Below are 57671 nucleotides of genomic sequence, written 5' to 3'. Positions count from 1 at the left end.
GTCATAACTTGCACAAGCAGGTGACAAAAGAACCGTCACCTCTTTTGCCTTACAACCTATTGCGTCAACAGCTGCTTCACACACCGCATTTTTCAAAGTTAAGCTCATAGAAAAGGGAAAAGCAGATCCAATAGTGCGAGCAAATTCTTCCGCCGCGCTCCCAATCAAATAGGCTTTACGAATTTTAGGAAAAAATTCTCTAAGAGACTCAATTCCTCCCTTTTTTGCCTGTCCCCCAACAATCCAAAAAATATCATTAAAGGTGGAAAGCGCAGGAGCTGTTGCATCTGCATTAGTCGCCTTGCTGTCATTGATAAACAAAACTGCCCCCATTTTACGCACTTGCTGCATACGATGATCCAACCCTTTATAACTTGCTAAATGCTTGTTCATAAAGGGATCGGTTATTTTTAAAGCCTGCAACGTTGCCAGTGCCATAAGAGCGTTTTGCGCATTATGACTTCCGCGCAAAGCATCCATAGACGCGAGATCTGCAAGCATATGGCGCTGTCCTTGACGAACAGAAAAGAGTTTCGTTTCCTCTGCATAAAAACCATTTTCAACAGAATGATCTTTGGAAATTGCCTCAATTTGCTTCCCCTCATCAAGTAACTGTTGATATAAAATCCGACAAGCTGCATCATCAACTGAAATAAAAGCCTGAGAAGCCTGAGCAACCAGCTGCCTTTTGGTTTGCACATAACAAGCAAAACTTCCATGTCGATCAATATGATCAGGTGTGAGATTTAATAAAAGTCCAATGGTCGGCTGAAGAGAGGGAGTAAGATCAATTTGAAACGATGAACATTCAATCACATAAATACGTTTTTTAACAAAGGGCTTAAGGGTTAATATTGCCTTTCCGATATTTCCCCCCATCTGCACATCATAGCCCATTTTTTCCAACAAATGCGCAAGTAAAGATGTTGTGGTTGACTTCCCATTCGTCCCCGTAATTGCAATGAAAGGAACATCTTGGTCACACAAACCATAATGCTGTAAAAAATGATGGCGCGCACGAACAAACAACTCAATATCACCGATAATTTCTATATTTTTTTTTCGTGCTTTTTCAACAACCCAATGGGGTTGAGGATAATTTAAAGAAACTCCAGGAGCTACAATCAATGCAACAAATTCTGACCAGTCCTCATCGTGAAGGTCTCTTGTTGGAATATTTTGCCGAAAAGCTGCTTGCACACTCATAGGATTATCATCCCACGCCACCACTTCCGCACCGCCACTGATCAATGCTTGTGCCGCCGCCAATCCCGACGTCCCTAATCCAAACAGAGCAACTTTTTGACCTTTATAACACGCAACAGAAATCAAAATCTCACCGTAATTTAAGTGTTGAAAGACCAATAAGAGCAAGAACAATTGAAATAATCCAAAAGCGTATCACCACTTGGCTTTCAGTCCAGCCTTTTTTCTCAAAATGATGATGTATCGGTGCCATAAGAAACACGCGTTTTCTTGTTAATTTGAAATAACCAACCTGAATAACGACCGAAAAAGCTTCCACAACAAAAAGCCCACCAATAAGAGCCAAAACAATTTCGTGCTTCGTAGCGACCGCAACAGTCCCCAAGAGTCCTCCAAGAGCCAACGAACCAGTATCTCCCATAAAAATAGCAGCTGGTGGTGCATTAAACCACAAAAAGCCAAGCCCAGCCCCAACAACAGCTCCCAATAAAACAGCCAGTTCACCTGTTCCCGATACATAATGGATTTGGAGATAATCAGCAAAATTCATATTACCAGAAAGATAAGCGATCAGAGCAAAAGATAAGGCTGCAACCATCACAGGAACGATAGCAAGCCCATCAAGTCCATCCGTCAAATTAACCGCATTACCCGTCGCAACAATGACAAAAGCAGAAAAAGGAATAAAAAACCAGCCCAAATTGATCAAGTAATCTTTTAAAAAAGGCAAAGCTAATCCAGATGAGCCAATTTGCAGAATGGCAAAAGCCGCAATGGACGCAACACAAAACTCCAAGCTTAACCGTGCTTTCCCAGAAAATCCTTTGTCTGTTTGTTTTGTGACCTTAAGATAATCGTCATAAAATCCAATTCCCCCAAAAGAAAGCATAACCAATAGCGATACCCAAAAGTAAATATTCGATAAATTACCCCATAAAAATGCCGATACCACAATGCCGGTTAAAATCATCAATCCACCCATTGTAGGTGTTCCAGCCTTTTTAAAATGTGTTTGAGGACCATCAGCACGAATCGGTTGCCCCTTACCCTGCCGCAATTTAAGAGAAGCAATGATGCTAGGTCCAAACAAAAAGACGATAAGCCCCGAAGTAAGCATAGCCGCTATCGTGCGAAAAGTAATATAACGAAATACATTCACACCTGGAAGCCAATCACTAAACGAAGAAAAAAATAGCATCATGGAATAAAAAAACCTCTTAAAACTATGAAGAAACCGCTTTATAGCGATCAAGCAATGCAGTCACAATATTTGATGAACAAAGGCTATTGGATGATTTAACCATAAGCAGATCCCCAGAAGAAATTTCTGCTAAAAGAAGCGATAAAATTTTCTCAATATTTTCAGCATAATGAACCTTAACACCAGCAGACAAATCACTGACTAAAGATTTCATCGCCTCACCAAATAGAAAAACCGGATTAGCACCAGAAAGACGTATTGGTTTTATTAAATCACGATGAAGCTTTTCACTATACTCCCCTAACTCTAGCATATCCCCTAAAATAGCAATTCGCCGCCCCCCTTTCCCTACAGGTCCTGTAGCAAGAAGCTCAAGTGCAGCACGCATAGAAGCAGGATTTGCATTATAGCTTTCATCAATGAGATAAAATTCACCCCCATTTGATAAAGACAGTCGATAACGAACACCTCGCCCCTTTTGAGAAGAAAAATGGCGAAAAGAAAGAAAAACAGGCTCTAACTCAACCCCCATAGCATCACAAGTAGCAATAATCCCTAAACTATTTTGCACAATATGGCGCCCAGGAGCACCAATTTGGACCTCCCTATCCTGCCCCCCCATACGCACAATCATAGAAGAACTATCGGTTAGAAGACGTATATCATGCGCTTGATAATCAGCATCTTTAGTCTCACCAAAGCTTAAGATCTTTTTTACACCGCATTTCTTTGCTTTTTGAACGAGATAAGAAAAAAAATCACTATCCGCATTTAAAATGGCAATGCCTTCCTCATCCAATCCTTCAAAAATTTCAGCTTTTGCCTCTGCTATTTCTTCAAGATCTTTGAAAAAACCCATATGTCCTGCACAAATATGTGTAATGAGAGCAATATGCGGACAAACCAGTTTGACCAGAGGGCGAATTTCATCTTTATGATTCATGCCAATTTCAAAAATACCATAATCACTCTCCATAGGCATCCGCGCTAAAGTGAGTGGAACCCCCCAACAATTGTTTAAAGAAGCGAGATTCGCATGAACATTCCCAGCCGTTGCAAGTGCTTGTTTCAAAGCTTCTTTTGTCGTTGTTTTTCCCACTGATCCTGTTACCGCGATAATCTTAGCTCTTGAACGTTTGCGTGCTGCTTGTGCAAGTTTTTCTAAAGCTTGCAAAACATCAGGAACAACGATGAGTGGAGCAGCTATCTTTTCCATATCTCTCAAACGGTGTTCCGCAACGATAAGAACGCCTGCACCTCGTGCATAAGCTTGCGCAGCAAAATCATGACCATCAAGATGATTCCCCTTAATGCAGAAAAAAACATCACCTTCCGCAAGAGTACGACTATCAATGGAAACCCCAGAAAAAGTTTCTGGCAGACTTCCCATTACAACACCCTTAACAGCAGCAACAAGTTCTTGCTTATCCCATAAAGCTGTCATCTCTTTCGGTCCTCTAGAGCTTCTATCGCTTTCAGACGATCTGAAAAAGGATAAGTTGTCTGCCCTATAATTTGGCCATCCTCATGACCTTTCCCAGCAATGATGAGTGTATCACCAGCTTTCAAAAGTTCCACCGCATAAGAAATAGCCTCACCGCGATCTGCTATCTCTATTGCTGTTGGCACAGCCTGTAAAATATCCTTGCGTATTTTTTCTGGCATTTCTGTGCGAGGATTATCATCCGTTACAATAACAATATCCGCTTTATCCGCTGCAATTTTGCCCATCAAAGGTCTTTTTCCTTGATCACGATCTCCTCCACAACCAAAAACAACAACCAAACGCCCTTGCGTAAAAGGACGAACAGAAAGCAAAACCTGCTCCAAAGCTTCTGGTTTATGGGCATAATCAATATAAACAGGCGCATTATTTTCTGTCTTTCCCACAAACTCTAACCGCCCAGGTGCCCCCTGCAAAGTTTCAAGCGCAGAAAAAACCTTACGAGGTGAAGCACCCGTTGCAATTGCTAACCCCGCTGCCATCAGCGCATTGGCTACCTGAAAATCTCCAGCTAAAGGCAAATCAAATGTATAGATATTGTTTTCCACACGACACTCAATACACTGTTTTAAGCGTTGATGTTCAACACGATTAATCGTGATAAATTGCCCCTTACGACCAATTGTCAAGACACGGCGGCGCGCTTGTGTAACAACATCAATAACCCTTTGTGAATAGACATCATCAGCAAAAATCAAAGCAGGAGCAGATTCAGGCAAAAGTGTATCAAACAACCTCATTTTAGCCCGCAAATAATCCTCCACACACCGGTGATAGTCCATGTGATCTCGCCCTAAATTGGTAAAGGCACCAGCCGTTAAACGGACTCCATCAAGACGTCTTTGATCAAGCCCATGCGAAGAAGCTTCAAGAGCTGCATGAGTCACACCTTCATGAGAAATTTCAGAAAGTAACCGTTGCAAAACGACCGGATCAGGTGTTGTGAGAGAACCATAAACATTCCGTTTAGGAGAAACAACACCAACTGTTCCTATACTCGCAGCACAAAATCCAACATGAGTCCAAATTTGCCGAAGAAAAGAGACAACAGATGTTTTACCACTTGTACCAGTTACAGCAACGACCGTTTCAGGCTGAGAACCGTAAAAACGTGCAGCTGCCAACGCTAAACTATGACGAACATTAGAAACACGTAAAATGGGAACAGATAAATCCTCAAGAACAGCATGACAATCTGTAACGATTGCTCGTGCGCCACGCTTTATCGCATCATTTATATAGTGTCTTCCATCACTTTTTTTTCCTTGAACAGCGACAAAAACATAGCCTGGCAAAACTTGTCGAGAATCGGCACTAATTCCTGTTATTTTCATTGCGGAAAGATTCTGATCTTCAAGACATTCTGTAAAAACTGTTCCAAACAACATAACGATGCACCTTTATATTCATTTTACCGTTGTTTAACGAAACTTGAATGGCTCTTTTTACTTAAAAGAGGCTCATATTCTTTTTTAAAATCTGGTTTTACACCAAGAAGACTAGCCGTGCGACGAACAATATTAGCAAGCATTGGTCCAGCATTCATTGCCGCTGTTGCTGAACGTGTTCCCTCCTCTGGCTTTGGTTCATCGATAATTGTTAAAATAACATAGGCAGGATCATCAATAGGAAAAGCAGCTAGAAAACTATTGAAATTTTTTGTTTTAGAATATTTTCCATTTTCAACTTTCTCAGCAGTTCCTGTTTTACCACCTACACGATAACCTTCTACTTTTGCATTACGTCCAGAACCAATATCACTATTTAATTGATAAAGGTAACGCATATTTTGGCTTGTTTTAGCTTGCAAAACCCGTTTTGCATGGTGCAAAGTTTGTTCTTTTGGTCGTTTTAAAAATGTCGGTGGAATTAACCAACCACCATTCATTAAAGCCGCCGCCGCAACGGCTGTTTGCAAAGGTGTTGTTGCCATACCATGCCCAAAAGAAATTGTCATAGAATGGATCTCCTTCCAATGATGTGGCACAATAGGATGAGCAACTTCAGGCAACTCTGTTACGAGTCGATCCAGTAACCCAAGTTTTTGCAAAAAATCACGATGTTTATCAATCCCTATCGCCAATGCCTCTTTAGCAGAACCAATATTGGAAGAATAAACAAAAACCTCCCATAACGTTAAGGGACGATTTTTTCCGTGAAAATCATGAATCATATATCCACTACTTGCCTTTATTGGCTTTGAAGCATCAATAATACTGTTTAAATGAAAAATATTGGAATCAAGTGCCATGGCGGTCGTAAAACTTTTAATAATCGATCCCATTTCAAATGTTCCGGCCGTCATCCGATTGAGACGATCACTTTTTAAAGCTTCAATAGGGTTTCCAGGATCAAAATCTGGTAGTGATGCCAAAGCCAAAACTTCTCCCGTATGTATATTTAAAATAACCGCTCCTGCAGCAATTGCCTTATAACGCTTCATAGCCTCAATAAGTTCATCATGGACAATTGCCTGAAGTCGTACATCAATCGAAAGCTGAACTTGTTTTAATGATTCTTCCATGGCAAGACCAGCAGCACGCAGAGCACTCAAACCCGCATCATCAATATATTTTTCCATACCTGCAATGCCTTGATTATCAACATTCACCATGCCGAGAATATGGGAAGTTACAGGTCCATCGGGATAAAAACGACGAATTTCAGTCCGAAAACCAATTCCTGGAATACCAAGTGCCATAATTTGTGTCTTCTGCATTGGTGTTAACCCACGCTGTATCCAAGAAAAACCAGATTTTCTTTTTAAGCGCTTATAGGTTTCCTGCCAATTAAGATCAGGCAAAACTGTTGAGAGCAATTCAATTGTTTCATCCACATCAATAATACGTCGTGGCTCAGCAAAAAGTGAATAAGTTTTAATATCTGTTGCCAATAAACGACCATTACGATCAACAATATCAGGCCGTGCCATCAATTGAAGAACTCCTGGCCCCTTTGCTTCTTCAATCTGTCCACCTTCCAACCCATAAGAAATAAGGCAAGCCACCATGATGCCATATAAAATTAAAAAGCAGAACAACGAAAAAAGCAAACGTGGACGACTGGAATAGGAACGACGAACAGAAACATTATGATTATTCAACGAATTCTTAAAGTGCTTTTTCTTCTGTAAGAATAAAAAAGTCGACTTCATCACTGCACGCCTTTTTGGACAACACCATTCATCTGAAAATCTCGCCGATTTGCCAAAATATCTTGATTATCTTCCAAAATATTTTGTTTAATCAATTCTTCAATTGGATCATGTACCCGTACCGGAATGTCCTTCAATTCTACGATTTGACGCGGCTGTATAACTTCTAATCCAAGTTCTTTTTGATAACGTTTCGCAAGTTTTTGCATGCGCGAAGGCTTGATCATCACAGCCCACTCAGCATGAAGCAAACTCACCGTATTTTTTGCTGCAGCAATTTCATGCTCAAGATGACGAATTTCGTTCATTCGTTTTTGAACATCATATTTTACCTTATAAGTAAGACCTGCCATACAAATCATAATCATCACTAAAATCATATCAAATGTACGAAAAACTGTCATTTCTTGCTGCCTTCAAAACTGACAATCTCTGCTAAACCAAATAATTTCATATCTTCTGCAAGAGCCTCTGCCTCAGTCCGTACACCAATACGCAACCGCGCAGAACGTGAACGAGGGTTTTTTTGTAACTCCTCTTTGGTTGCCGTTATCCCACCTTTAAACAACGGAAAAAATGTTGCTGGAGCAGCCTTTATTTCAGGCAAATAGCGTGATCTCCCACATTCTCCAGAACGAGCCGAAAAAAATCTTTTGACCATACGATCTTCAAGAGAATGAAAACTGACAACCCCCAAACGGCCTCCAGCTTTTAAAACGCGTTCAGCAGCAAATAAACCACGCGCCAATTCACCAATTTCATCATTAACATAGATACGAAGAGCCTGAAATACACGTGTTGCAGGATGAATACGCTCTCCCGGCTTACGCCCTACCAACGCTTCGATAGCATACGCCAAATCACCCGTACGTAAAAAAGGCTGAACAACACGACGCTTTTCAATCATCCGTGCAATTCGTCCCGCATAACGCTCTTCTCCTAATATCTTAAAAATACGCGCTAAATCCCTTGCCTTTAAATGATTGACAACATCACTGGCTGTAAAACCAATCTGAGCCATTCGCATATCTAAGGGACCATCTTTTTGAAAAGAAAAGCCTCTTTCTGCTTCATCAAGCTGCATTGAAGAGACACCAATATCCAAAATAACCGCATCCACCTTCTCTTCAACGACACGATCGAGCTGTGAAAATGTCATGTGTACCAAACGAAGGCGTGGAAAAAATTCATCAACAAGCGATTGTCCCGCACTAATAGCATAAGGATCACGATCAAGAGCAATCACCTGTGCCCCTTCCTTTAATAAAGCGCGCGTATAACCACCAGCACCAAAGGTGCCATCAATCACTTTTGCTCCAACCAATGGCATAAGCCCAGCCAAAACTGGCTGCAACAACACTGGAATATGGCGTTCAGCTCTTTGATCCTGCTTTATCAAAATAATCCGTCTTGAAGTTATGCTGTTTCAAATCAACAGCTCTCTCATGGTAATTGATATCAGAATAACTCAACCTTCAACTTTCACATCAATCACAATGAACAAAAAGCTAAAGTTATCCCGATACGCATCCTAACGCATTATGCTTAAAGAAATGTTATAATTTTTTTTAATATTCTTTGTTCAAAGATACATTTCAAACACACCGACTCCATGAAAGCACATATGGAATCGATCTTATAAAATACCGCGTATAATCATGAAATATCAGTCGGCCTATAAGCCGGGTTCTGTATAGTAAAGCTTACACTTTACATGGCAACCATTCATCTGGGACGGATGTTACCATCCGCCTCGTGCAACCTACCCGAATGACTCGCCCGGAAATCGGCTGCAAATTAATTGCACGTCATTTCTATTTGGTCTTGCTCCCGGTGGGGTTTACCTTGCCACATTCATTACTGAATGCGCGGTGGGCTCTTACTCCACCCTTTCACCCTTACCTATAAAAATAGGCGGTTTACTTTCTGTGGCACTTTCCCTAGGGTCACCCCTGCCGGGTGTTACCCGGCACCGTTTTTCCATGGAGCCCGGACTTTCCTCACCTGCCGCATTTCAGCATTGGACAAGCGCGGCTGCCCAGCCGACTGACATCCTAGGTTTATAAAACATTTTTTGCTCAGTGGAAATAGCATCTTAAAATATTTTATGACAAACCTCTCTCAACAGATGTTTTTATTTTAATGAAGCCAGATAAGTTTTTACTTTTGTGCAATATTTCGCTGAAATGGAATTCATTTTTTTTGCCGCATGGCCTGCGTTATATTTCAGGATTGTACCACACGTACTTCCACCACTGAGTTTATATGCCCGTGCCAAATAACGCATACCATATTCAAGATTGGTCGCAGGATCGTACAAATCTTGTACAGAACCACTAAAGCCCAACCCTCGTGCAGTAGAGGGTTTAATTTGCATCAAACCTATTTCGCCAGCAGCCCCCTTTATACGTGCCTTATAATTACTTTCAACTTTTACAACAGCATGTGCTAAATTAACGGGAACATTATATTTATTTGCAAGTTTCTGAATAAGAAACTCATAAGGACGAGCAGAAATCTGAGAAGCAACACTCCCTAAGCCTTCTCTTGTTTCTGCAACATTTAAAACACTATGAGCCAAACTTATATCAAACACAAAAAATACAGCATACGCTGTATTTAACAAGATTTTCAAAAATTGCATTTTCTTTCTCTCACTCAAAAATTCTCAAATTCTAACCGCAAATAATTTCCAAATGTATTGTACAAAAAAAGAAAGCAAGAAAACGGCTTGAAAAGGGAAATATTAAGACAATTTCAAGATAAAATTCTTTATAAAAAGAAAAACTCTTTATACATAAATTATAGATTTCTCTATATCATCAAATAAAAAAACTAAAAGACTATAACTCAACTTATATCATATTAACTAAAATGATATATTTTATCAAGTTCTGCTATATCTATTGTATCAATCGATTTTTATATTATAAAATAGCACTTTAAAGAGATATGATATTTTTTACATACGATGATTAAATTTTTTATTGAGATCAATTCCACAAAGCAATAGAGACGAAACCATCTTTATCGAAGATCCTCGATATCAAAAAAATTTCACAAAAAATATAAACCGTTATCAACACTTCTTTCTGGTTAATAAACACCCACTACACTCTTTATGTCCGATAAAACCTCAACAAATCCCCCCATCATTACGCATAAAAAATTCATAAATATACTAAAACCATTATACTCTTTACCAATTCAAAATATTGCAATAGACTTTTAGCTCTCAAGATGTCTCAAAGAAGCTTTTTAATTCCTTTTTTAAAGAGCTTTTATCCACACAAGCCTCCTACTTGTGGTGTACAAGAAACTGATTTTAATTTTTTCACCATGGATAAATTTAAAATGAGGGAATTTTACAATTCTTAAGATTCTTACTCAAGATGAAAATGATAAATTATCATTATAGAACAATATACTAAAAAATATATCTGTCTTTTTCCCTACAACAAAGCTTAACAATGACTTTTGTCTGTTTTTTGAAAAATGTTAGAAAGCTCAATACCCCCAAAGCCTTTTAAAATAAAAATAGACCTCTCATCTTCATTCAAATATTTTTTATTTGTTACAGACTATCATCTTATTAGCCTTGCACCTCATTTTTAGAAATAATACAAGTGGATAAATATCCTAAAATCCGTAGAACAAAGGAAGCTTAAATCCTTTAAAAATTTTTTATTTTCTCATATCAAATAAAAAATAACTGACATATAAAATGCAGTTAATGTGTTTTATTATAGTCAATACCGCTTTTGCTTTTGTCATTGTAGCGCTTGATAATGCAATTAACTTGACCAATACCCTTAATAGACTTTCTATCTCTCCTGTAATAATTGCAACATTACCATTATACTCCGATTGCTTACCTTTTGAGTAAGATAAATTTGTTAATTATCTTAAAAATTGATTATCTCCTCGCACTTTTCAAGATTTAATGAAAAGCTCTTGCTCCTTAAAATAAAACCCAAAAGCGCGATTAAAAAATAGCTAAAAATAAGTATTAGCAATGGAAGGACGAGAAATCGCTTTCGAGAGAGCCATAGCAACAGTTTCACCAGATTTTTGAGCCTGTTCACGACTCTGACCACTTTTAACAGCAAGCGCAGTTACATCACGACGCAGCTGCGCAATAAACAACTCTTGCTGTTGAGGGGTCATCTTAGAAAGATGCTTGATAATATCTGGAAAAGATACGGATAATCTCTCTAATAACTCCTCCTCTGTTACATCAAGCTGCTGAGAAGAAAAAGAAGAGCGACTGGAAAAAAACTGATAAACAACACTACTTCGAGAAGCAAAAAAGACAGCGCCAAAAATAAAAAATACAAATAAAACAAAAATAATACGATGCGAAAAAGATTCCATTATCTCTTACCTAAAGATCACAGAATACAAACATAGATTCCTTTTATGATTTCCCTTATAGCATTCAACAATGCCTCAATAAAGAAAAATCAAATTATTCAAAATGAATACGCTAACACTATCCGCCTAACAAAACTTTAGGTACTATAGGCGAAACAATAACAGATCTTACACTTCCCCCCTATAAAACCTTACACATCCCCTAAAATAATTATAAAAAGCCTGACTGAGGAAATCCTCAGTCAGGCCAGACAATCTAGGGGATCCACGCGGGGGGGGGGGGGAGGAGGTTCCCCGATCGTCCTCTCACATCAACCACTAAGATAGCCGATGCAATATTCTTGCTATGGAATAAAATTCTTTAAACAACAAGAAATTCTTATCATCTTCTACGCAAAAAAACATAAAAGAATTATAAATTATTTAAAAATGTTTAAATTTAGGCAAAAAAAGTTCAAAATGACCCAATTTGAAGCAATTTTATTTCTAGAAGCACCAATTAGAATCTACGATCATTATAACTTTTAAATAGTTTCTTTCATAACTCTGATGATCATAATTAAAAAAAACAGTAATTTCTACGTATCCACCCTATAAAAATCAAACTACGTAAAAGTAGAATCATTTTTCCAACAACAATCACCACAAAAAGAAAAACGTAGATTTTTAAAATCTTACACAAATAACCGTAAAAAATGAAAAACTTTTTCTTGCAAGAAATCTATGAATTATTCATATAAAACAATAAATTATAGAAATAAAATCTTATCTATTTTTATAAAAAATTTCTGTAAATGATCATTAAAATATTGTTACATCCCTCATGTAACAATCAATGAAAAATTTAAACAGCTTAATCGTATGAAAAAATGAGAGCTCTAACGGTATTTGCTTCGAATCACGCCCTACAGTCATTGCAAATCACGATAAATCATTTTACAATAACCAACAGTCTCTAACGCATCTTAACATAACAAACCGAGATCAATGCAGACATTTTTGCTTAATCTCTATCATTTAAATGATCCCGTAAAATAATACACATAGTAATTTCTATGCTCAAAAATTGTTATAGTCTGTTCTTCTAACGTAAACAATTCATTGATTTACAATCATAACTCATCATTTTACAATTTACATGAGAGATCTCAAGAACGTAAGGTTCCCTTATTTTCAATCTTCGTCTATTGAATCAATGAATAGCCATACTATCGCACATCACAAACAAGAAGAAGCATATGGATAAAAAACATAAAACGATAATGCCGGCTTACAACTTTCATTTAAACTAAAGACGATGGTGCCCTATCAATTTTACGCTATACCCACGGACTGCGTCATAAGATGAGCGGCAAACATAAAAAGAAAGAAAATACGTTTGGCAAGAACAATGGACTTATTTAATAACCTTCATAACTTCTCATGATAAAGAGATACGAAACTTTAGTGTAATATCACGCTTTTCTTTCCTACTTTCAGCCACGAACTATCCATAGATCATCGCCAATCTTATTTTTATGAATATAATGCAAAACACATAGATGAACACCATATATGAATGCTTATAGAAAGAAATAAACGTAAAGCCAGATGCGTTATTATAACCGTTGTTGTACAAAATGTTTTTAAAATTCAGAATATCACTCCAATCATTACCAATTTATGAGTAATTTTATGGCGTCATCTACCAAGCTTTTACTTTTTCTATTACTTGTAAATCAACACCTGCTCTAAACATAGCAATATGTTTGAAATAAAGATTAGAGCAAATGAGAGCCATGTGAAAAGTTCTAGCTTTTATATGCCCAATTAGAGTAAAAATATTTACATCTGTTTGAGAGATCTTAAAAAGCCATCATTCATTTTGGAAGAAACATAAAAGCCCAAAGATAAAAAACTATTGCTATCTTTACCATCCCTTTCATTTGCCTTTACGACTTTCAAACACGCTCATAACGCTGTATTTTAAATAATGAAAATCATGCATTGTCTCACCTTTTTACTTTTTCGTCTTTTTAGAGCATCTTTTTGCACTCCTCACTAAAAATTCTAAGGTACTTCTTATCTAAAAATCTGTTTTAAAGAGACATTTTAAAATCTATTGGGCACCACCATCTTTGACATTTATGAAGGTATGAGCCATCACTATATTATATTGTGCGGCATTATATCATATTGCAGCCGCTCTCACATTTAGAAAATGTATGAAAGATGTATTTTCTTTTACAAACGGTATCATTAAGATAAATACCTTCTTTTGTAGCAGACAAACAGACTCTTTCGGATTCTGAAACAGGAAATTGAAATGAAACAACATTCCTGTATTTAAACCTCTTATTGAGTCTAAAAAAATCAATGATCTTTTAAAATCAATATATTGGCTAATAAAATATAATATCAAGACACCTTAAATAATGATCCTCATAGGCTTAACTCTATAGAAGGTGCTTCATTATACAGCCTACACGCCGCTATAAAACACCAATACTCCCATATAAAAACATAATACAAATGTAAAAAACAATAGCTTATCAATGATTGAAGAAAGTTTTATCTTTACGCTATTCCTTGAGAAAAATCAGAGAATAAAGCACATTAACAAACGCGATTTATGCAAAATCTACTTGTTTATCTTTGATATCGTCAACCAATAAACGCGGATCACGAGCAAGCCAAAGCGTAACCATACCCTCCTCATTGTTTTCATTTTGTATAGGAGTAAGACAAACCGTTTGTTCTAGAACAAGTCCCGAATTTTTAAGCCATTGTTCTATTTGTAAAGCCGAAAATCCAAGACGCATATGCACTTGATCAGAATATGAAGGCTCAATTTCATGATAACCAAAATCCACAATCAATAAACGGCCATGAGGACGCAAAACGCTTGATATCTCATGAAGAAATATTTCAGGATTTTCAAGAAAATGTAAAACCCAATGAAGAATAACTAAATCAAAAGTTGTATCTCCAACAGACAAGTGAAAAACATTGCTATCAAGCACGACTTGAACCGCATGCGTATAAAGATTAGAAAACAATTTTAAGATAGAGTCTCCACCTCTTCCAATATTCAGCATCGTCTGAAATGGTTTATCGCCAATGGTTTCAAGTAAAGCGTTTTCTACACCATGATCTGCCATATAGGATGACCGTAATACATCCCATTGCAATGCATTTTGTAAGAAATGCTTCTTCCTCGTTTTTTGACGCTGCTTTTTAACATCCTTCAAACGTTCTAAATCATGCGCTAACAACACATCATTCTTTGGCAAAGCCGAAAGAACACCCATCACAATGTCTTTACCCCAAAAATCATGACAAAGCTTAAAATAAAGGCTATCCCCCTTCTGATAACGCTCAATCAATCGTGCTTCGTACAATAAACGTAAATATCGTGATATACACGCTTGCGACTGATCAAGAATAAAAATAAAATCAGGAATTGTTAAATCTTCATGATGTAAGAGCCTAAGAACACGTAAATGGCTTACTTCTGCGACCGCTTTCAACAGCACAATCATTGCATCTAAACTTGCACTTTTTTTCATAAACATCCCCTAAACATTCCTATAAACATTTGTTTATAGGAAAAAAAGTCAAGCATAAGGCGCATATTCTCATCTATTTTGTTCTTGTCATTTTATCATACTATGAAAAAAATAAGCTAATGTAAAAAAACCAACAGATCTTATCTCCCTGCTTCTCGTTATAATGAGAATACATTGATTTATAATAATAATTCATTCATTTTTAACTTGAATAAAAAACCGGAATACCGTAAATTTTTCTCATTTCAAATCTATTCATGATAAATCAATCCAAATCATTCTCTTACAGCTCATAAACGGAGGGGACAGATGGATAAAAATACCTTTTATGCCCACCTCAAAACAAGAACTGCATACTATTGAGAAAAAATAACATAATAATGCCAGCTTGCATTTTTATTAAGTAAAGATGATAATGCTCAATGACCAGAGCATTCGTAGAAATAGTACTATACTCTTCATCCCCTCTTTTTCATTGCAGTTTTACAAAAAATAACCGGTTATATATCATGAGTAGAATAACCCTATTTAGGTCATAATTTCATAAAGTGTCTCTTACTCTTTTCAATGAATAAAAACTCCCACAGAGTACACACACTTTATTTATGAAATAACAAACGCAATAAAATACACTATTATTCCAACAAAGTTGAGATAAAAAAATTCTAGCGTGTAAGAGGTTTATAATTTGCATGCTTAGGATTAAGAGATTCCGCCCCAAGACGACGAACTTTATCAGCCTCATATTCAGCAAAATTACCTTCAAACCATTCTACATGACCATCACCTTCAAAGGCTAAAATATGTGTTGCCAATCGATCAAGAAACATACGATCATGCGATATGATAACTGCACAACCAGCGAAATTTTCCAATGCATCTTCCAATGCACCCAATGTTTCAGTGTCAAGATCATTTGTCGGTTCATCAAGAAGAAGCACATTCCCCCCCTCTTTTAGAAGTTTCGCCAAATGTACGCGATTGCGCTGCCCTCCTGATAAATTTGCCACCTTCTGCTGCTGATCTGCCCCCTTGAAATTAAAAGCCCCGCAATAAGCGCGGCTATTCATCTCATATTTGCCTAATTTAATAATGTCATTTCCACCAGAAATTTCCTCCCAAACAGTTTTATCCCCCACCAAGGAATCGCGACTCTGATCTACATAACTCATGTGAACTGTTTCACCGATACGTATTTGACCTGAATCAGGCTGTTCCTGTCCCGTCAACATTTTAAACAAGGTCGACTTTCCCATACCATTGGCTCCAATAACGCCAACAATACCCCCAGCAGGAAGTTTAAAAGAAAGAGAATCAATCAACACACGTTCGCCATAAGCTTTAGAGAGATTATCAACTTCAATAACAACTTGTCCTAATCTTTCTCCAATAGGAATAATGATTTGCGCCTCTCCAGGACGGCGCTCACGTGCGGCTTGAACCAACTCATCATAAGCCTTAATCCGAGCTTTTGACTTTGCTTGTCGCCCCTTTGGACTAGAAGCGATCCATTCTTGCTCACGGGATAACGCACGTTGACGCGCCGCCTCTTCACGACCTTCTTGAGCCAAACGCTTGGCTTTAGCCCCCAAATAAGCAGAATAGTTCCCTTCATAAGGGATACCTCTACCGCGATCTAACTCTAAAATCCAACCCGTGACATTGTCGAGAAAATAACGATCATGGGTTATCAAAAGCACGGCCCCTGGATATTCACGTAGATGCCTCTCAAGCCAAGCCGTCGTTTCAGCATCTAAATGGTTTGTCGGTTCATCCAAAAGTAATAAATCAGGTTTTGACAAAAGCAATTTACAAAGTGCAACACGCCGCTTCTCACCACCCGAAAGTTTTGTTACATCCCCATCGGCTGGCGGACAACCAAGAGCAGCCATAGCCATTTCCACTTGACTTTCTAAATCCCAAAGATTCTGACTGTCAATAATGTCCTGAAGCTGTGCACTTTCATCAGCCGTTTCCTCGCTATAATTCATCATCAATTCGTTATAACGCTCAAGAATTTCCTGTTTATCTGCAACACCTTCCATCACATTACCACGTACATCTTTGCTCGCATCAAGCAAAGGTTCTTGTGGTAGATAACCACAGCGTGCTCCTTCAGAAATCCATGCTTCTCCCGTATATTCTTTATCTAGCCCAGCCATAATACGTAAAATAGTTGACTTCCCTGCACCATTCGGCCCTAAAATACCGATCTTCGCATCTGGATAAAAAGACAAATGAATATTTTCTAGAACTTTTTTATTGCCGTAAGACTTGTTAAGCCCAGCCATATGATAGATAAATTGACGTGCCATAAATTTCTCTTTATATTATGCGATATTAAAGATTAGGATTTTGAAAAAAACTGCTTTTGCTTTTTGAAACAGTACAGTAAATAGCACTTACATCGTATCAAAAGCTTTTCGCTTTATATTGGTACATTTTTTCTAATCTCACAAGCCCCAGTATGGTCCTGAATGCAAAAAAACATCCCCCTAAAGAGCAAAAAGCAAATCTTTTTAGCTGTCCCTGAAACCTGTTATCAAACCTTGCCTCTCTTTTCCATACCAGATATAACATTGTATTTTTATCGTATTAAACCGACTTATCAATGTAATATGGTACCACAAAGAAAAGCAATTCTCTATGCGCCTTCTTTTCTCGCTTTATGGGCTTTATATTACGCAGTAAAAAATCCTTCTCTTTTTTCATCGATTTTTTGCTACGGAAAGCAATGGACCTCACCCCTTGCCTTGATATGGCTTAAATTACGTTTACAAAACGACCGCCGCCTTATGGGATCTGACGTCCCAAGCCCAATGATCATGAAAGCTCTGCATCAACACATAGCAACAAATGAATACAGTGCACTTCCCATTGGTACGTGGTTACAATTCGTAAAAAACTATAAAACCAATTGTAAAAACTTATCCATCCCCCTCTTTTGGCTTGATAATTATAAAAATAATATCAATATCCAGCAACTCATTTCAAAACTTCAAGACGACATATAGCTTTTTAAAAATACGATAAAAGCTCATCTCGTATAGGAATATATTTATGGAAAAAAAAGCCTTAATCGTCATTGATGTTCAAAATGACTTCTTATTAGGTGGAGCACTTGCCGTACCACAAGGTGATGCTATTTTACCCGCCGTCAATAATCTCATAAATCATTTTGACCACGTTATCTTAACCCAAGACTGGCATCCCAAAAACCATTGCAGCTTTGCTTCCTGCTATCCTGAAAAAAAGCCCTATGATACAGTCATTCTTGACTATGGTCCTCAAATACTTTGGCCTGATCATTGCATACGAGGAACACAAGGAGCAGAATTTCATCCATCTCTTAGAGTAGAAAAGGCACAGCTTATCCTTAGAAAAGGCTATAACCAAAAAATGGATAGCTATTCTGCTTTTCTTGAAAATGATCAAAAAACACCAACAGGTTTACAAGTTTATCTCAAAGAACATGGCTTTACTAAGCTCATTATGTGTGGCTTAGCAACTGATTTTTGTGTCGGATTTTCTGCTCTTCACGCTATGCAATACGGTTTTAAAGTCAGTGTTTCATTAAATGCCTGTGCTGGTATTGATGTAAACGGATCACTAAACACTATGCTTAAAACAATGAACGAAGCTGGTATAGAACTTTTAATGGTTTCTTAAAATATCCTTCTCTAATCTACCATTATAATACACTGATTTATAAAGGATAAATTATTTTGCACATATTTAAGTAAGAGTCCAGAGTATCGTAAATTCTCTCATTTCAAACCTGTTTCAAAATCATTCTCTTACACGTTACAAATAGAATCAATGTATGAATAGAAATCATTCAAAAAAATAGTAAGGCCTCTTATGAACCATTAATGCAAGAACTTGTCATAATATTGAAAGCGGGTAAAAGTATAGCATCATCTTTCTGCCTTATATTTAGGTCAAAAAGTATCCTAGGGATTATACATTATTGGCTTCATGAATATATCATGCAATGAATTCAACTTTTTAAAAACGCAAATAAGCAATAAAATAGTATTTTATTTTGCATGAAAGACCTCTTTTTATTCAAAGATATGCGATAAACAAAAGCGTGAAAAAGGAAGAAATCTCCATTACTTAGATACAACATGTTTATCCAATTGATGATGCTTATAACGAATCGAAGAATATAATGCCATTCCAATAATACAGATTCCCACAAGTCCTGTTAAAACTTCAGGAACCGATATAATCGTTTGCAAATACATAATCACTGCAAGAACTAGAATTGCATAAAAAGCACCATGCTCTAAATAACGATAATGCAATAATGTTCCTGATTCAACCAACATAATTGTCATAGAACGAACGTAAAATGCACCGATACCAAGACCTATCGCAATAATAAAAAGGTTGTGTGAAAAGGCAAAAGCACCAACCACGCCATCGAAAGAAAAACTAGCATCAAGAACTTCTAAATAAAGAAACGCCCCTACCCCCCCGTGAGCTACTGTTGTTAAAGTCTTTTGAGGAGTATCCAAGAGATGACCAACAACTTCAACACCGATAAAGGTCAAAAGTCCATAAAGAGCTGCCAATAAAAAAGTTATTTTATTTTCTGCGTCAATCTGACCTGAAACAAATAAGATCAAAATCAAAACAATGGCAATATCAATTCCAACAAGCGCCCCAAACTTTTGAGCAGGTCTCTCTATAACATTAAGCCAATGCACCTCTTTTTCAGAATCAAAAAAATATTTTAAGCCAACCATCATAAGGAAAGTTCCTCCAAAAGCAGCAATCCCCATATGCGCATCGGTTAAAACTTCAGCATATCGATGTGGTTCCCATATCGCTAATTTGACTGCGGCAATTGGATTAATCCCAACAGCAACGACAACCACCAATAATGGAAAAACAATTCGCATCCCAAATACAGCTATCAAAATGCCCCATATAAGAAAACGACGACGCCACAATGGACTCATTCTACTAAGAACACGGGCATTGATAATAGAATTATCAAAAGATAAAGAAATTTCCAAAATTCCTAAAACAACGCAAATAAAAAAATATTTAAGAAAACCAGTAATACTTTCCGTTTCAAACCAACCAATAACCCCTCCTAAAAAGACACCAATAATCGTGAAAAAAAAAGCAAACCCAAAATAGCGTAATAGGGCCATGATCATTCCTCAAAGTTTATTTTCTACTTCATCTAAAGCACACCCAGTACAAATCCAAAGTTTGCATCTCTTTAAAGTTGCATCTATTAATGCAGAGGTGTATAGAATATATATGGTAAAGTTACATGAAAATTCTCTCAAAAAAAGCAAGAGACAAATGTAGCAAACAAGGAATTTTGTTTTGAAGTGAATATCAATTGTCAATACAATAAGTGAAAGATTGCTTTCTATCCACGAAAATAAAAAAATAAAAAGAAATTAAAGCTATAATATTGACATTATATCATAGATTATTAATACATAGTGTGCTTTTATTATTTGATGATTTATACCATGATGATTTACCGAGGGAGATAATTCGTGGCACGTCCTGAAACTGAATCAAAAACTATATTTGGAAAACGTTTACGTTATGTACGTCTTGCTTTAGGCGATCCATCACGTGAAACCTTAGCTAAAAGTTTTAGCATGACAAAAAATTCCATTGCTTTTTATGAGCGTGGAGAGAGAGAACCTAATCTTAGTGTCTTACAAACATACCGCACGTTATATGGTGTCAATATTAATTGGCTTTTAACTGGACAAGGGAAAATGTTTGACACCGAATATACTAAAGGTGATTTTGACTGGAATTATTTTATTAAAAAAATTGAAGGTCTTGAAGAAACACTTGCCAACAGTGATCGTAATGAAAAACTAAATCAAGAAAAAATCGATAGCTCTTATGAAAAATTGCAGCAATATTTATCAAGGCAAGGTTCATCAAACGGTCTTAGCCCTAAAACTGCAACCTCTTTGATCGATATGAAAGCTAAAATGGCCAATTCTTATACCCTTAGCTTATTCATTGATTTACTCATTCGAAGCGTATCCCAAAAAGAGGTTATAGCTAATCAATAAACGTCTATTTCAAAAGAAAAAACAAGAAGTGATTAAACTCTGCCAGTATGGAGAAAAGTATTTTTTACTCTATCCGTGCTGGTGGGGTTTTGTATAATTTATAAAATTTGTTTCTATAATGACAATAAAAATATTTGCGTTATAAATGAAAGTATAGTGTCTTTAAATTAAAAAAATAATTTTATAGTATAAAATTCTCATTCATATCTTATTGACAAGAAATTTTTTCTTGTTAAAAGAATAATAGCTCTCATAGAAATTATTTTTTAAGGTCAGAAAATTTAAGGGGAATATATTGACGGCTTCCTATAGAGACATACATTAATGTTCACAAACGGATTAGTTAAATATTTATCCTAAAAATTATCAGCTATTTTATGAGGTGGGAAACATGTATTTTGAGGTGTTTCAAGGAGTTCACAATCAATGGTACTGGCGTTTAATCTCAGGAGATGCACAAAAAGTTGCTTTTTCTAGTAAAGGTTATCCAACAAAACAAGATATCCTAATCAATATTGAACAAATTAAAGAAATTACACATAAGGCTCTTGTTAGAGAACTACAATCCTAACATTCTTTACCATTAAAATAAGCGTTCATTTTGTATAATGGTATGTTGAGTTACTTTTGTGACAAATGAAAGATGGCTGTTTTTCCCTCAATGAGAGGAAGTTTTTGTGTTATTTCTAACACTCACAAATAACATCCATATTCTTGTAGATTATATGTTTATTTTCAATCATACTCAAATCTCTATAGCATTTATCAAAAAGAAAATCTCTTAAGTCTTGTATTTTTCATAAAAATAAACGCACATGAAGAGAAGATAAATCATCAATGATGAAATATAATTACTCTACAAGATATTAATATCTTTTAATATTTCTTTTCTGTATCTAATAATCATAACTGATTTATCCATTTCATCTTCATAAAAAACAAATATCTCGTTCTTTCTATTATCATGCAATTTTTTATACCTATTAGCTGAAACTATCGTAGCATTTACACCTTACATCTAAAAGGAACATGCAAAATTGTTCCAGCAATAATATAAAATTTCTGGATTATATAGACGCGCTTTTTAATAACTAGCATACCTATAAATTGGTTTATCATCATAAACTCTTATTTTATGACCAACGACGCTCTGTCATATAAACTTAAATGTTTTCATAAAATCAGAGTAAACTTGAATATTCTCTTTCAATACAATCTCTCCATCAGTATCATAATTGGCTTCATTAAAGTTTATCTCTCTCTTCATTCCAATCTTCCTAACACATTTCCATGCCCTTTAATGCAAAATATGAATACAATCACTCTTTATCATCTTCAAATTTAAGCATTTTTTTATATTTCTTTTCATTCTTTTCATATTGCTTAATTTGTTTTTTCAGTTTTTCAATTGCTTGGTCACGTCTTTTAATCACCATACTTTGCTCTCTAATAGCTCTATCTCGTTCTTCAGTCATCTTCATAGAATCTCTTAAAAACTCATGCTTTATTCTTCTAGATTCCTCTTTTAAAATTTTCACTTGACTGCGATAATATAAAGAAAATCGAAATATAGCCCCGCTGCACAACAAAACAACAACCATTGCTCCCAATAAAATTTCGTTTACACTCATTTGGATCTCCCTTAATTGTCGCTCAAGTGATCATCTTGACCAATTTGTTTCATCCTCAATTAAAAAAAAGAATGCAATAAATTGCATGTTCCAAGTGTGAACAATCACTCTCGGCATTCTTATCTTCTCCATTAAAGCATTGATAAATGACGCAAATAAATCTCTGAAAGCGGCTAAATCTACACTCACACCAATTATTTGCGACACATTTATTGACACAAAATACAAAAAATAAGGAACGTCAAAAAAAACTAACGACGCAATGCAATCATACAAGCCTTGCCCAAATCGTTCCTATCTTCTTTTTTTACACCATGTGGAATGCAGCTATATATGAAAGTTTTTTATCATTACAAAAATCTTCAGTGTCACAAAGCACAGCATTTCTGTAAAATTTTGCCTTCCCACAAATCTTTACATCATCACAAACTAAAGCATCATTATAAACTCGAGCCTTTCTACAATCACGAGTATCACCATAAAATTCAATACATTGAGCTTTTAAAACTTGATCAAAAAAGACCGCATTAGCGTAAACATATGCATCTCCACTCATATTCAAATAACGATAAAGTTCTTATTTTTCATAAACATGCGAACTCTTACGAATGACTACACAACCATATGTTAATGCATTGTTATAAATAACAATATCATTATAAACACAGACTTCATTATAAACCGCAGCATCATCAAAACATATTCATCCCCATAAGGGCATTGATCGAATGTACAATTCTACCAAACAAGCACCTTTGTAGCTCAGATTACCTTCCCGTTTAATAAAATATCCAAGATCACTTTTTTGATATTTCCCAATTTTTTAATACATATATACGATATACCATCTGATAGTGATCTAATTTATTACAATAAAGGAGAAATCAGTATTCTTTGCCTATGAATTTACATTTTTTCTACAGTCACTATCCTATCTCTTAAAGCTCTAAAGCCTCGTTATATTCACACACTACCTCAACGCAGAATTTTTTTTACAAATTCTGATGTTGGGGTATATCTTGATTTATAATGCTGCTACGTATACTATCATAGTGAAATCTCATAAACATACGAGTGTGTATCGCCCTTTCTGGTATACACATTTACTTTTTCACAACCGTGGAACTAAGCAACCATTTTTATTGATTCGAATCTGAAAGTGTATGGGGACATTTTGTTATTAGTTAAAAACAACTCTATATGCTTCCTTAGCGAAGAGCTACACATGGATATTTTCACGCTCCTTGTATCATATATTCTGGATTCGCAACGCAATATTAACGCTATAGCGTAAATATGTAAAGGTCTAAAAATGACAAAGACTGAAAAAGATTGGTTCCAACGCTTAGTTGAATTAATAAAAAGTGACGGACGAACAATGATTGAAATAAGCAGAGCTGCAGGCTGTGGACAAAATTACGTCCAACAAATGATAAATGGGGGAAAGAGGCCTTCTGTAGATAAACTCATGGCTATTTTGAACACACTGGGAAATGCTAGTGCCATATATGTAATAACTGGTTTCAACATCTCCGATGAAGATTTAAAACTCATAACTTTGATTTCGTCTGGAGATAAAAAGAAGATTGAAGCCTTAAATGTTCTGTTGAATGAGCAGAATCTTTAGAATTTTCTACTTTATCTAATATCGCTTGCTTTTGAGACGTTGATAAAGACTCCCATTTCACAATAATATCAGATAAAGTTGTTTCAAATTTTTTATCATTCTTCATAGTCATACTCCGTGTAGTCAAACTATATAACGCTAAAGCGTTTAAATATATCTCATACCTTAGAAAAAAATATTTGCAATAGGCAGTATGGAAGCAATTGTGTACAAACTTATTTTACAAAATCAGATGAAGTTCTATTAGTCATGTACCATGGTGAAACAGAAAACATCACACGATCCAGACCTTCTTATGAAAATTGGTATAATCTATCAAAAACGCGAATAATGTTACGCAAATCTTGCGATTCGGACCAATAAAAACTAATGTGAAAATATCCCTGAATACACTCCTGAACTCTATATAAGAGAACACGAAAAAGCTTTTTTGAAAAAAATACATCACAATTTTATTCTACATAGCACCATCTATGTTTTTTTAACAATATTGCAAAGCAAGAATATAACAATGTTATAGGAATAAATTCTTATAAACAGAGCCACACTACCTAAAACTCTGTAACACGTTTACAGGTAACCTCCCCTCTAAACGCACCTCGTAAATACTAATATAAGTCTCTATCATAAGCAAAAATGATACTATTAAAAAATAAAACGAATCACCACGCACAATTTTTGTAGGTAAATTGTATACAGATTTACAACAAGAGAGAAATTTCCTTATGCAAATGAAGAATTATCTTTTCAAAGTATGACTTTGAAGAAGAAGTATACTTCTTCCAAAAAAACACTCTCCCTGCCAATAATTTTTCATAAGAGCAAAAAACTCATAACAAAGATAAAACTCTCTACATGATCAATACGAAAAAATGTTAACAATACAAAAAAGTGCTAGGTTTACCGCAATATTGCCAATTCCTTATCAGAGTAAAATCAAAAAAAGACGTCTGCTCTTCAATAATAATGCGAATCACATGAAAACTCTATAATTTAAACATCAAGCAAAAAATACACAAAGACAGAAAACGGCATTTTAACGAATTTTCCAATATCATAGAAAACATTTCTTACAGAATAATAAAATGCTTATTACAATAGAATCTGGATGATGCAAAGCGATAGAAACAATCACTCAATTAACTGTTCAAAGAACAATTAATGAAATTCTTTTCAGAGAACACGCCACCGTCACTATGAACAATATTTCTCAAAAATAAAATATCAACAAATGTTATCATCGTTGTCCCCATGATACATATAAATGTCTATAAATCAGATTCTCTTATATACTAACCTTTCATCACGATGATGCTATTCAAGCATCTAAAAGACATTAACATCACTTAGAAAAAAGCAAATTTACACTAAATGTTTTTTGAGCCATTTGTTCTGAACAGGTACAATCTTTAAAATTGGTTTTATTGAGATCTGTTTATTTGCAGAACAAGTATAAATAAACTTATCCAATAAAGCTTTTAGCCTTCTATTTTATGAAGAACACCATACAGAAAAAGTACAAAACAGTAGTATGAATTAAGAAAGTAAATAGCGACACATATCAGTTAATCCAAATGCTACAATGTTGCAAATGAGAGAATTTTTTTGATGAGAATAAGAAACCATACCATCATATTAAAGCGACTGAGAGAAAAAACTGCAACAAACAACGACTAAAGGCTTCTAGAACAAACAGTAAAATAAATAAAAAACGAAAAAGGTAGAATCTCAAAACTTTTATATAAGCTATCCATTTTTCTATTGGACATTTCCCTATTGGTGGGCCCGGAGGGACTCGAACCCCCAACCAAGCGGTTATGAGCCGCTGGCTCTAACCAATTGAGCTACAGGCCCCAAATAGGTTGTTTCTCTCTAAACTAAAATGCCTTATGATACAAGAGCTGACCCAGATTATAACCCATCTTTTTCTCTTTTTTTCTCTTTTCTATTGGTTTTTTTTCTAGTGCTCTAATTTCTTTACAAAAACTCTCAAAAATGAGAAAGTAATAAACTGATAAATATTAAAGGAATAGATATGATAAAAAAGAAAGTTCAACCACTGAAGGGGTCTCTGGTTAAAACAGCTATATTAGCATTCACACTCTTAACCACTTCATTGACTGTACATGCTGAAGCAAACAAAATAAAAAATGCAACAATCACAGTGACTGCAACCGGAGAAAGTCAAGCAGCACCGGATATGGCCATTATTAATCTAGCCGTTGTTACCTATGACAAAACTGCCCAAAAGGCATTAGCTTCCAATAATCAATCCATCAATGATATTATAAAAGCTTTTAAAAACAATGGCATCCAAGCAAATGATTTGCAAACATCAGGCTTATCCATTTATCAGTCAACTCCTGATAAACACCACGAAAAAAAGAATAATGAAAAACTCTATCATGTTTCAAATTCTTTAACCGTGCGCATTCGTGATCTTACCAATGCTGGTAAAATCTTTGATCAAGCGATGACACTAGGTGTTAATTCAGTTAACGGCATTACTTTTACCAACGCAGATACAAAGCCATTTTATCAAGAAGCACGTAAAAAAGCCATTACTGAAGCCATTGAAAAAGCGCAAACAATAGCACAAGCTGCCGATTTAAAATTAGGAAAAATTATTGAAATCAATGAAAAGGATGATTACTACCATCCAGCACCACGTCTCATGAGTAGAGCAGCAGATGCAAGCTACGCAAATACAAATTTTGCAGGTGGTGAATTAAATTATAATGTGAGCGTCACTGTAGTCTTTGCAATCGACTAAGTCACCAACTGTTGTATAAAAAATCACATTACTGGCCTTCACGTAGAAGAGCAGTAATGTGATAAAGATAATCTTCCTCAGATAATAATTCGTCTTCGTAAACCTCTATCTGTTCGCGTGCAGAAATACGCGCGGTATGTACCGTCTGACAATCTCCTGATACCAATGGATGCCACCAATGAAGATCTTTTCCCTCATAAATTAATCTATAAGCACAACTTTCTGGAAGCCAACGGGCTGTTTTAACTGTCGGAATGTCTAGCGATATACAATCTGGTACAATTGATTTACGATGAGCATAATCTCGACACCTGCAGGTTTCCCCATCTAAAAGACGACAAGCAATACTGGTTGCATAAAGGTCACCCGTATCGTCGTCCTCAACTTTATGGAGACAACAACGGCCACAGCCATCACAAAGGCTCTCCCACTCAGAAATGGAAATCTCTTCTAATTTTTTTACTTTCCAAAAGGGGAGTTCTCCACTCATAAACTCAGACACACCTTTTTTAATTAAGACGATCTATAAAAAATGAAACATTTAATTTCTATAATTTCATCTATTTTTGTCTCTTAAAAAGATTTAACTCAATGTATACTTTACACCATGTTCTTAAAATCTATCTGAATAAAAGAGAATATTCAAAAAATAGCGTATATAAATGAACGTAACCTATTGAAACATCTCTTTATAAACTGACAAAGAGTAAAATGCGTCACCTAAAATGATAGAAAAATTCCGCAAAGAATACCCATTTTTCATCAAAAATTCCGTATGTTGCAATATAAGTTTATTCCTAATAGATTCTATTTCTTAAAAAACGAACCGCGCTACACACAAGAGAATGTTTTTATCATTCATTTCTTGAAAGCCTCTCTCTACTTCATAACCACCCTTTGCCCTATATCTATTCTTTTGAGACAGAGAAGTACAAAGCCCCAAAGCTAAGAGAACCATTAAACATCGCAAACTTTCTAGATTGTTCAAATTCTTCCTATGTTTTTCTCAAGAAAGCATCCAAGTACAACGTGACGTACCTCCCCCTTCATTAAGAAGAAGGAGGAAGTTATTAAAATGCACACGAATTCCTTTATTTAAGAATCGAGAAAACTGCGCAATTTTCGTGAACGGCTAGGATGTTTCAATTTACGAAGTGCCTTTGCTTCAATCTGACGAATACGCTCTCTTGTAACTGAGAACTGCTGTCCCACTTCTTCCAATGTGTGATCGGTATTCATCCCTATTCCAAAACGCATCCGCAAAACACGTTCTTCTCGTGGTGTTAATGAAGCAAGAACGCGTGTTGTCGTATCTCGCAGATTAGCTTGGATAGCAGCATCAATTGGTAATAACGCATTCCTATCCTCAATAAAATCACCCAAATGGGAATCATCTTCATCACCAACAGGCGTTTCGAGAGAAATAGGTTCTTTTGCAATTTTAAGAACTTTTCGTACTTTTTCTAACGGCATAGAAAGCTTGCTAGATAATTCTTCTGGTGTTGGTTCTCGTCCAATTTCATGGAGAATCTGACGCGAGGTACGAACAATTTTGTTAATTGTTTCAATCATATGAACAGGGATACGAATAGTGCGTGCCTGATCAGCAATTGAACGCGTAATGGCCTGACGAATCCACCATGTGGCATAAGTTGAAAACTTGTAGCCGCGCCGATATTCAAACTTATCCACAGCCTTCATCAAACCGATATTGCCTTCTTGAATAAGATCAAGAAACTGCAAACCACGATTAGTGTATTTTTTCGCAATTGAAATGACAAGACGCAAATTAGATTCTACCATTTCTTTTTTCGCAATAGTTGATTCGCGTTCACCTTTCTGCACCTGCATAACAATCCGACGAAATTCACCAATCGAAATAGCCGTTTCTTGCGCAAGATTTTGTATCTCACTCCGCAATTTTTGGATTTCTTTTGCTTCACGCACCGAAAACTCTTTCCAACCAGGTGTAGGCAAAGCAGCAATATAATTCATCCAATCTGCGTCCAATTCACGTCCTTGGTATTCTTTTAAAAAATCCTCATGGCCAATGCCATAGCTATTGGCAATCCGTTTCAGCTTACCTTCATTATGAATCAATCTCTTATTGATGTCATAAAGCTGTTCAACCAAAGCTTCGATACGATTTTGGTTTAAAGAAAGAGATTTTACTGCTTGAATCAACTCACCCTTTAATTGCATATATTTCTTCTTCTGAGAAGAAGTAAGAGCCCCTTCTTTACGCTCTGCCAAACTGCTTTCAACATGCTGATCTTGTAATTTTCGTAATTTTACATAGGTTTGAGCAATGAAATCCAATGTTTCCATAACTTGAGGACAAAGTTCATTTTCCATTGCAGCAAGCGATAAATTAACATCGTCATCATCTTCTTCATCATCATCTTCAATGTTTCTCTCTCCTGCGCTCTCCCCCATATTACGTATACCAGAAGACATTTTTTCTTCTTCTGTCTTACCAACTTTACTTCGCTCAATAACAGGAGCCTGCTTTGCTTCTGGACCAGCATAAGTCGTTTCAAGGTCAATAATTTCACGAAGAAGAATACGCTGCTCTTTTAACTCGTCACGCCAGATAATAAGAGCCTGAAAAGTCAAAGGACTCTCACAAAGTCCTGCAATCATTGTCTCACGCCCTGCTTCAATACGCTTAGCAATGGCAATTTCGCCCTCCCGCGAAAGAAGCTCAACAGCTCCCATCTCACGCAAATACATACGCACCGGATCATCCGTACGATCTGTTACTTCGCGTTTATTCGTTGTCGTTGCAATTGCGTGGCTAGAGGCTTCTACTAAATCCCCCCCCTCTACCGTAACTTCTTCTTCATAATTTTCAGACTCAACTTCATCCTCATCATCCACAACATTAACCCCCATCTCAGAGAACATCGCCAAGATATCTTCAATTTGTTCGGATGTAACCTCGTCAGAAGGAAGAACTGCGTTGAGTTCATCCATTGTTACGTAACCATTTTTTTTGGCAAGTTTAATCATTTTCTTGATGGCATCATCAGAAAAATCAAGAAGAGGACTATCCAAACTCGCTAGGCTTGTTACTTCTGCATTATCTTTCTGTTTAACCTTTGTTGCCATACCATAACTCCACTCGATCACCTCACAGTTTCCATGTAACCATAGTTTCCATGTGACCAGTTTGTTTGTTCTCACTAAAATACCAATAGTTACTCATATATACTTCCTTTTAAGAGATTACCATTGGAAAGAATACATTTTGTATACGCCCTGACATCTAGACAAACTTGACATCCAGACAAAAACGCGGGAAAACTCCAGAAGTTTCCCCGACACCTCTCAGCCCTTCTGAGATAATCTCTGTACCCTATCGTAAGAACCAATTTCCCGCTTTTCCTAAAATTTACCCGCTTTTCCTAAAATTGAATTGTCATCTTTATAAAATGTCACTCCACATAAACTTCCTCATCTAAAATTTAAGTGACTGATTCGCATTAAAAAAGCGAATCATTTTATCGTATCTTGTGTATTCCCGTCTATTTTTTCATCCAACCAACTTCCAAACCCTTCAATTAACGCTTCTGTTGCCTGCATCTGCTCCAACTCATTTTTTACCTCACGAAGCAGATCAAAAACCTCACTCTTAGGATTTTCTACAAGTTGCTCTTCAATATCCTGTAACCTCTTATGTAGGTGGTGTTCTTGAAGATGCAAGTAGACAGCTTGTTTTAATATAGCACGCGCATCTTCTAAAGGGGCTCCACCAAGGATAATACGCATACCAATATTTTGTACAAGATGTTTCATACGCTCTAACAGAGCCTTTTGTTCTCTTTTCTCTAAGAATGCAACCATCGTCTCTTTATCATGAAGCTGTTGATTCCCAAGAATTTCCAACATAGCTTGATGAAAAATGATCAATTGCGTATTTTTTAATTCTAACTCAGAAAGAATTTCAAAATTTTCATACCACAACTCAGGATAGTAAGCTAAAGTGAGTAAAATCACTGCTTCACGCAAAGGAATAGATTGCGAAGAATTTCGTACTATTTCAGAATTTGCTAACAGAGAAAAGGTTTGATCTTTAAAGGTCCTATTTGGTGAAGATTGACCATATCGCCCTTCCCCCCTTTTTTTCGAAAAAGAGTGACGAAAAAAATCAAAAAGGCGTTTTTTTACATCTTGCAAATAATAACGACGGACATCTTCATCCTTAATCGTAAAAATTTGTTGTTTTAGTTGTTTTTCTAGCGCTGCTCGTGTCTCTGGAATTTCAAAATGCTTTCCATAGGTAGCACGCCACCATAAAAGCTCACTCAAAGGAATAGCTTTTTGCAAAAAAGAAGAAAAAAGCTGTGCTCCACCAGCACAAACAATTTCATCAGGATCTTTCCCTTGTGGCAACAAAACAAAGCGTACACAAACCCCAGCCTTTAAAAGAGGCAACACACGATCAGCAACACGAAAAGCAGCTTTTAAACCAGCATCATCACCATCAAAACACAAAATAGGCTCCTTCCCCATCTGCCATAAAAGCTCAATTTGCGCTTCCGTTAATGCTGTCCCTAAGGGCGCTACAACTCCTTCAAAACCAGCTTTAGTCAATGCAATGACATCCATATACCCCTCAACAACAAGGAGTGAATGAATTTTTTCATCGCCAACAAAGCGACTGTTTTTGCGAGCTGCTGCCGCGTTATAAAGTATATTTCCTTTATGAAACAGCACTGTTTCAGGGCTATTGAGATATTTTGCTCGTGTCTCTTTCTCTAATGCACGCCCTCCGAAAGCCACCACACGTCCACGCAAATCTTCGATAGGAAACATAATGCGATTTCTAAATCGGTCATAAGAATCCGCGCTCTCCTCATGCACTGAGAGAAGCCCACATTCTTCCATTTGCTTTATTGAAATGCCCCGTGCACCCAAAGCTTCTTTCAAAGCTGTACGCCTTACCGGTGCAAAACCAATGCGGAAACGCTCTACAAGCTCTGGTGTAACACCACGTGCATCCAGATAACGACGTGCTTGCATACCTCCTTTATCGCGTAAATTATATTGAAAAAAATCTGTAGCAATTTTCATCACATCATAAAGGTCAGCTTTTTCCAGTTGACGTTTATGACTTTGTGAATCCAAAATAGGGAGTTTCATTCCCGCAAAATCAGCTAAACGCTCTACACTTTCTGAAAAGTGCAGTCCATCAAGCTCACACAAAAAGGTAAAAATATCTCCACTTACACCACAACCAAAACAATAATAGCGCCCTTTATGATCATCACAATGAAAACTTGGCGTTTTTTCACCATGAAATGGACAACAACACCAAAAGTCTCCCCGTGAAGGCTTACTTTTTCGAGGATCAAAATCCACCCGTTGCCCAATCACTGTTGAAATTGGGAGTCTCGTACGCAGTTCATTAAGGAAATCGGGCGGAAAACGCATTATCTCTCACAGAGTTTGAAAATTCTTTTTTGCATATTTAACGACTTTAGAGCATAATTCCAATACTTCCTCTTAAGCAGTTGTAAAATTTTAAACCCTCAACTGCATATATTTTTAGAAATGGAGAATAAAAAGTGATCGAATTTATTGCTCAATATCCGTGGTTAGAGGCTATTTCTTGGCTTGTTATTCTTACTATAGCTGCCCTTTTAGTGAACTTTCTAGGACGAAAATTACTTATTCACGGAGCAAAAAAACTCTCTTCTTTTCTCCCCAAAAATACAACGATCGATATTAATAATGCTATTCAATACATGGCAAATATCACTTCAGCTTTTATTCTTTCAGTTGGTGTTAATTTTATCCCAACATTACCCGATGCCTTTAGCACTGTCATCGGTAATGTTGCCAACGCCTTCATTATCTTCTTTGTTGTCCTGACAATTTCTTCCTGTCTCAATGTCATTAACATCCTTTACGAACAACGACCAACAGCACGACTAAAACCAATAAAAGGTTATATTCAAATTGCTAAAATTGCACTTTTTGCTGTTGCAACAATTTTAATGGTCGCTACATTGATTGACCGCTCCCCTCTTATTCTCTTCTCCGGTCTTGGTGCAATGGCCGCAGTTCTCATGTTAATTTTTCAAGATACGCTTCTTTCTCTCGTTGCCGGTATTCAAATTTCATCCACTGATATGGTTCGTGTTGGGGATTGGATTGAAATCCCCAATCTCGGTGCCGATGGTGATGTTATTGAAATTGCCTTGCATACTGTTAAAGTTCAAAATTTCGACAACACCATCACCTCAGTTCCTATCCGTAAACTTGTGACCGACCCTTTTAAAAATTGGCGTGGAATGCAAGAATCGGGTGGAAGACGCATCAAACGCTCCCTTTTTATTGATCAATCAAGTATCCATTTTCTCACAAAAGAAGAACAAAAATATCTTTCCCGATTTAATTTATTAGAAAATTATTTCACGCAAAAAGTAGCAGAAATTGATGAATGGAATGCTCAATTAGATAAAAATCATGATGTCTTAGCCAATACGCGCCGTTTAACCAACATTGGCACTTTTCGTGCTTATGTTTTTGCTTATCTGAAACAGCATCTAAACATCAATCCTAATATGACCCTCATGGCACGACAATTACCTCCTACAGAAAATGGTTTACCCTTAGAAATCTATTGCTTTACGAATACCACCGTTTGGATAGACTATGAACAAATTCAAGGCGATATCTTTGATCACCTTTATTCTATTCTGCCCTGTTTCGGTCTAAAGGTTTTTCAAAATCCAAGCGGTTATGATTTTAATCAAGTATTAAAAGCAAAAGTGAAATAAAAACAATAAACTTCAATTTATTAATTTGAGGCAACAACATTCACAATAACAAAGAAAGAATAAAGTATCATGAATGGTTCGTTGGTATTCCTTCATCTTGCCGGCGCTATTTCTTTACTTCTCTGGGCCACACGCATGGTGCGCACAGGAATTGAACGCGCCTATGGTGACAGACTAAAATATAAAATGTGCCACGTCATTTCAAAACCATTGTTTGCTGTAAGTTTTGGGCTTTTTACAGCAATGATTTTACAAAGCTCTACAGCAATAACACTCCTGGTTGGCTCTTTCGTTGAAGCTGGTTTTGTCTCTGGAGTAGCAGGACTTATGGCTGTACGCGGAGGAGAATTAGGATCAGCAATCGTTGTAAAAATTCTCACCTACGACCTCACTCTTGTTGTACCCCTGTGTCTTTTAATTGGCACTTGTATCTTCATGACAACAGAAAAACGTGAATGGCGTCAAATAGGACGTATTATCATCGGTATTGGTCTTTTAATTTTGTCTTTAGAAATGATAAGTACAGCGACAGAGCCTTTACGTGAAAGCGAAATTTTGCCTAGCATCATTCGTTATCTTTCAACTGATCCTGTTTCCACTTTTTTGTTGGCTGCTGGCTTAACCTACCTCTTACATTCATCTATTGCAGGAATTATTTTGCTGGTCAATTTTGCCAATTACGACCTTATCCATACGCAACTCTGTGTTATCATGGTTCTTGGTGTCAACTTTGGCTCTTCTCTTATAGCACCACTTTTAACGCGCAACGCCTCTCCCAATACTCGCCTCGTTCCCTTAGGAAATTTACTCATGCGTGGGGCCGGTTCAATCCTTATACTTATCTTATTTCTCTCCTTTCATCCTCCCATCACATGGCTTGGCAATAATGCCCCTACTCAAGTGATCAACGCCCATATCATTTTTAATGTTTTCATTCTCCTTGCTGGAATACCGCTTTCAAAATGGATTTTAAAGTTAACCACTCAGATCGTGAATATAAGTGCAAAAAAAATGCAAGCCGACAAAACGCTCAATTTATCCGATCAAACAGCTCTTGATGACAGTGTTCTTGATCGCCCAACGCTCGCCCTCTCGAATGTCATGCGTGAAGTCATTCATATTTGTGATCTTGTAGACATCATGCTAGAAAAAATTATGGGACTTTATGAAAAGCCTGATCCCAATATTATTCGTGAACTCAACCAACTCAACACCATATTGGACAAAAAACATATCGCCATAAAACTTTATCTTGCCCGATTAGCGGGACAAAAATTATCTGACGAAGAAGCTTTTCAAACACAAGAACTTCTAGGCGCCTGTATAAAATTAGACCAAGCAGGCGATGTCATTATTCATAATATGCTGATGCTGGTTAAAAAGAAACAACAGAAAGGTTTACAGTTCAGCAGCGAGGGCTGGAGTGATCTCCTTCGTTTCCACGCCATTGTACTAGCCAACGCGCATATAGCATTTAACGTTCTCGTCTCACGTGATACACACACTGCACACCTATTGGTACAAAAAAAAGATCAGCTACGAAACTTAGAAAAAGAGATGAGTTTAAAACATTTTAAACGTCTGCGTGAAGGGGATCTCAAAAATGTAGAATCATCCAGTCTTCACCTCGACACTGTGCGCGACCTCAAACAAATCAACTCTCTTTTGACCTCAATGATCTACCCCATTTTAGAAGAACAGGGACTTCTTCAAAGTTCTCGTCTACGCAACCCTGCTGAAGAACAAGCAGAAAAAACTTAAACTTTTCAAATAACTTGAATAAAACACACATCACATCGATTATTCAATTTTGAATATAGTCAAGATATTGATTTAATCAAAATATCTTATTATTCGACAATTTAAATGAGCTTTCTTCATCGTAAGTTTCTTTCATTTAAAATCTATTCATGATGAATTGCTCAAAGTCATTTGCTTGCACATTACAAACAAAGCAGCATGTAGAATAGAACTCTTGAAGAAAGACGTAAAAATGCCTAACCATCTCAAAGCCAAAACTGTTAAACACACAAAGAATAGGTCAAGAGTATGATAGTTCCAACCTAAACCCGCCTTGTAAAAAGGGAACCGCTTCACAGTAGCAGCGAAACAGAAATACTCTATAAGGAATACAAAACCCCACAAAAATACAACGTTTATATCAAGATTGGTAGAGGTTCAACCTATACAGCCATGCTATAACGTGTCAACGAAACAGTTTTCATTTCAAACATCATTGATATCAATTGGCAAGCTCAAAACTTTTAAATATCCATTTTACTTATTGCTTTAATCACAATTATTTTTTTAAATTTAAGAGAGAGATTAAAAAAGCTTATAAATACACTTTATAAGATCTTAAAACATTTTCACTAATATTTTCTTATTTTATTCGTATTTCTCAAATAATTAATTTGTTTATAAATTAAAACGTATTATATATTTATACTTATTAAGTATTATTATGATATAAATATGAATATTATTTTAATATAAAGGAAAGTAATAAGTAAAATCTCTAAAAGAAATATCCTTTCCACTGGGTAAAAAAGGAATAAACCTTGATTTTTACAAAGTTTACTCTAGTTACAATTTAAATTCAGGCAAAGGAGGGTATCATGGAAAATGCAAACATCGGTTGGATTGCAGCTATTATTATCGGCGGGATTGCAGGTTGGGCTGCACAGTATATTATGAAAAGCCAAACAGGAATATTGTTAAATATTATCTTAGGGATTATTGGCGCTGCGCTAGCAAGCTTTCTTTTTAGTCTTTTAGGTGTAAGTTTTGCTGGTTGGCTTGGCTATCTTATTTCAGGTTTTATAGGAGCCTGTATTCTTATATGGATAGGACAAAAAATTCGATCATAGCGTATTTATTTTTTACACCTTTTGGGATTCAATACAAAACTAGGAAACAACGAGCAGAGTTTGAAATATTCCCCTTTAACTTGTTGTTACCAATTTTGATATGATGGTGAGATGCTTAAGCTGCGATTTTAGGCATACACCATCACCGTATTATAAAACGAAATACAGTAAAAAACTTCATAACGCACCATTTTATACCTATATAAACTTACGCATATCAGGAGAGATATGTTGCGTTATTTTAACGAAATACGAACTTATTTTTGTACCACGTGTGCAAATCCAGCTTATCTCACTGTAATAACAATTCATAAGATTACAAAAATCACTAACGATGATTAAAGATTTTACCGTGTAATGCTTAACACCTATACACTCTATCAACAATACCCTTTTTACCGAAAAACTCGAAGAGCTCTTTTACATTCTTAAGAAATAAAGAGAGAAGGTAAGCACGAAATGATAAAGAAATTTTTCCTAATCTGTGAAGATAAATAGTATCTAAAATAAATATAAAACTTAAATTATGATATGTTTTTTAATTTATTTTTAACAAAAAAATAATATATTAATAATATTAATGCAACTTTATTATAGAATAACTTACATATTATTTGATATAATATTTAATAATTATTAATAATATAATATATTTAAACACTTTAAAAAGTATATTCATTAATATAAATTTCTTGATTATAAAGAATACGATCTCCTTTACATCTCAATTCAAAAGTTTTGAATATCTCTTCAATTTCTAAAGTATAAAATAAAGTTTTATTCCTCTTAAAACTTCCTCTTTATATCATCTTGCATAGATGAATTTTTAGCTCTTCTTTATATGCGTTACAAACGAATTTTAAAGCACGAAACATTTTTCCCATTGCTCTCATGCGATAAAGAAATTTCCGTAACGCATTGTGAAAGCGCTTTGAACAAAACATAATACTTTATTTTGCTTTTTTAATGAAAATAATCCTATAATATATACTTCCTGCATATCTTCTTTTAAAGACCTTTGCTTTCGATTTTCCCTTTGATATCTTCCTGTTAAAATCTTGCTGCTTTTACACTCCTTGTATTACAATAGAGCTATCTATTTAACCCAACATAACATATGGAATAAGACTTTAGCTGTAGAGTAAACCGATGTCTGATCTTGAAGATTCCATCTTACCACCCCTAAAGTGGTTTTCTGATCAAAATCCTCCAATACCAGAAAACGTTCGCGATTGGCTCATGGAATCGGGCTCAATGACGCTTCGATTAAAAAAATATTGTACCTGCCTCCAAGTTCAACCACAACGCGAATGTTTCATTACGCGAGATAAATTAAAAGAAGAAGCAGAACATCTACCCAAAAGTACGCGTTATTGGCTACGCGAAGTCATATTGATAGGAGATAATAAACCTTGGCTCCTTGGACGCACTGTAATTCCACAAGAAACCCTCCTACACAATCAAGCCTTGATGCATTTGGGAACTGTACCTTTAGGACATTATTTATTTAACAATGACAAATTAACCCGCGATTACATTCATATTGGTCAACAAGGTGCGCTATGGGCACGCCGTTCCCGTTTGCGATTAACGGGTAAGCCATTGTTGTTAACTGAACTATTTTTAACAGATTCACCATTGTATCCCCACAAATAGAGGCTACTCATTTTATTCTGCATAATTTATAGATTTTATATAGCTTATAAGGGATTTAATCAGAGAAAAGAATTTCAAAATTATCTCAAGAACACATTACAAACAAAGACTTCTTTTCAAAAGATCTTTTTATTTCATAAACTCAACTTAAAAATCTCTTCCCTAGAAAAAACGTTTTAAAGTTTTGATTTTCTTATCATTAAAACCAGCACTTGAATTAAAAAGATACACGCCATATTGATAAAGCCATCTATATTTAAATTTCTTACCGAATAATCACTACTCTAAAAATATGGTAACTCTTTATCAAACAAATGCTTTGAAACAGCAAAAAAGACAATAATACACTCCCCAAAATTGGAAATCTGTATCAATTAACTTAATCATCCTGTTTTAAAATTTTTAACAGTGCTGACAATAGATCTTTTTTAAAGTAAGAACTCTATAAATACTTTTGTTTTTTAATGGTCTAACAGCTTTGAAAAACAGAAAATATAATCCATAAAAGATGTTTTATTGCTCTATGAGAGCCCCAAAAGTTTAGTTGATATCAAAAAATTATTTTTTTGATAATCGTATGTATGTACAAAATAAATGAAATTTATCAACATCCTACTAACTTACAAAGGCGAGGCACAATAAAAAATATTTTCCCATACCCTTGAATTAATAAGATCTATTGTAATTTTTTACGAAGACGATTACACACTTTAGAAAAATTCATTTGCCCCGCATACCGTTCCTTAAGCCATGCCATCACCTTACCGATATCGCGTAATTTTTCAGCCTTTGTTTGTACCAAAGCTTCACAAAGAACCTGTTCTACTTCCATCTCCTTAAGTTGATAGGGAAGAAATTCACGAATAACTTCTATTTCTGCTTGTCCTCTCTCTGCCAATTCCAAGCAACCAGACTCTTTATAGACTCGTATCAATTCTTCACGCTGTTGAAGCATTTTAGTGAAAACAGATTGTATCTGCTGATCATCCACTTCTAGCTTCCCTTCCTTATAATAAAGAATATCACGATCCCGAACTGCAGCATTCATTAAACGAAGTGTAGCAAGACGCGCACTATCTTGCGCTTTCAAAGCAGCCCTAAGAGCCCCATCAATCTGGTTACGCAACATAAATTTATCCAATTTTGTTCAAGAAGAAGATGCCTTTTAACCAATCTTTATCCATCTTGCAATGGAGGATAAAAAATAATTAAGGACTTGATCTTCGAAAAACTAAAACAAGACTTTACCTCTTCATGGAATGTACTTATACTGCCTATTTCAAGAGAAACGTTACCAGAATAATATACACAGCATCTGTTAAAGGTATGATTTTTGTGTAAAGTTGGTCATTATACCTTTCAGAGAATAAGCCATCATACCTTTAGAATAAATTGTGGATACATACTATGATACAAGCGACTTCACCCAGCCACCCTTGGAGTATCAAAAAACCGACAGCCCTCTTAGTCTTAGCAGATGGGACCGTTATTGAAGGCAAAGGAGCAGGTGCTACAGGTATTGCTGAAGCTGAAGTGTGTTTTAACACCGCCATCACAGGCTATGAAGAAATCCTCACAGACCCGTCATACGCACAACAAATCGTTAATTTTACTTTTCCTCATATAGGAAATGTAGGGGCCAATGACGAAGATATTGAAGCTCTCTCTCCTCTCAATTGTCATGGTGCTGTTGGCGCTATTTTCAAAGCAGACATTACACATCCCTCAAATTATCGAGCCAATGAAAATCTTCATCAATGGCTTAAAACGCGTAAAATTATTGCACTTTGTGGTATTGACACACGTGCTCTCACAATTCTTATTCGTGAAAAAGGTGCGCAAAATGCTGTCATTGCACACGATGCTAATGGAAATTTTGATATTCCTTCTTTAAAGAAACGTGCACAAAAATGGCACGGTCTCGTCAATCTTGACCTTACGAAAGACGTGACATCTCAATCATCAATGCAATGGGATGAAAAACCATGGAGTTGGAATAAAGGATACGGTACAAACAATGTGCATAATCTTCATATCATTGCAATTGACTATGGTATTAAACGCAATATTCTTCGCCTTATGGCAACACAAAAAGCACGCATTACTGTTGTGCCTGCCCACACAACTGCAAAAGAAATTCTGGCAATGAACCCTGATGGCGTTTTTCTTTCTAATGGACCAGGAGACCCCGCAGCTACAGCTCAATATGCCATTCCAACAATCAAAACATTAATTGATCATAATTTACCAATTTTTGGAATATGTCTTGGTCATCAACTTCTCGCTCTTACGGTTGGTGCCAAAACCGTGAAAATGCACCAAGGACATCATGGTGCCAACCACCCAGTTAAAGACCTTAACACTGGAAAAGTTGAGATTGTATCGATGAACCACGGTTTTGCCGTAGATTCTGCCTCTTTACCACAACATGTTCAAGAAACACATATTTCTCTCTTTGATGGTTCGAACTGTGGTATTCGAATCATTGGAAAACCTGTTTTTTCTGTTCAATATCACCCCGAAGCTTCTCCTGGACCACAAGATAGCCACTACCTCTTTCAGCATTTTTGTGATCTCATTATGAATTATAAAAAAATATCTTAAAATAAAAAGCCTCACCTTTTAGCTTCTCTCCTTTAAATTATATCATCTTCCTATGCACAGTTATATTATTTTTATACCTACAACTTATTGAATAAATATTCTTATTTATCATTCTGAAACTAAAAAGAGCGCTCTGAATAGCTTAAATTTTTCTCATTCTTCTCCTCTTAAGGTCGTATCCATCAAAATCATTGGCTTCTCCCCCCCCAAGCAAGATAAGTGTGTCGATAAAAACTATTTTTAAAAAGAGTAAAGTGCCTAATATTCAAATAACTATTTGCTTCACAATATAATTTTAAGAATTCTATTGAGCATGAGAAGCATAATTCCTCCTAAAGAATAAAAAAATTAAAGTGTGAGACAATGCAACAAATCTCTACTTTTTAAAAGATATTGCCGTAGATGGTTTTGAAAACTGTAAAGTCGAATAAAAAAGTAATCGCAAAACAGAAAACATCTTTTCAATTTTACAACTTTATATTCTTCCAAAATGAGGTTTTCTTTCGATTCCAGAACTTATGCCAACAAATATAAGCAATATTTTACTTCCAATTTGCCATATAAAATTTGGAATTGTTCATTCAATACTGATACATCTAACGCAGATACATTTTAATCTTTTGTTTTCAATATGCTGCTGTATTAGCACTGAATATTAATTTGCAAGCAATAGAAAAAATACGGACTCTCCCTCTACAAACAATATCATAAAATAAAAAAATTATTTTTACTAAATGAGAAGGATATATCGATATTTTATACAACACTTTGTGAAACAAATATCACAAAAAACTTTCTGCCTATAAAATGATACATTTTGTTTATATTGTGCATTCTTTAGCAAAATAGTACGTACCAGCCCCTCTCAACAAATTAACGTACCCGCAAGGCAAAAATAACTGTCGCAACGACAAGAAGAAAAAAGCCTCCAACAAAAGGAGCACCAGAAAAATAAAACAGTGCATTTTTATCTGTAAAACATTCAAAAAGAAACACATAAAAAACAGAACCAAATGTTAAACTCAACGAAATAACAGATGTCATCGCTCCTTGCAGTTCTCCTTGTACATTTGTCGGTACCTGCGCTGAAGCAATTGCACGTATAGGTGCATGAACAAGATATTCAAGCATTGTACACATACAAACCATATAAACCATCCACCCCTGCGTCGCGAATGTATAGCCCAGCATAGCAACAGAGGCAAACAAAAGCCCCACTATAACAATATGCCAATCACTCCATCGTTTAGAAAAATAAGGCAAAAAGAGAGCGACTACAATAAATTGGCCTATCCCAAAAACACTATAGGAGAGTCCAATAGAAAAAGAACTCCAATCATAGCGTTCTTTTGCAATGAAAGCCCAAATGCTTAACCATACAGATTCCGCAAACCAATAAAGAAAAAAGACCAATAACACCCAAAGAACCATCGGATATTGTTTCAGGTGCCAAAAAGCACCTAAGGGATTTGCCCGCTTAATATCAAAAAAGCGCCTATTCCATAAAGAAAGGGTTTCTGGAAGCATAACCCAAGAAAAAATAAAATTAATGAGTGAAAAACCAACAGCAAAATAAAACGGAATACGCGGACCAAACTGACCTAAAAAACCACCAATAAACGATCCTAAAATAAACCCCAATGCGGATGCAATGCCTAACAAACCAAAATTGCGTGTACGGGTTTTATCATCAGATATATCCGCAAGATAAGCTGTACAAGTTGCAAAACTAGCACCACTTATCCCTGACAAAAGACGCCCGATAAATAACATAGAATAGCTCCATGCTATAGCACATATGAGATTATCAAGAGCAAAGCAGATAATAGAGAGAAGCAAAATAGGACGACGACCATAACGATCAGAGAGATTGCCAATAACAGGAGCAAACAAAAACTGCATCACTGAATAAGCTGCAAGTAATTTTCCTCTTTCTACAAAAGATGTACTGACCTCTTTTCCAGTTAATTGAGAAAAATATTCAGGCAAAACAGGACAAATGATCGCAATACAAAGAATATCTAACAATAAAGTGATGAACACTAAAATGAGCCCACGCTGAACAAATTTCGGATTGAGCATTTGGTCTTGCATAACATACACACTATTTTACGCATACAATTACTTCCCCGCTATATTTTAACTCCCTTTTCCTTTTAAAAGTATTCTATACCGTATACTTTTCAAATACAAAATAATAACAAAGTAAAAAATTAAGTAAGAGTCAAGATAAAACTATAAAATTACGTTTTAATTGGTATATATTTAATTGCTATCTCATTGTCAAAGAATAAATTTTTTTATTATACGAACAAAATATTTGTGCAACAAACTCATGAACAAAATTTCATGAAACACAAAGTATTTCCAATAGTTTTAGAGACATTATGATGAATTTCATCCGACATCATTTCCCCCTCTCATCCCACCGTTTTCAGGAATCTCAATTCCATTAGATACGTTAGATATCCTACAGTAATTGAAACCTTTTAAAAGATAAGCTCTTAAAAAATTTTCTTACCCTCAGAATATGCTATAAGGTTAAAGCAACATCACCCGAATAGCTTAACAACGTAAAAAGCTCATCATATTTTTAAAAGTATTTATTTGACAATAATTTTGATTAAAAAATAAGTATATTATAGAGAAAGTTCTTTAATTCTATAATCTTAGAAAATATTCATATCGCTTGCAATTTGTGTAACTTTAAAAACCATGATTGTATCTTTATATTCATTGATACTCTTAATGATTGTATGCTAGCATTAAATCTAACGATGAACATGATAAGCATTTAAAAAATAGCACTTTTAGAAATAGTTCGTCATGAATTTTTAATTCAAAAATGGTGTATAAAATGCGAAAAATATCCCTATTAATTCTCATATTAATGTTGGTAACAGGATGTGATGTTCAGGATTCTGATTCACAAGAGAGTATTTTAGAAAATAAAATAAAAACACAACAAACAAACAACGTAAATCTAGATCCCTATACTCTAAATAAATTAAATGCTCTTCTCAAAAAACGTTCAGAAACAAATTATCAGGAAAAAGGGGCACTCATTGACTTTCTTTCTGAAGCTTTTTTAGGGACACCTTACCAAGCAAATATGTTACATGGCTCAGAAAATACACCAGAAAAACTGATTATTGACTTTAGAGGCTTAGATTGCTTCACTTACCTAGATTATGTTGAAGCATTGCGCAAATCAACATCTCAAACAGAATTCATAAATAACGTCATAAAAACGCGTTATATTAACGGTAATGTTCATTTTTTAAATCGGAAACATTTTTTTACGGATTGGGCTTATAGAGAATATAAACTTGCCACTGATATTACCGCTGAAATAAGTCCCCATGCGGTAAAAATAGAAAAATATCTCAACAAAAAAGCTGATGGTGGAAGCTATCTCCCTGGGTTGCCAGTTGTGAAACGCACAATAACGTATATTCCAAGTAACTTTATTAATGAGGAGGTTATAGGTCGTTTACAGTCTGGTGATTTCATTGGTATTTATACGAAACTTGCTGGATTGGATGTAACACATGTGGGCTTCTTTATCATGACAGATAAAGGGCCAATGTTAAGAAATGCTTCTTCACGAAAAGAAAACGAAAAAGTCGTTGATTCTCCTTTTATGAATTATGTTGAAAAAACACCAGGAATCATTGTTTTAAGAGCTCTTGAATAACATGCGATATGAAATATCTTCTCTATTCTTAAAATATATACTGTCGTTATTCAGGTAAACATCTAACTTCGTTCAAGCTATACAGATACAATATATTTGTTTACAGTTTTAAGAGAAAAAAGTCGTTTTGATCTAACTTTGTTTATAGGTATGACAAAATCATTTTTGGAGAAATCACGGATTTATAATCACTTTATACTGGTTGAACGATAAAGACAGAAAAAAGTCTACTATAGTATCACGCTTTCCTTTCATATTCTCAACCAAGAGTTATCTATAGATTACAGCTAATCTGATCTTTACAAATATAACGCAAAAGACACAAACGAATGTTTGTAAAAATAAGTAAAAGTAAAGCCAGATATGTTTGGTTATTGTCTATAAAGTATTTTATAAAAATTCGATCTACCTCTCTAATTTATTGCATATAAATTTTTGACTTTATAGCTTTGTTTTCCTTATAAAGTCTTTGCTTTTTGTTGTTGTCTATAAATTAAAATAGCCCTAATGTAGCAGCATATTATGATTAGGATGCACCAGTACTGTACGAGTCCTTGTAAAATTTTGATGCCAGATTGGAATGAAAATATGAAGGCATCAATTAAAAACCAGTTTCTATCTTTAGCATCATTCTTTAGTTCAGCTTTACAATTTTCTACAGTAACGACAATAATATCCTTTAAAGAGTAGAGTTATGAGCATGATTTTTGTTTTTTCATCTTTTAATGAGTCCCCCATCCTTCATGCAATAAAGAACACTCTAAACAGAACACATTGTATCGATAAAACAACACATTTATTAGCAACAATAATGATGATTAATCTATGATCACAAACTTTAAAACCCTATTCATAACTTTTATACAAAATTTATAATTAAATCTCATTAAACTTATTACGAAGGCTTCACTCCTCTTCGCCCTAAGAAACGAAACATCTACTCCCGACAGTCTGTAAACGATCCGTTTTCTTAAATGGATTTAAGCTGCTAACCATTTCATGAGATTCACTTACAAAAGAATACACCGGCAAGTCCTATTTTGAATATTTACTCCATACTCTAAAAACACTTAATAGATCAAACTTTATATGGCTTATCTCACCACACCTTAAATGGCAGTGTTTTAACGACATAGAATAAATCTTACCTTAAATACTCTGTTTAACCTTGTATACTTGATTAATGCAAAAATTAAATCAACAAAAGAGCATCATTGTATTTTCGAGAGGTATGAATCACCCCATCATAAAAAAACAGTCTAACATAACAGACAATTTGAAAAAAACTTTTTATATAAAAGGGATTACCGTTGTACCGGGAGGCAATTTTGCCTCATCTTCAGGCTCGACATGAATAGAAATACGCACATTATCAAATTCTTTTTGAAGAACAGCTTCGATTTTATCACAAATTTTATGTGCTTCTCCTACCTGCATTATAGCAGGCACAACCAAATGAAACTCTATAAAAGTAACCCTCCCAGCAACACGCGTCCGCAAATCATGGACCTCAAGCGCACCCGATGCATTTGCAGAAATTAGCTCCCGAATCCGCATGCTTTCATTCAATTCAACGCCAACATCCATTAATCCCTGAACAGCATTTCTAATCACCTTCCAGCCCTGTAAGAGAATATTAACGGCAACGATTATCGCTAAAATTGGATCTAAAGCTCCCCATCCTCCGACAAAACCGGCAATCAAACCAATTAAAATTGCAAGCGACGTAAAAACATCTGTTATAAAATGCACTCCATCAGCTTTAAGAGCCGGTGAGCGATGGAGTTTTCCCTGCCCAATAAGAACCATTCCCCACATACAATTTATGACAGTTGCAATAAGATGAATAACAAGCCATATTCCAGGTTTCTGCAACAATTTAACGGTAGAAAGAGCTATCCATGCTTCTCTTAAAATAACAATTGCTGCAATAATAATGAGTATCCCTTCAAGAATTGCGGAAAAATATTCCGCTTTATGATGCCCAAAGGGATGATCATGATCCGCTGGCTTCATACTCACTTTAACAGCCCACCATGCTGCTAATGACGCAAGAATATTAACGATTGATTCCAATGCATCAGAATAAAGTGCAACCGAACCTGTGATGTGATATGCCCAATATTTCAAAGCAAAAACAATACACGCAATAAAAATAGAGTATAAAGTTAAGCTTTGTATATTGATTTTTACATCCATGAACCTCATCCTTTTCTTCACGAAATAGGGAATTAATATTTTTAACCATATCATGATACTTTTGGCATAACGACGATCTTTCCTCAATATTACAGAAGCTTCATCATACAATAAACGCCTCAGCTCACCATTATTATCGTAAAAACTGCTCAGTTACATGAACAGCATCAATAAATAAAGAAGAGAGAAAATAATAGAAAAAAGAGCTTTCCCAAGAGCAATCAAACACATCACCTTCATTATTAATCGTTTTCTGAATAACTTAAAGCCATCTCACGTCTCATAAATGAAAAACTTGTTTGTGCTAAAATATATCATGATCATGCATTATTTTTTAATCTTATGATGTGCATTATAAGCCATCTTTGCACCTTAGAAAAAATATCTTAGCACTCTACTGTAACCTTACAGGTCAACTGGATTTTAAAAGATGATTTATTAAAAAATTTAGATATAAAAAGAAAAACAATGATTACCCTCAAAAAAAAAGAATCTGGGCATTGGGGACCCAGATTCTTTTCCCTTAGAAATTAAGGGCATACAGAACTTGGGAAATAGCGGGGACCCAAGACACTGCACCCGATACGAGAAAAAATATATGATTCCGTATCAGTATTTTTACATTATACCTATGGTTGTATATTGTCAACACAAATTCTACCATAAGTTTTAAAATAATGTTTTTTTATCTCTTTTTTTTAAATAAAATAAATTCTAACATCTGGAGATCATAAGAAAAAAGCACTAAAAATCTCGCATGCATTTGAATATCACAACAATCAATGAAACAGATGATCCACGCCTAAAAGCCTATCATAATATCCGTGAAAAAGATCTTGTTGGACGGCAACATCAATTTATTGCTGAAGGCAAAGTAACATTGTCCGCATTACTACACTCGAAAGAGTTTTCTGCCATCTCACTGCTCATCGTAGCAAACCGTCTCTCTGGACTTCTACCGCTTTTAGAAAAAACACAACCTCTATGTCCCATTTATTGCGTTCCACAAAAAGTTATGGATAATATCACCGGCTTCCATGTTCATCGTGGTGTTCTGGGTATTGGTAAACGTAAAATACTGCCATCCTTACAAAGTTTTTTAAAACATCTTCCAGAAAAAGCTTTGATTCTTGTTTTATGTGGTATCTCGAATCACGATAATATGGGATCAATTTTTCGTAATGCAGCAGCCTTTGCCTGTAATGGCATTATTGTCGACAAAACCTCATGCGATCCACTTTATCGCAAATCAATAAGAGTGTCTGCCGGCGCTGCTTTAAAAGTACCCTATACGCAAAACGCTGATATAGATGACATTATAGCTGCTCTAAACGATGAAAACTTTCATCTTTATGCACTCTCCCCTTCTGCCTCACACACTCTCAAACAAGCCAACAAAAGCAAAAGAATGGCACTTATTTTTGGAACAGAAGGCGATGGCTTACCACCCCATATACTACAACAATCAAAAACCTTACGTATTCCCATGACTGAGGGTTTTGACAGCCTTAATGTTGCCACAGCCTCAGGTATCGCACTTGCTCATTTTACCAACTTTGACCACTAAAAATGATAACACTTCAAGTTATAGAACATACCGATGTTGTATGTTATCTATCAGTCTCCAATAATATTGCCGTCCCCTAGCCTTTGAAAGCATTGATAAAAAACATTTTTACATTTTCTTTATCATCACTTTCCACACCCTAACCCCACTTATGACGTGCAAAAGATATAATTTTGATGGATTCAATCATAAAACAAACTTTCAATGAAAAAATCCTCCGGCATTCTCTCATTCAAGTTTAAGATTAAAAAAATATCATTATAAATCAACTTACTATGTTTTATGAAGCTGTTGTTTTTAGTTCAGATGAAACAGAATCTTTTGTTTCGAGATTGCATAAAACGCGCTCTAACATCATTTCAGTATCGGCTGCACGTTCTGAATGTGTTACAAATCCTCCCCCAAGAATACGCGCCTCATGACCATTTCCATCATAAAGAACGCAAGCTTGCCCTGGTGCCACACCATTTTCACATTCCAATAAATCAACGGAAAAAATACCTCCTTTATAATGTAAGCGTGCAAGATGAGGAGGACGCGTTGAACGCACCTTTACAGCCACCTCAATACCTTGAGAAGGGAATTTATCCAAGGGCTCATCACCAAGCCAATTCACATCACGTAAAAAAAGCTTATGCGTTTCGAGCATTTCACGCGGACCAACAATAACACGTGCATTTTCCACATCGAGATAAACCACATAAAGCGCTTCACCCGTTGACACCCCAATACCACGACGTTGACCAACCGTATAATTAACAATACCCGAATGTTTACCTAAAATCTTTCCATCAATATGAACAATAACGCCAGGATTAGCTGCTTCTGGACGCAGTTTTGCGATAACATCTGAATATTTTCCTTGTGGAACAAAACAAATATCCTGACTATCATGCTTATTGGCAACCACAAAGCCCATTTCTGCTGCCATTTCACGAACGCGGGCTTTTGGAAGGTCACCAAGTGGAAAACGCAAATAATCAATCTGTTCTTGTGTCGTTGCAAAGAGAAAATAACTCTGATCACGATCATTATCGAGAGGACGAAAGAGTGCTCGATGCGCTCCGTTGGAACGCGAACGAATATAATGTCCAGTAGCCAAAGCATCTGCCCCCAATTCGCGTGCCGTTGCTAATAAATCAGCAAACTTAACCGTTTGATTACATGCAATACATGGAACTGGGGTCTCTCCATGAGCATAGCTTTCTGCAAAAGGATCAATAACAGCTTCGCGAAAGCGCTTTTCATAATCAAGAACATAATGCGGTATTCCTAATGTTTCTGCAACGCGGCGTGCATCCTCAATATCTTGTCCTGCACAACACGCCCCCACCCGATGCGTTGCTGCCCCATGATCATAAAGCTGCAACGTAATGCCAATAACATTATACCCTTCCTTTTTCAAAAGACCTGCAACAACCGATGAATCAACCCCCCCCGACATTGCAACAACAATGCGAGAATCCTCAGGTTGTCCTGGTAAATCAAGACTGTTTAAAAACATGTATTCATTCTCTATTTAATGTTCTTTTTAATGGCTACCCATATGTTAACATTCTGATGCACGCTCTTCAGCACTTTTACACGATTGATTGTCTTTATATTATTTTTTTATCCTTTCCACAACCATAGGCATTACTTTCTTAAGAGCTGCTGCAAACAAAAAAAGAATGATGGAAATAAGGCATAATGGCAATCGTTTAGGAGAAATCCTTTTTTGCTCTTTTGAAAAATGGGGTAAAATATTGCAAGAATCTCTTTTACACACTTCAACTTGAGCTTCTTTTTACATGCCCAATCACTTTATTAATTTTTTCTTTCAGCGCTTTTAGCTCTTTTTTAAATTTCATGCTCTATAAACGAATCAAGTCCTTGACTCAAGGTAGAGGATACGAATGAGCAACTTGATAAAAACACAAATGAAATATGTTATTGGGCCAGATGGAAGTCCGCTTACAATTGCCGACCTACCGCCGCAAACAACACGGCGCTGGGTGATTCGTCGCAAAGCTGAAGTTGTTGCGGCTGTCAGAGGTGGATTGTTAAGTCTTGACGAAGCGTGCCACCGTTATACTTTGACTGTAGAAGAATTTCTTTCATGGCAAAGTTTAATCGATGAACACGGTTTAGCGGGATTACGAACGACCAAGATTCAACACTACAGGCATTAAGTTGCCATTAATTACGATTTGATAACATAAAGCAATTTATAAAATAGCCAAATTTAATAAAAATTTGGCTATTTTATACTATATCCAAAAGATAAATCTGAAAGAATGGATTTTTTAATAATTGCTTTAATTGCTTTTATCATCCAGCCATTAAATTAACCAACCACTGAATTAGCCAACCATTGAATTAGATTGAATCAAAATATTCTTATCATCCGCAGAAATCTTCTTTTCTCGGGCTTCCAAAAGCTGTGCACGTTGCAGCTCTGTATTAGCTTCATGGAGAGCAATTTCAGCGTTTGTTTTTTGAAGTTCTAAATCACGAATTGAATTGACCAGATTATCACGTCTTTGCCGCGCTGCACGCGCAAAAGCAGAATAAGCAAAATGGTGAACATCATTGTTTCCAGATTTACGTTCTTCATGAGAAATCTGTGCTTCCAACTCTAACACCATTCTTTCAAATTCTGCGATCATCATCTCAAGCTGTGCAATTTCACGGCGCTTTCCACGCACTTGAAACATCCTCAATCGCACCATATTTTCTCGTGGCTTCATACTCACTACTCCTTGATTGCGCAACTCAAAACTCGCATTCACACCCAATAAATATCTTTTATTTATATGTCTATCCGACAAAAACAGTCTATTAACTTGAAATTATAATAATTTTTGCCTTTCATTAAAGCATCTGAAAATACAATCTGCTTTAAAGAGCAATAACTATTTCTTTAACTTTCCCCCCCATTATAAAATGAAGAGGTTTAAAGCTCAGTAAATAAACACTGAAATTGTAAAAAAGTAATTTATAAAGCTCTTTTACAAATTTTTTTTAAATTAAAGTTTATAGAAAAAGCCCTCCTTTGTTTATTATGTTAAAAAATATGGGATTTTTCTAAAATAATTTTGTAGCCTCTTTCAAAAATAAAAATATTTTGTTAACCACTATCATGGATAGTGGGGAATTTAGTAGTGATTGTTACGCGTACTACTGAAATGTTCATAAACACTTTGTTATAAGTGTTTAATTTAATGAATTGTTTTTATAACAGTGGCTTTGCTAACTGATATAAAATAGAAATGCTCCTTATGATTCGTGAAGGAGCAAAATGAGGGATCTAAAATGCGCGTATTATTAATTGAAGATGATAGAGCAGTTACTCAAAGCATTGAGTTGATGTTAAAGTCGGCTAACTTTAATGTTTATATCACTGATCTGGGTGAAGAAGGTATCGATTTAGGAAAACTCTATGATTATGATATCATTTTGCTTGATCTGAATTTGCCTGACATGTCAGGGTATGATGTCTTGCGGACTCTAAGGTTGGCAAAAATAAAAACTCCTGTCCTAATCCTTTCTGGTATGAATGCCATTGAAGACAAGGTTCGTGGTTTTGGCTTTGGAGCAGACGACTATATGACGAAACCTTTTCATAAGGATGAGCTCATTGCACGTATCCATGCAGTTGTTCGTCGTTCTAAAGGACATGCACAATCTGTTATTGTTACCGGAGATCTCACCGTTAACCTTGACACAAAAACCGTCGAAGTTGCAGGGCGCCCTGTTCATTTAACCGGTAAAGAATACCAAATGCTAGAGCTTCTCTCTTTACGCAAAGGTACCACCCTTACCAAGGAAATGTTTCTCAATCATCTCTATGGTGGAATGGATGAACCAGAACTAAAGATTATCGATGTTTTTATCTGTAAATTGCGGAAAAAATTGGAAGCAATCTCTTCCAGTGTAAATTACATTGATACAGTTTGGGGACGTGGCTATGTATTACGTGATCCAGTTGAAGAGAACGTACGAAAAACCGCTTAAGCAGTGAACATGCATATTGTAAAATCTCGGAGTGTAGCGGGCCGAGATTTTTTCCCGAGATCTTTTCTCTATTAAAAGTAGAGAACTCGCACACCAAAAATCTCATATAGAAAGCGCTTAAAGCTTAAGAAGTAACCACACCAAATTTACACATATAACCTTATCGCTTATAAGTTCAATCGAAGCCACTTTTCCCAACATGGCTTAAGCGCTTCTTTCTTGTTCAAAGCTTTTTTACACTTTCTAAAACAATACAATCATCACTTTCATCAATATTTATTTTCATCTCTGTCATCTGAGCAAGTAACATTGTGTAATAAAATTGGATGACATGTGCATCAACAAGCTCTTCTTGAATTTCTCCACGCAATAAAGCAAGAAAATGAGGGGGTATACGGAAAGTTCTACCGAAAATCTCAAAACGAAAAGAACGTTTATTTTCTTCTTGCAAAATCATAACAACAATTTCACCCCCACGAGAAACTGTTGCGTTTGCAATCAATAATAAATTAAGCAAAAGTTTAACTTCATCTTTTGCTAACAATAAAGAAGAAGCTTGCCATTTTAAAGTTGCTTTTTCTTCTTTCATATATTGTTGAGCAACCTGCTCTGCAGCCCGTGTATCTATTTGTCCTCCACTTGCACCAGCAAAACCAAAAGCCAATCGCGCAAATTGTAGACGTGCAGAAGCACTCGCAACGGATAAACGCACTAATTGTAAAGCATCTTCTTCAGCTCCTCCTTCATCATAAAGCTCCATTGCATTTTGAATAGCCCCCACAGGTGAAATCAAATCATGGCAAATACGACTACAAAGCAAAGCAGCAAGATCCGTAGACTTCAAAGAGATATTTAACATCATAATGATTGAAAACTCCTAGATTAAAAAAACAAACTTTATTTTAAAGAAAAACTCTTAACATCTGATGCATAATAGGAAACATTAATAATTATGCTAAAAAAATTTCAGAAATAAATTCAAGAATTTAAATAAGCTTACATCTTATTTTTTTATTTGAATAGAATGAAAATTCTAATATTATCTTTTGTTTATCACTAATAAAAGGAGAAAACTCCATGGCTCACTCTCTTATAAGATACTGGTACAAAAATATTATATCTTTAATCTTCCTTTTATTCGTCACTATAAATACTGCACATGCTCAACTAAAACCAATAAGGCAAAATGAACCTCATTATTCACTCCAAGAAATTATTGATTCCGGTCATATTTTTTTTGGAAAAACAGCGAGTGGTCTGGCTGTTGCAATTCAAAATATTTTTTCACAATACGGTTATCCCAATGCCTATATTTTAGGAGAAGAAGCTTCTGGAGCCTTTTTTGCTGGATTAACCTATGGCGAAGGAATGGTTTTTACCAAAAGCTACGGTCAACATAAAGTTTTTTGGCAAGGCCCCTCAGTAGGATGGGATTTTGGCGGCCAAGGCTCCCGTTTAATGATCTTAGTTTACAATCTTAATGGCATAAATAATTTATGGAAACGCTATGGTGGTATTTCAGGTTCGGCCTATTTAATAGCAGGTGTTGGTTTTCATGTCCTCAAATACCATAATACCTTGTTAATCCCAATACGTACAGGAGTCGGCGCACGGCTTGGTATAAATATAGGATATTTAAAATTAACACCTAGGCCAACTTGGAATCCGTTTTAAACGGTTTCTTATTTGAAAAGGGGTATTATGCTTATTCAATCATTTCTTTTTTTTATACTTGGAGTTGCTTTCACTTCTTGGTTACTGGTGCTTTTATCTCCTTTTATTTGGCGTAAAGCCGTTCATTTTGCGTATAAAGATGTTTGTGCGCAAATGCCATTATCACTCGCGGAAATAGAAGCAAACCAAGATTTTCTTCGTGCACAACATGCTGTAGAATTAGCAAACAACCAACAAAAGTACGAATTTTTGCAAAAAAAATATGCCCAACAAAAAATACAACTGAGCCAAGTAACAGAACAGTTTTATCGGCTATGCCTCCCCACAAAAGATACTCTCACCAAAGAAGCAATAGCAATCAAACAAAATATCGCCACACTATACACTTCCAAAGGAAAGACAAATGATTCGTGAAAAAATTGCACACTATCAGCAACGTTTACGAAAAATCCAAACTCATGAGCTTGACACGACTACTAACCACCAATTGCTGGAAGAACTCCGTGAAGAAACAAAAGAACTTGCAGCAACATTAGCAGCTCAAATAGCGCTACAAGAGGGGGATACATCACCCATCAACACATTGATTCAAAAATCCAAAAGCAAAAATGACCTAGCATCACGTATTCGCAAAAAAATAACGTTTCTCTCAAAAAGCCCCGTTAAATAAGTTATCTTTTAAAACACCTTAAAATGGAGAGTAAAATCAACAAAGGTTCATTGTAACTTTCATAACCCAAATCCTTTTTATTAAACGTAACTTTCTAGCTAAGCTAAAGGACAACGTTTTTTAACCCATAGCGTTCTGTAAAAAAACATCTTCTTGTCTAACAGATTCACTTTCTAATCATATCACCGCCCTAAAGGATAACATTTCATAGTCCCTAGAAAGGAAATAACACCAAAATATTGGTTACACACTCTAACAAAAAATACCTTCTAAGATGGATCACCAATAGAGCTTTGACCATAATTTTAAGGATAAACACACGCTCTCAAGAGTGATAAAAATCTCTTATTTTTTTGATAATCATATCCTGATCCGTTTGTGTCAAGTAAGGATGCATTGGTAAACTTAAAACACACTCTCCCAAAGACTCTGAAACAGCAAGGGAATCTTTTACATAAGGGAAGTGTTTATAAGCAGGCTGTTGATGTAAAGGAATTTTATAATAAATCATTGTAGGGATAGAATTTTTTTGTAAAAAATCTTTTAATTTATCACGTTCTTTTACCTTAATCGTATATTGTGCATAAGCAGAACGAATATTTTCTCCCATTTCTGGAACTGTAACAATATCTCTTAAGCCATTGGAATAACGTTGAGCAATTTCTACACGCTTTTCCATTTCATCTTCAAAGATCACAAACTTTTCTAGTAAAATTGCAGCCTGAATACTATCTAGGCGCGAATTCATACCAATACGTACATTGTCATATTGCGTTTCACCTTTACCATGAAACAAAATAGAACGTAAAAGTTCTGCCAAATGATCATCATTGGTCATCATAGCGCCTCCATCGCCATAACATCCTAATGGTTTTGCAGGATAAAAACTTGTGGCAGCCACATCACCAAAAGCACCGCACATAATATTACCGCTTCTTCCGCCCATAGATTGAGCAGCATCTTCAATCACAAAAAGGTTTTCCTTTGCTGCCACTTGAGCAATTTGCACATAATCAGCAGGCAGCCCAAACAAATCAACAGCAATAATAGCCTTTGGCTTTAAACGTCCCTCTTTTTTTACCATTTTGATTGCGTGAGAAAGTTTTTCAACATCAATATTGAAGGTATCAGGTAAAACATCAACAAAAACAGGTTCAGCCCCCACCAAAGCAACCACTTCAGCCGTTGCTGAAAATGTAAAACTAGGACAAAAAACAGCATCTCCTGGACCAATATTTTTAGCCATAAGAGGCATCTTCAAAGCATCTGTTCCATTAGCACATGCAATCACATGTTTAACGCCAAGATATTCTGCCAATTTGTCTTCAAATTCTGTTACTTTTGGCCCCAAAATATACTTACCACTAGCGACTACATGCGCAATTGCAGAATTAATTTTATCTTCAATACGCGCACGCTGCGCCCCAAGGTCTATGAATTGCATATTAACTCCATTGATCATCACAAGAATGCAAAAGCGCTACCTATCTCTTTTATCTATTATAATTGACATCAGCAGCTGTTAAAATCCGTAAAACCGCAATAGCATCATCACCATTTGTACGAGGTGATTGACGCGTTTCAATACATTGAAGGAAATGCCGTAATTCGCAAGTAAGCGGCAAATCTTCACAAACATCAATGTAATTCAGCTCATCCATGCTAAAAGCCCACTCTTGATTTTCTTTCCAAACAGCAAAATGGTGTATTGCCAATTTACGACTCCACGGTTCCATATCATCAAAAACGAGCATAGCCTTTGTTCCAACAACAGTTAAACGCCTCTCACGATAAGAACTCAAGCGTGAAGTAAAAAGATGACTACGCACACCATTTGGAAAAATCATATGAATATGAGAAAAATCAGAAATCTGATCAACGACAGCAGCCCCCTCACCGCGAATTTCGGAAGGTTCACATCCTGTCAACGCCAAAATCATTGAAAGATCATGAGGGGCAAGATCCCATAAAGCATCACTGTGTGTGTGAAATTTTCCAAAGCCTAATCTATGAGAATAAATATATCGCACATCTCCCACATCTCCATTTTTCACCAATTCACACATTTTTTCAAAAGCCGGATGAAAACGCAAAATATGGCCCACCATAAAAACTCGCTCATAGGCCTCAGCCTCCTGAACTTGGCGTTTAGCATCAGAAACATTTAGAGCTATTGGTTTTTCCACCAAAACATCTTTACCGCTTTTAACAGCACGAAGCACATTTTGCGTATGAAATTGTGGAGGCAGCGCTAACACCAGTGCATCAATATCTCGCTGAGTAAAAAGATCATCTGGTTTAACAACCTCTACACCATACAGTGTTGCAAAACTGGCAGCACGATCACTATCAATATCAGAAACTGCTGCTAAAGCCCCAAGAGAGTGGAGTGTCCGTATATGATTTTCACCCCAATGACCGCATCCTAAAACCGCTACACGTGGCACCATTTTCATGCCTTACCTTACTTTATCATATGAAAATTACACTTTTACATATCGAGGATAAAATAGAATGACAAGAGAAAAGCTTAAAAACGATGCTTGACATCTTACTATTCTACCCCTTATATCCGCAAAAGATGTAATTACTGACAATTATGATTGCTTATTTTGGCGGAGTAGCTCAGTAGGTTAGAGCAGAGGAATCATAATCCTTGTGTCGGGGGTTCAAATCCCTCCTCCGCTACCATTACTTTTTGTTGTGTATGTAGCTTGCCAGCGGGTTTTGTATAATTTGCCACTAGGTTTTGTACCAATTTATTTTTTTTCAAAGAGTTTTAAAGGTGTTCTCAAAGGGTCTTCAAAGACCTTTCAAAGATCATTTAAAGCCTCTTTTTCTTTTCTGCTCAAAATCGCAATTTT

Annotated in this window: 44 protein-coding genes, 2 tRNA genes and 1 other RNA gene (1 of these 47 running past the window's edge); 19 read left to right on the top strand and 28 right to left on the bottom strand. The window is 35.8% G+C overall.

Translation table 11 applies throughout. The features are described from left to right. From murD to ettA, 12 genes are all read right to left on the bottom strand, one after another. Positions 1–1332: the 5' portion of a UDP-N-acetylmuramoyl-L-alanine--D-glutamate ligase gene (gene murD, locus ACFIJJ_RS05080; protein WP_375646164.1), read on the bottom strand. 63 nt of this gene lie to the left of the window's left edge; 1332 of the gene's 1395 nt are visible here — the first part of the coding sequence; its start codon is at positions 1330–1332; its stop codon lies off the left edge, out of view. Between the two features lie 4 nt (positions 1333–1336). Continuing rightward, positions 1337–2407 carry a phospho-N-acetylmuramoyl-pentapeptide-transferase gene (gene mraY / locus ACFIJJ_RS05075; protein ID WP_375646162.1) on the bottom strand — a complete coding sequence of 357 codons (1071 nt, stop codon included), beginning with the start codon at positions 2405–2407 and terminating at the stop codon, positions 1337–1339. Between the two features lie 22 nt (positions 2408–2429). Continuing rightward, positions 2430–3851 (bottom strand): UDP-N-acetylmuramoyl-tripeptide--D-alanyl-D-alanine ligase, encoded by a 1422-nt coding sequence (gene murF / locus ACFIJJ_RS05070; RefSeq protein WP_375646159.1) that lies wholly within the window; start codon positions 3849–3851, stop codon positions 2430–2432. Further along, positions 3848–5299 carry a UDP-N-acetylmuramoyl-L-alanyl-D-glutamate--2,6-diaminopimelate ligase gene (locus tag ACFIJJ_RS05065; protein ID WP_375646157.1) on the bottom strand — a complete coding sequence of 484 codons (1452 nt, stop codon included), beginning with the start codon at positions 5297–5299 and terminating at the stop codon, positions 3848–3850. Before ACFIJJ_RS05065 ends, murF begins: the two co-directional genes overlap by 4 nt. A 23-nt stretch (positions 5300–5322) precedes the next feature. Further along, on the bottom strand, positions 5323–7065 hold the full coding sequence (locus tag ACFIJJ_RS05060) for a peptidoglycan D,D-transpeptidase FtsI family protein (RefSeq protein WP_375646156.1): 1743 nt from the start codon (positions 7063–7065) through the stop codon (positions 5323–5325). Next, positions 7065–7469, bottom strand: coding sequence for a hypothetical protein (locus ACFIJJ_RS05055; RefSeq protein WP_375623393.1), 405 nt, complete (start codon positions 7467–7469; stop codon positions 7065–7067). Before ACFIJJ_RS05055 ends, ACFIJJ_RS05060 begins: the two co-directional genes overlap by 1 nt. Next, positions 7466–8464 carry a 16S rRNA (cytosine(1402)-N(4))-methyltransferase RsmH gene (rsmH, locus tag ACFIJJ_RS05050; protein ID WP_375646153.1) on the bottom strand — a complete coding sequence of 333 codons (999 nt, stop codon included), beginning with the start codon at positions 8462–8464 and terminating at the stop codon, positions 7466–7468. Before rsmH ends, ACFIJJ_RS05055 begins: the two co-directional genes overlap by 4 nt. Before the next feature lie 263 nt (positions 8465–8727). Continuing rightward, positions 8728–9115, bottom strand: an RNA gene (gene rnpB, locus ACFIJJ_RS05045) — RNase P RNA component class A. 84 nt (positions 9116–9199) lie between these two features. After that, positions 9200–9709: a lytic transglycosylase domain-containing protein gene (locus ACFIJJ_RS05040; RefSeq protein ID WP_375623397.1), complete on the bottom strand. Its 510-nt coding sequence runs from the start codon at positions 9707–9709 to the stop codon at positions 9200–9202. A 1352-nt stretch (positions 9710–11061) separates the two neighbouring features. After that, positions 11062–11439: a hypothetical protein gene (locus ACFIJJ_RS05035; RefSeq protein ID WP_375623399.1), complete on the bottom strand. Its 378-nt coding sequence runs from the start codon at positions 11437–11439 to the stop codon at positions 11062–11064. Positions 11440–14048: 2609 nt separating this feature from the next. Further along, positions 14049–14987, bottom strand: coding sequence for an ArsR/SmtB family transcription factor (locus ACFIJJ_RS05030; protein ID WP_375646151.1), 939 nt, complete (start codon positions 14985–14987; stop codon positions 14049–14051). Positions 14988–15652: 665 nt separating this feature from the next. Further along, positions 15653–17302, bottom strand: coding sequence for an energy-dependent translational throttle protein EttA (gene ettA / locus ACFIJJ_RS05025; protein WP_273790793.1), 1650 nt, complete (start codon positions 17300–17302; stop codon positions 15653–15655). Between the two features lie 162 nt (positions 17303–17464). On the opposite strand from ettA, the gene ACFIJJ_RS05020 reads away from it, so the two are divergent. Together ACFIJJ_RS05020 and pncA are read left to right on the top strand one after the other, a co-directional pair. Then, complete coding sequence (locus ACFIJJ_RS05020) at positions 17465–18001, top strand: hypothetical protein (RefSeq protein WP_375623403.1); 537 nt, start codon at positions 17465–17467, stop codon at positions 17999–18001. Positions 18002–18047: 46 nt separating this feature from the next. Beyond that, on the top strand, positions 18048–18656 hold the full coding sequence (gene pncA, locus ACFIJJ_RS05015; RefSeq protein WP_375623405.1) for a bifunctional nicotinamidase/pyrazinamidase: 609 nt from the start codon (positions 18048–18050) through the stop codon (positions 18654–18656). Positions 18657–19102: 446 nt separating this feature from the next. Here pncA and ACFIJJ_RS05010 read toward each other — a convergent pair whose 3' ends face one another. Continuing rightward, on the bottom strand, positions 19103–20155 hold the full coding sequence (locus ACFIJJ_RS05010; protein WP_375623407.1) for a DUF475 domain-containing protein: 1053 nt from the start codon (positions 20153–20155) through the stop codon (positions 19103–19105). Positions 20156–20515: 360 nt separating this feature from the next. On the opposite strand from ACFIJJ_RS05010, the gene ACFIJJ_RS05005 reads away from it, so the two are divergent. After that, positions 20516–21055 (top strand): helix-turn-helix domain-containing protein, encoded by a 540-nt coding sequence (locus tag ACFIJJ_RS05005; RefSeq protein WP_375623409.1) that lies wholly within the window; start codon positions 20516–20518, stop codon positions 21053–21055. 391 nt (positions 21056–21446) lie between these two features. Further along, on the top strand, positions 21447–21626 hold the full coding sequence (locus ACFIJJ_RS05000) for a YegP family protein (RefSeq protein ID WP_375623411.1): 180 nt from the start codon (positions 21447–21449) through the stop codon (positions 21624–21626). 748 nt (positions 21627–22374) lie between these two features. Here the strand turns inward: ACFIJJ_RS05000 and ACFIJJ_RS04995 are convergent. Beyond that, positions 22375–22686 carry a hypothetical protein gene (locus tag ACFIJJ_RS04995; RefSeq protein WP_375623413.1) on the bottom strand — a complete coding sequence of 104 codons (312 nt, stop codon included), beginning with the start codon at positions 22684–22686 and terminating at the stop codon, positions 22375–22377. Between the two features lie 307 nt (positions 22687–22993). Then, positions 22994–23248, bottom strand: a complete 255-nt coding sequence (locus tag ACFIJJ_RS04990) for a hypothetical protein (RefSeq protein ID WP_375646149.1) — start codon at positions 23246–23248, stop codon at positions 22994–22996. A 750-nt stretch (positions 23249–23998) separates the two neighbouring features. Between ACFIJJ_RS04990 and ACFIJJ_RS04985 the strand changes: the two genes are divergently transcribed. Further along, positions 23999–24313: a helix-turn-helix domain-containing protein gene (locus ACFIJJ_RS04985; RefSeq protein ID WP_007347852.1), complete on the top strand. Its 315-nt coding sequence runs from the start codon at positions 23999–24001 to the stop codon at positions 24311–24313. Here ACFIJJ_RS04985 and ACFIJJ_RS04980 read toward each other — a convergent pair. Together ACFIJJ_RS04980 and ACFIJJ_RS04975 are read right to left on the bottom strand one after the other, a co-directional pair. After that, a complete protein-coding gene (locus ACFIJJ_RS04980) occupies positions 24237–24419 on the bottom strand; it encodes a hypothetical protein (RefSeq protein ID WP_375646148.1) in 183 nt (60 codons plus the stop codon). The two genes, ACFIJJ_RS04985 and ACFIJJ_RS04980, sit on opposite strands and share 77 nt — an antisense overlap. A gap of 1671 nt (positions 24420–26090) precedes the next feature. Then, positions 26091–26167: transfer RNA gene (locus ACFIJJ_RS04975), tRNA-Ile, on the bottom strand. A 181-nt stretch (positions 26168–26348) separates the two neighbouring features. Between ACFIJJ_RS04975 and ACFIJJ_RS04970 the strand changes: the two genes are divergently transcribed. Beyond that, positions 26349–27086: an SIMPL domain-containing protein gene (locus tag ACFIJJ_RS04970; RefSeq protein ID WP_375623416.1), complete on the top strand. Its 738-nt coding sequence runs from the start codon at positions 26349–26351 to the stop codon at positions 27084–27086. Between the two features lie 28 nt (positions 27087–27114). Here ACFIJJ_RS04970 and ACFIJJ_RS04965 read toward each other — a convergent pair whose 3' ends face one another. The 3 genes from ACFIJJ_RS04965 to dnaG all read right to left on the bottom strand — a co-directional run bounded on the left by ACFIJJ_RS04965 (position 27115) and on the right by dnaG (position 32522). Next, positions 27115–27576, bottom strand: coding sequence for a YcgN family cysteine cluster protein (locus tag ACFIJJ_RS04965; protein WP_375623418.1), 462 nt, complete (start codon positions 27574–27576; stop codon positions 27115–27117). A 605-nt stretch (positions 27577–28181) separates the two neighbouring features. Further along, positions 28182–30197, bottom strand: coding sequence for an RNA polymerase sigma factor RpoD (gene rpoD, locus ACFIJJ_RS04960; RefSeq protein ID WP_375623420.1), 2016 nt, complete (start codon positions 30195–30197; stop codon positions 28182–28184). Between the two features lie 387 nt (positions 30198–30584). Further along, complete coding sequence (dnaG, locus tag ACFIJJ_RS04955) at positions 30585–32522, bottom strand: DNA primase (RefSeq protein WP_375623422.1); 1938 nt, start codon at positions 32520–32522, stop codon at positions 30585–30587. 134 nt (positions 32523–32656) lie between these two features. Between dnaG and ACFIJJ_RS04950 the strand changes: the two genes are divergently transcribed. The 4 genes from ACFIJJ_RS04950 (at position 32657) to ubiC (ending at position 38400) form a co-directional block, all read left to right on the top strand. Then, on the top strand, positions 32657–33874 hold the full coding sequence (locus tag ACFIJJ_RS04950; protein WP_375623424.1) for a mechanosensitive ion channel family protein: 1218 nt from the start codon (positions 32657–32659) through the stop codon (positions 33872–33874). Between the two features lie 69 nt (positions 33875–33943). Next, positions 33944–35635: a Na/Pi cotransporter family protein gene (locus tag ACFIJJ_RS04945; protein ID WP_375646145.1), complete on the top strand. Its 1692-nt coding sequence runs from the start codon at positions 33944–33946 to the stop codon at positions 35633–35635. Positions 35636–36492: 857 nt separating this feature from the next. Then, complete coding sequence (locus tag ACFIJJ_RS04940; protein WP_375611967.1) at positions 36493–36744, top strand: GlsB/YeaQ/YmgE family stress response membrane protein; 252 nt, start codon at positions 36493–36495, stop codon at positions 36742–36744. Positions 36745–37893: 1149 nt separating this feature from the next. Beyond that, positions 37894–38400: a chorismate lyase gene (gene ubiC / locus ACFIJJ_RS04935; protein WP_375623428.1), complete on the top strand. Its 507-nt coding sequence runs from the start codon at positions 37894–37896 to the stop codon at positions 38398–38400. Positions 38401–39076: 676 nt separating this feature from the next. Here ubiC and ACFIJJ_RS04930 read toward each other — a convergent pair. Then, positions 39077–39529 carry a GatB/YqeY domain-containing protein gene (locus ACFIJJ_RS04930; protein ID WP_375646143.1) on the bottom strand — a complete coding sequence of 151 codons (453 nt, stop codon included), beginning with the start codon at positions 39527–39529 and terminating at the stop codon, positions 39077–39079. A gap of 278 nt (positions 39530–39807) precedes the next feature. Between ACFIJJ_RS04930 and carA the strand changes: the two genes are divergently transcribed. After that, complete coding sequence (gene carA / locus ACFIJJ_RS04925; protein ID WP_375646141.1) at positions 39808–41004, top strand: glutamine-hydrolyzing carbamoyl-phosphate synthase small subunit; 1197 nt, start codon at positions 39808–39810, stop codon at positions 41002–41004. An 873-nt stretch (positions 41005–41877) separates the two neighbouring features. Here the strand turns inward: carA and ACFIJJ_RS04920 are convergent. Then, the gene (locus ACFIJJ_RS04920) at positions 41878–43098 is read right to left on the bottom strand and encodes an MFS transporter (protein ID WP_273790812.1); all 1221 of its coding nucleotides are present in this window, start codon (positions 43096–43098) and stop codon (positions 41878–41880) included. Positions 43099–43861: 763 nt separating this feature from the next. Between ACFIJJ_RS04920 and ACFIJJ_RS04915 the strand changes: the two genes are divergently transcribed. After that, positions 43862–44701 (top strand): DUF1460 domain-containing protein, encoded by an 840-nt coding sequence (locus tag ACFIJJ_RS04915; RefSeq protein WP_375646138.1) that lies wholly within the window; start codon positions 43862–43864, stop codon positions 44699–44701. 1290 nt (positions 44702–45991) lie between these two features. On the opposite strand, the gene ACFIJJ_RS04910 is transcribed toward ACFIJJ_RS04915, so the two are convergent. Continuing rightward, a complete protein-coding gene (locus ACFIJJ_RS04910) occupies positions 45992–46900 on the bottom strand; it encodes a cation diffusion facilitator family transporter (protein WP_375623438.1) in 909 nt (302 codons plus the stop codon). Between the two features lie 757 nt (positions 46901–47657). Between ACFIJJ_RS04910 and ACFIJJ_RS04905 the strand changes: the two genes are divergently transcribed. Beyond that, a complete protein-coding gene (locus ACFIJJ_RS04905) occupies positions 47658–48467 on the top strand; it encodes a TrmH family RNA methyltransferase (RefSeq protein WP_375623440.1) in 810 nt (269 codons plus the stop codon). A gap of 280 nt (positions 48468–48747) precedes the next feature. Here ACFIJJ_RS04905 and mnmA read toward each other — a convergent pair whose 3' ends face one another. Then, a complete protein-coding gene (gene mnmA, locus ACFIJJ_RS04900; RefSeq protein WP_375623442.1) occupies positions 48748–49971 on the bottom strand; it encodes a tRNA 2-thiouridine(34) synthase MnmA in 1224 nt (407 codons plus the stop codon). Between the two features lie 391 nt (positions 49972–50362). Here mnmA and ACFIJJ_RS04895 point away from each other — a divergent pair, with 391 nt between their 5' ends. After that, positions 50363–50638 (top strand): DUF1153 domain-containing protein, encoded by a 276-nt coding sequence (locus ACFIJJ_RS04895; protein WP_273790817.1) that lies wholly within the window; start codon positions 50363–50365, stop codon positions 50636–50638. 171 nt (positions 50639–50809) lie between these two features. Here ACFIJJ_RS04895 and ACFIJJ_RS04890 read toward each other — a convergent pair whose 3' ends face one another. After that, positions 50810–51196: a flagellar export protein FliJ gene (locus ACFIJJ_RS04890; RefSeq protein WP_375623444.1), complete on the bottom strand. Its 387-nt coding sequence runs from the start codon at positions 51194–51196 to the stop codon at positions 50810–50812. A gap of 565 nt (positions 51197–51761) precedes the next feature. Here ACFIJJ_RS04890 and ctrA point away from each other — a divergent pair. After that, positions 51762–52463 carry a response regulator transcription factor CtrA gene (gene ctrA / locus ACFIJJ_RS04885; protein WP_375623446.1) on the top strand — a complete coding sequence of 234 codons (702 nt, stop codon included), beginning with the start codon at positions 51762–51764 and terminating at the stop codon, positions 52461–52463. A 223-nt stretch (positions 52464–52686) separates the two neighbouring features. On the opposite strand, the gene chpT is transcribed toward ctrA, so the two are convergent. Then, on the bottom strand, positions 52687–53325 hold the full coding sequence (gene chpT / locus ACFIJJ_RS04880; protein ID WP_375623448.1) for a histidine phosphotransferase ChpT: 639 nt from the start codon (positions 53323–53325) through the stop codon (positions 52687–52689). A gap of 215 nt (positions 53326–53540) precedes the next feature. Between chpT and ACFIJJ_RS04875 the strand changes: the two genes are divergently transcribed. From ACFIJJ_RS04875 to ACFIJJ_RS04865, 3 genes are read left to right on the top strand one after another with little or no spacing between them, the layout of a single operon-like run. Next, positions 53541–54137 (top strand): DUF1134 domain-containing protein, encoded by a 597-nt coding sequence (locus tag ACFIJJ_RS04875; RefSeq protein ID WP_375623450.1) that lies wholly within the window; start codon positions 53541–53543, stop codon positions 54135–54137. A gap of 27 nt (positions 54138–54164) precedes the next feature. Continuing rightward, a complete protein-coding gene (locus tag ACFIJJ_RS04870; RefSeq protein ID WP_375623452.1) occupies positions 54165–54551 on the top strand; it encodes a hypothetical protein in 387 nt (128 codons plus the stop codon). Then, positions 54541–54807 carry a hypothetical protein gene (locus ACFIJJ_RS04865; protein WP_375623454.1) on the top strand — a complete coding sequence of 89 codons (267 nt, stop codon included), beginning with the start codon at positions 54541–54543 and terminating at the stop codon, positions 54805–54807. Before ACFIJJ_RS04870 ends, ACFIJJ_RS04865 begins: the two co-directional genes overlap by 11 nt. 325 nt (positions 54808–55132) lie before the next feature. On the opposite strand, the gene ACFIJJ_RS04860 is transcribed toward ACFIJJ_RS04865, so the two are convergent. Both ACFIJJ_RS04860 and ACFIJJ_RS04855 read right to left on the bottom strand, forming a co-directional pair. Next, positions 55133–56251, bottom strand: coding sequence for a DegT/DnrJ/EryC1/StrS family aminotransferase (locus ACFIJJ_RS04860; protein WP_375623456.1), 1119 nt, complete (start codon positions 56249–56251; stop codon positions 55133–55135). 49 nt (positions 56252–56300) lie between these two features. Then, on the bottom strand, positions 56301–57257 hold the full coding sequence (locus ACFIJJ_RS04855) for a Gfo/Idh/MocA family protein (protein ID WP_375623460.1): 957 nt from the start codon (positions 57255–57257) through the stop codon (positions 56301–56303). A 164-nt stretch (positions 57258–57421) separates the two neighbouring features. Here ACFIJJ_RS04855 and ACFIJJ_RS04850 point away from each other — a divergent pair. Beyond that, positions 57422–57498, top strand: a tRNA-Met gene (locus ACFIJJ_RS04850). Positions 57499–57671 lie beyond the last annotated feature (173 nt).

The organism is Bartonella sp. TT29SHDZB (assembly GCF_042193395.1).
Taxonomy (GTDB): domain Bacteria; phylum Pseudomonadota; class Alphaproteobacteria; order Rhizobiales; family Rhizobiaceae; genus Bartonella.
Note: the sequence above shows the minus strand (reverse complement) of the source record. Positions and strands in the feature narration are given on the sequence as shown.

Coding starts and splice junctions, on each gene's coding strand:
- mraY (WP_375646162.1), bottom strand. CDS start 2,407: ATGATGCTATTTTTTTCTTCGTTTAGTGATTGGCTTCCAGGTGTGAAT.
- murF (WP_375646159.1), bottom strand. CDS start 3,851: ATGACAGCTTTATGGGATAAGCAAGAACTTGTTGCTGCTGTTAAGGGT.
- ACFIJJ_RS05065 (WP_375646157.1), bottom strand. CDS start 5,299: ATGTTGTTTGGAACAGTTTTTACAGAATGTCTTGAAGATCAGAATCTT.
- ACFIJJ_RS05060 (WP_375646156.1), bottom strand. CDS start 7,065: ATGAAGTCGACTTTTTTATTCTTACAGAAGAAAAAGCACTTTAAGAAT.
- ACFIJJ_RS05055 (WP_375623393.1), bottom strand. CDS start 7,469: ATGACAGTTTTTCGTACATTTGATATGATTTTAGTGATGATTATGATT.
- ACFIJJ_RS05040 (WP_375623397.1), bottom strand. CDS start 9,709: ATGCAATTTTTGAAAATCTTGTTAAATACAGCGTATGCTGTATTTTTT.
- ACFIJJ_RS05035 (WP_375623399.1), bottom strand. CDS start 11,439: ATGGAATCTTTTTCGCATCGTATTATTTTTGTTTTATTTGTATTTTTT.
- ACFIJJ_RS05030 (WP_375646151.1), bottom strand. CDS start 14,987: ATGAAAAAAAGTGCAAGTTTAGATGCAATGATTGTGCTGTTGAAAGCG.
- ettA (WP_273790793.1), bottom strand. CDS start 17,302: ATGGCACGTCAATTTATCTATCATATGGCTGGGCTTAACAAGTCTTAC.
- ACFIJJ_RS05020 (WP_375623403.1), top strand. CDS start 17,465: ATGCAAAAAAACATCCCCCTAAAGAGCAAAAAGCAAATCTTTTTAGCT.
- pncA (WP_375623405.1), top strand. CDS start 18,048: ATGGAAAAAAAAGCCTTAATCGTCATTGATGTTCAAAATGACTTCTTA.
- ACFIJJ_RS05010 (WP_375623407.1), bottom strand. CDS start 20,155: ATGGCCCTATTACGCTATTTTGGGTTTGCTTTTTTTTTCACGATTATT.
- ACFIJJ_RS05000 (WP_375623411.1), top strand. CDS start 21,447: ATGTATTTTGAGGTGTTTCAAGGAGTTCACAATCAATGGTACTGGCGT.
- ACFIJJ_RS04995 (WP_375623413.1), bottom strand. CDS start 22,686: ATGAGTGTAAACGAAATTTTATTGGGAGCAATGGTTGTTGTTTTGTTG.
- ACFIJJ_RS04985 (WP_007347852.1), top strand. CDS start 23,999: ATGACAAAGACTGAAAAAGATTGGTTCCAACGCTTAGTTGAATTAATA.
- ACFIJJ_RS04980 (WP_375646148.1), bottom strand. CDS start 24,419: ATGAAGAATGATAAAAAATTTGAAACAACTTTATCTGATATTATTGTG.
- ACFIJJ_RS04970 (WP_375623416.1), top strand. CDS start 26,349: ATGATAAAAAAGAAAGTTCAACCACTGAAGGGGTCTCTGGTTAAAACA.
- ACFIJJ_RS04965 (WP_375623418.1), bottom strand. CDS start 27,576: ATGAGTGGAGAACTCCCCTTTTGGAAAGTAAAAAAATTAGAAGAGATT.
- rpoD (WP_375623420.1), bottom strand. CDS start 30,197: ATGGCAACAAAGGTTAAACAGAAAGATAATGCAGAAGTAACAAGCCTA.
- dnaG (WP_375623422.1), bottom strand. CDS start 32,522: ATGCGTTTTCCGCCCGATTTCCTTAATGAACTGCGTACGAGACTCCCA.
- ACFIJJ_RS04945 (WP_375646145.1), top strand. CDS start 33,944: ATGAATGGTTCGTTGGTATTCCTTCATCTTGCCGGCGCTATTTCTTTA.
- ACFIJJ_RS04940 (WP_375611967.1), top strand. CDS start 36,493: ATGGAAAATGCAAACATCGGTTGGATTGCAGCTATTATTATCGGCGGG.
- ubiC (WP_375623428.1), top strand. CDS start 37,894: ATGTCTGATCTTGAAGATTCCATCTTACCACCCCTAAAGTGGTTTTCT.
- ACFIJJ_RS04930 (WP_375646143.1), bottom strand. CDS start 39,529: ATGTTGCGTAACCAGATTGATGGGGCTCTTAGGGCTGCTTTGAAAGCG.
- carA (WP_375646141.1), top strand. CDS start 39,808: ATGATACAAGCGACTTCACCCAGCCACCCTTGGAGTATCAAAAAACCG.
- ACFIJJ_RS04920 (WP_273790812.1), bottom strand. CDS start 43,098: ATGCAAGACCAAATGCTCAATCCGAAATTTGTTCAGCGTGGGCTCATT.
- ACFIJJ_RS04915 (WP_375646138.1), top strand. CDS start 43,862: ATGCGAAAAATATCCCTATTAATTCTCATATTAATGTTGGTAACAGGA.
- ACFIJJ_RS04910 (WP_375623438.1), bottom strand. CDS start 46,900: ATGGATGTAAAAATCAATATACAAAGCTTAACTTTATACTCTATTTTT.
- ACFIJJ_RS04905 (WP_375623440.1), top strand. CDS start 47,658: ATGCATTTGAATATCACAACAATCAATGAAACAGATGATCCACGCCTA.
- mnmA (WP_375623442.1), bottom strand. CDS start 49,971: ATGTTTTTAAACAGTCTTGATTTACCAGGACAACCTGAGGATTCTCGC.
- ACFIJJ_RS04895 (WP_273790817.1), top strand. CDS start 50,363: ATGAGCAACTTGATAAAAACACAAATGAAATATGTTATTGGGCCAGAT.
- ACFIJJ_RS04890 (WP_375623444.1), bottom strand. CDS start 51,196: ATGAAGCCACGAGAAAATATGGTGCGATTGAGGATGTTTCAAGTGCGT.
- ctrA (WP_375623446.1), top strand. CDS start 51,762: ATGCGCGTATTATTAATTGAAGATGATAGAGCAGTTACTCAAAGCATT.
- chpT (WP_375623448.1), bottom strand. CDS start 53,325: ATGATGTTAAATATCTCTTTGAAGTCTACGGATCTTGCTGCTTTGCTT.
- ACFIJJ_RS04875 (WP_375623450.1), top strand. CDS start 53,541: ATGGCTCACTCTCTTATAAGATACTGGTACAAAAATATTATATCTTTA.
- ACFIJJ_RS04870 (WP_375623452.1), top strand. CDS start 54,165: ATGCTTATTCAATCATTTCTTTTTTTTATACTTGGAGTTGCTTTCACT.
- ACFIJJ_RS04865 (WP_375623454.1), top strand. CDS start 54,541: ATGATTCGTGAAAAAATTGCACACTATCAGCAACGTTTACGAAAAATC.
- ACFIJJ_RS04860 (WP_375623456.1), bottom strand. CDS start 56,251: ATGCAATTCATAGACCTTGGGGCGCAGCGTGCGCGTATTGAAGATAAA.
- ACFIJJ_RS04855 (WP_375623460.1), bottom strand. CDS start 57,257: ATGGTGCCACGTGTAGCGGTTTTAGGATGCGGTCATTGGGGTGAAAAT.